A 57,671-nucleotide genomic window follows, 5' to 3' on the forward strand; every position below is an offset into this window, starting at 1 on the left:
TATCGAATTGACTATGAAGTCACTCAGTTACATTTGAGACTCTAAATTTGTTTGCATCCCTACCGAAGTAGTTCTGCTGTTAGAACTCAACCTGTACGAGTGCCCACACAGATGATTGCTTTATATTGTTAAAGAACGTTTATGAGACTTTCTCGTCTCAAGGGCTGTGCATTCTACGCAAACCGTTATTTTTGTCAACACTTAATTTTGAGAAAAGTTACTTTTTTAAGAAACGTTTCAAAACTCAGCTTTACTTGACACACTGATTTGCTCTTGCCTCGCTAAGCGTTGCTGTCTGCCGTCTCAGTGGGGTCGCATTATAGGGATGCAGCGAATTAACGCAAGCACTTTTTCAAGAAAACTTAAAAAAAACTGCCTTTTGAGCCCTTTTTAATCTAAACACCACAAAAGCGAAACTTTATTAACGCCTCAGTAACTTTTCAGCCGTATTTAAGGCCATAAAAGTACAATGCTCTAAAATCAAAAAAGCCCTGCAATACTGCTGGGCTTTTAAAAAGTTCGCGTTTTTAGCTGTTAAGCAATGCCGTATTGATCACGGTATGCTTTTACTGCGGCTAAATGCTCATCCATTGTGCCTTTGGCTTCTAGGTAACTAATTAAGTCAGCTAATTTTACAATAGAGATAACTTTAGTACCAAAGTCGCGCTCGACTTCTTGAATAGCAGATAACTCAGCTTTACCTTTCTCTTGGCGGTCAAGTGCAATTAAAACACCACTTAAATCTGCACCGTTATCAGCAATTATTTCCATTGACTCACGAATAGCTGTACCCGCAGTGATCACGTCATCAACTAACATGATCTTACCTTTAAGTTCAGAACCTACTAATGTACCGCCTTCACCGTGTGCTTTTTTCTCTTTACGGTTAAAACAGTAAGGTACATCTTTGTCATGATGATCAGCTAACGCAACTGCTGTCGTCGTTGCAATCGGGATACCTTTATAAGCAGGGCCAAATAATACATCGTAATCAATACCTGCATCTTCAAGTGCTGCCGCATAAAAGCGACCTAAACGTGCTAGGTCACGACCTGTATTAAATAAACCAGCGTTAAAGAAGTAAGGGCTAGTGCGGCCAGACTTTAAAGTAAACTCACCAAACTTAAGCACCTGCTTTTCGAGTGCAAATTCAATAAACTCTTTTTGATAATCTTTCATAACGAATCAACCTACTTCTTTATTATGCTAATGCTTGCTTTTGAACGTCGATAATCTCACGGATTGAGTGCTTAGCTAATGTAAGTAACTCATCTAGTTCATCGAATGAGAAAGGTTCGCCTTCAGCTGTACCTTGAATTTCGATGATTTTGCCTGTTTCAGTCAAGATCACGTTCATGTCTGTTTCTGCTTCAGAGTCTTCTAGGTACTCAAGGTCACTAATTGGTTGACCTTTATATACACCTACTGAGATTGCCGCAATCATATGCTTAAGCGGGTTTGAATTGATCATACCTTTACTACGCATATAAGTAAGCGCATCAACTAAAGCAACACATGCACCACTGATTGATGCTGTACGCGTACCGCCATCAGCTTGAATAACATCACAATCGATAGTAATGGTGTTTTCGCCTAACGCTTTTAAGTCAACCGCGGCACGAAGTGCACGTGCGATTAAGCGTTGAATTTCCATAGTACGACCGCCCTGCTTACCGCGCGATGCTTCACGACCATTACGAGTATGTGTTGAACGAGGTAACATACCGTACTCAGCCGTAACCCAACCTTTACCTTGGCCTTTCATAAAGCGCGGTACACCAGCTTCAACAGTCGCTGTACACAAAACTTTAGTATTTCCAAACTCTACTAACACTGAGCCTTCAGCATGCATAGTGTAATTGCGTGTAAATGTAACTGGTCTAATTTGGTTAGGTGTTCTTTCGCTTGGACGCATTAACGATCCCCTTAATTCAGAATTTGCCACATTATAAGTATATATACGAACAGATGCCATGTTGATTTACACGATTAACTGCAACAGAAAAGAACATTTCAGAAAATTTACGCTAGAGGTTAAAAACTGATGCGGTATAATCAGTCAACTTTGTAAACAAATAACACTAGGAAATCATCCATGATCCACAGCATGACAGCTTATGCGCGCCGCGAAATTAAAGGCGAATGGGGCACTGGCACTTGGGAAATTCGTTCAGTAAACCAACGTTACCTTGAAACTTTTATCCGCGCACCTGAGCAATTCCGTGGCATGGAGCCTGTTATTCGTGAGCGTTTACGCAAAAACTTACAACGCGGTAAAGTTGAAGTTTTCTTAAAATTTGCAGCAAACCCTGCCCATGTTGGTGAGCTTAGTATTAATGAATCACTCGCTGAGCAGCTAATAAAAAGCGCACAATGGGTGCAGCAACAAAGCAATGGTGACATCAACCCTGTTGATATTTTACGTTGGCCAGGAGTTATGGAAGCTGAAGAGCTCGACATGGATAGCGTAAATAAAGATTTAATTGCGGGGTTCGATGATGTAATTGAAGATTTCAAACAAGCTCGCGGCGATGAAGGCACAAACTTGCAAGAAATGATAGCTACTCGCCTTGATGCAATTTTAGAACAAGTAGCCATTGTGGAAAGCCACTTACCAGAAATCGCTAAATGGCAGCGCGAAAAATTAAACCAAAAGCTAGAAGAACTAAAAACCGACATTGACGAATCTCGCCTTGAACAAGAGCTAATTTACCTAGCACAAAAACAAGATGTAGCCGAAGAACTCGACCGCTTAAAGTCGCATGTTAAAGAAACCAAAAAAATCCTAACTAAAGGCGGCGCATGTGGTCGACGCCTAGATTTCATGATGCAAGAGTTTAACCGTGAAGCAAACACGTTAGCATCAAAGTCTATCAACAGTGACATCACTAACGCTGCGGTAGAGCTAAAAGTGTTAATCGAGCAAATGCGTGAGCAAATTCAGAATATTGAATAGTTCATCATAAGTCGTCATTTCACCCCATATGCCTTATGTACTGTGGGGTGAGTGTGATTTCATATTGGGTCATATCCCGTCAAATACCCCCACCTTTATCACAGTAAATGGTACTGTCTCTGGTACTGAGAAGGTACTGTAATCAACCGTTCTCCATTCGCTTCAACATCAGGAGAATAAAGGATGTTAAGCGAAACCAAAATAAAAAAGTTGCTCCGAGAAGGTACTGTTACAAGTGGTATTAGTGACAAAAGTGGACTTTATCTGCTCATTACCAAATCTGGATATGCCAGTTTTCATTTCCGGTATAACTTCAACGGAGTGCAAAATAAATTTTCATTAGGGCAATATCCAGAAGAATGACTTGAATACGCGGGAGAATGACTAAACTAAAATAGAAAGGAGTTTTACGAAACTCAACGACTGCATATTTGTTGCCTTTAGTGCTGCACAAACTTTAACGATAGACAGTTGCTACCGGAGTTTTTAAATACACTGTAAGTTCAACTCTTACGACCTCAGTGAACAGTTCTCTGTTAACGAATAATTGTTAAATATTTTACAGGTAGTTGAAGGATAAGAGTTTTGATAGCCAAGTCATTTAATATGATTTTTAAAATATGCGCCGAGTCCAATCGGCGGTAATCATTCGTCCATGAATTTTAGATTTGAGTAAATTGAAACGTTAGTGTGCGAGTCGTTCCAACGACTCGGGATAGTTTAGTTTTGCTGTATTTTGTTTGGCAAGGACAGGGTCATTAGTGACTTTTGATCGCTGAGTGTGGCCGCATCCATGCGACCAGATAGGTTACATTAAATGATTTTTTAGTATCTGTTCTTTTTGCTGATCAATCGTATCTAAATCGCTTTCTATTTTTGCTATTGCTTTCTCTAAGCTTTCAGCTTTTTCAATGATGGATTTTTGAATATCAATAGGTGGTAAAGGTACATTAATATCGGACAGCATCGTCTGATTAACACTCTTAATGTTTGCTCCTTTAGGGTCTTTTGTTAGTTTTTCTCTGATTGATTCGGTTCTCAAACAATAGCATAAATATTTCGAGTTAATTCTTTTCGAGTTGGAGCGAATTCTAATTGTAAAGCCTGAATATGAGGTTACCTCTTTAATGTTATCAATGAAAACAAAACGTCCAACAAGATTAGCTGAACCATTTGACCTTACAACTAAAATATCATTTGGCTGAAGTTTATAACTATCTTGAAGGGTCCCATCAATTCTTACTTTCACTAGCTTATTCAGGTCAGGCGAAAAGTCTTCAAGAAAATCTTTTACGCCAACAATTGTGACTAAATCTCCTGTACTTTTTTCACTATAATTTAGTCCATTCTTAAAATCAGCAATTTTGCTTAATTTCACAGAACTATAGTCTATAGCAGAAAATAACTCATTAAGGTTATCATTCAGAACTTGTAACTTCTCTCTATTCTTTTTCTCATCAGCTTCTACAGCCTCAATAGAATTTACTATCTTTTCTAGCTTATCTCGCGGTGGTAAAGGAAACTTATGTTCTCTTACAGCAGTCAAGTTAATTGATGGATAATCAGACTTCTCTGAAAAGTTTGATGTTTTATAGAGTTTTAAGTAATTAAAAAGGTATTTTTGCTTAATTACATCAGGCTGATATATACAGGCCAAATGATTAACAACGTAACATTCAGACGGTAGCAAAGCTATATTATTTGTGTTGACAGATTGACCACTTTTAGGAAAAACAATAGAGTTTTTTGGAAATTTTTTAAGTTTTAACGAATCTATTGCTTTTTTAGATAATTGGTCAACGTGAGAAAGTTCAATGTATCCTTCAGAATCTGTATAATTTACGTGACTTGCTCTAATAAAATAATCACTTGAAGAGTCAACAAAATAACTCTTATCCTGAGGCGCATTAGTTCCAGAATCAACATTAAACTCTGTCTCTATTCTTTTAAAGTCCCACTTACTTTGAATCTTAACTGACTTTTTTACACCGAGAGAAACTCCTTTATTAAAATCAACTTTCTTGAAGTCCATTAGATCAATTAAGTCTATATTTTGGACGTTATTTTCCAAGCTTTTATCAATATTAAGATTTTCACCCAAAAATGCCTTATAAATATAACTATTAGCTTTTTGTTGATTAAAGTGTTTTTCGTCATCAAATAATTTGGTTGTTAATTTCCCGCTTTCGTCACGATACATTTTTAAGCCTTCGTGACCTCTCCTGTTACTGAACTCGTATCCAATAAAGTCCTTTTCTGCTTGCTTGTCACCAACTTTTATCACCACAACCTTCTGTAGTTGAGTTAGAAGAAAGTAGAGCATCTTGTCTTGCTCTCTGCAGAATACACTCTCGTAAAAAAGTTTATCCAATTCGGCGTTTTGTTCTGCTTTTGTTTTGTCTGTAAAAGACTTCTTTTTCTTTAGATTCTTAATCTCAGTTAAACCATTGAACCAAGCATTGTAATCGCTGAACAGCTCTGTCTTACAAATAGCTTCATTAGGCTCTTTGTTTATAAAAGTGATGTAATCTTGTAAGGAAATGTCTTCAAAAACTTCACCCACATATTTGCTGAAGGCTTTTTCGATACCTATCACAGTAGCTTCTTTGGGATTGCTAAAAAATTGATTAATAGCAGCTTCAATTTTTTTCCAATCGTTATTAGCTCTGCGCTCCAAAAAGAGTGTTACTGTATTCGTGCCTGTGGCCATAAAAGTATTAGAACCAAACTCGGCAATAGCCTTGATATTAAAGTATTTAAGAATAATTTCTCTAGCATCCACATAAATACCAGAGTTGCTTAAAATAGAGCTTGGCAAAATGACGCCTGCCCAGCCGCCTGGCCTCAAAAGCTGTTTAGTTCTCTCAATAAATAAACACTCAATTTCTGAGCTGTCATCTGTAATGCGGTTGAAAAGCTCAAATGACTCTTCACCATTTTTTAGTGTGTTTTTGAAAGCTGAAACTGAATAGGGAGGGTTAGCTATCAATACATCAAACATACCGTTGTCTTTGTTATTGTCTCTGCAAACCTTTTTTAATTTGCCTTTATAGTCGGTACTTTTCTGAAAGTGGTCTAAACCATCAGCGTGAATCACATTCGCTAAACCATCACCATTAAGGAAGCAACTTACCTTTGCTGTTTTAACCAAACGATAGTCTGCCTCAATGCCGTATACATAATCGTAAGCCCAATCAAAGGGGTTGATCTTCCAACTGCTCAAATTTCGACTTACAGAAGGTCGCTGCTTACTTTCATCAATCTCATTGATAATATTTTGTACTTCGTCCATTGATTCTGTAAGGAAGTGCCCGCTTCCAGCAGCATAATCAATTATATATGGTAAAAATTGGGTTTCGTCACTTTCAATCTTCTGTTTGATAAGTTCACGGAGAGGTAAAGATGATATAATGAATTTAGCAATTGGAACTGGCGTAAAAAACTGTCCAGCCTCCTGTTTAATGCCTGTACTTAAAAGCAATTCAAAGAAGTCCCCCAAAAATTGCTGCTTATGACCGTACCTCAACTGATAAGGCTGTAATAGCTCGACAACTTCTCTGACAACAACCGCATTTTCTTCAAAAGACTTTTCATCGAAAACTTCTTTGAATGCAAATTCATTATTTTTATGCAGCCTAACACGAGTGAACATTTCTCTAATTTGGTCACGAACATCAGCATCTAGAGCATAAAGCTTTTCTTCAACTTGCTCATCATTGTAATCTGTTACTTCTTTTGTCAGATACTCTTTCATCCCTTGTTTGTAGAGATCTGATAAACGCTTCTGCAACTCTTCATTACTATCACTTTCCAGCCATTGAAATTTTAGTTCTTCGTCATCAGTACGGTTTTCATCCACTATTTTACAGAGAAAAAGATTAAAGATTTTATTGAAAGCATTGGGCTTATCGGAAACTACGTTGTGTCTAAGAATCTCAGCAAATTGATTATAAATTCTACCGCTATCTTCCTCTGTTAGCTCTTTTAGCCTTCCTCTAGTTAGAGCTTTAATTTCAATGTCGTAGGCATGCGCCCAATCTTCAAAAATTCCGTTGTCTTTAAAGTTTTTATTCCAATGATCAAAAACTTCTTTTTGGTTATCCAACTCTTTCCAAGCAGCATCTACATCGACAATTTCATTAACATATTTAATGACTTCGCCATCTAATTGTGAAGCATATAAGCATAAGTACTGGGCAGCTTTGTCTTGTTGAAAATACGAAAATAGCTGGCCACCATCTTTTTGCATTTTTCGCTTTTCTTTCTCAAACTCTTCGCCCCAAGTTTTACATTCGATCATAAGATAAGCTTTATCGTCTTTATCCAAAACGAGGATATCCAGCTTGCCTTTTTCTTTACGCCCCATTGGCCATTTGTGCTCTAAAGATAACTTATCAGGGGCGTACCCTTTTTCAATAATCCTATTGATCGCTTCTAAAACAACGAAGTTTTCACTACTTTCAAAGTTACTAGTAGTCTGATCACCAACTTTTATTTTTGTGCCGTAATCAATTTTTTCTTTTTTAAAATCAACCTTAATTACGTAGTTGTCATGTTCAAGATAATTTTTGAAATGAATATCGTCGGAGCCTTCTTGTGGCTTAAACCCCAAAAGAGATACTAGTTTTTGAATGTCTTTTTTTGTTATTTTCATATTCTTACTGCTTACGACATCTGGTAGTTATGTCAATCGTTCCATCGTTAAATTTATGCAGTAAGTTTATCAATCCTCATTAGTAATGTCTGTATACCTTGGTCACTTTAGTACGGTACAAGTGAAGAAAAGCAGCCAACTTGGCTGCTTTAGCTATGAAATACTATAAGAATGTGTGGCAGATAATTTTCAGCAGCACCTGCCAGACTACCCCACCCGATATTAGTGAGTTATCAACAGTTGTCGAACATCAGCAAGGCTTAGGGACAACAAACTGTATGGGTTTATCATGCTCAATTTTTTTAACGCTAACGCTTAAAACACAGTGTTTGATAGTACACTTTCAAGTAAAGAGAAGATTGACAGAAATAACCGCTTCTTTTATCGTGAACATTGAATACTAACTTGCGAATGGAGTCGGCACGGTAAGCCGATTTGGTACTGAGCGTGGTACTGGGGTTGAGTTGGTGAAATCATTATGTAACTGACTTATATAGAAAAGTAAGTCCCTATTCCTGTCTGAATTGCAGAATATAGAATAGAAGATCATTAATCTTTACACAGTGTTATAAACCTTCATTTACCGTCATGTAACTATCAAATAGGGTCATGACGGTAACTCCAAACCTTCTAGAACCTTTGTAAACTTTCAGTTTCCTTCAATTTTAAAAATCGAAATACAAGTCATTTGGCGAGTCAGCCATTTTCCACTTTGCTAACCCATGTTCTAGTCGCTTAATTCGAAAAGTTTAGAATTGATTTTCTAATACTCGAAAAGTCGATATTAGTCTACGAGCTTTTAAAAACATGACTGAAACTTTCTTGTCAGGCCTTAGCCTTTAACCTTTAAATTGAGCGATACTAAACAAATGGGTCTAATAAGTCTTCGTCAAACACTAAACCTTTGAGGTTGTTACTTTGGATAATATTTTTAAACTCATCAGTACAATAAACTTTTTGAGCGCCTTCCAGCTTAGACTTAAATAATAACTTATTTTGTATATTATCTTGCTCAAAGGTAAGTAACTCTAAACCGTCTTCAAAGCCATCTTCGTATTTGGTTAAACACATGTCTTTTTGCTCTTGTCCGAAGGTAAGCAAATTGAATAACACCATACTATCGCCTTCTGCTTTAACAGGCAGAAACTCTCCAAAATTTGCTAAGCGCTCTTTTAATAACTCATATACTGGCATCTTCATTATTAAAAAATGACCTAAGCGCGATATGTCATAGTCTTGCTTTTTAGCTTTACCAAAATACTCAAAGTTTAACCCCTCGGGCCATAGGTGACTAAATTCGATATTATTTAGCGAGGATGACATAAACATTTTTAATACAGTATCTGTATCAAGGTCGTTATTTTTTGAAATTGTTTCTGAGAGCTCAACAATATCAAGGTCGATCACGTCGTATGTGTAAGCTTCGTTTTTAATTTGATATACAGTCACTATAAAGCCTTCCAGTTTTCATCTTTTGGTGCAAGTAAACCTGCAGGCACAGTACCTGTTTTTATTTAACTTTAACAGTTACCCATTTTTATCAATTCAAGTGGAGATCTGAGTGATCACTAAACTACCTTATTAAACTTTAAAATATGAGTATATGAACGTTAAGGAGAAGAAACGTGTTTGAAAACTTCGCTTTATACTAAGTAATCGTCGTCGATTCATCGCATTATCAGATGTACTGAAAGCTAAAGCCAGTAAAAACAAATTTAAAATGGCATTGTTTTATTCAACGAGAGCTAGAGATATTTGGGAAGCTATACATAAGATAACGTATATAAATAAATGGAATTACTATACATGTTATGTAGGTTATGTATAATTTTCTGAATAATTTATACATAACAACACTGGCATGTATAAAAAAGGATAAAAATTATCTATGTCTACTAATATTAAGCTTTTACCGCTTGTAAATATTGAGCAATGGGAAACCCGTGCTGTTTTAAAAAAAGCCGCCACCGCCCATCGACATCTAGCTGAATTGAAAGGCATCGCAGCTAGCATACCTAACGAAGCTATATTGATTAATACGCTCTCTTTACAAGAAGCAAAAGACAGTTCTGAAGTAGAAAACATCGTAACTACACACGATGAACTCTATAAAGCAAACCTTTTTGAAGAAGCGGTGACTAACCCCGCTACAAAAGAAGTACAAGATTATGCCGTCGCTTTAAAGCAAGGGTTCGAAACCGCGCGTAAAAGCAAACTTATTCGTCTTGATGATATACTCGCAATACAAAAAAACCTAGAACATAACAATGCGGGTCTACGAAAGCTACCTGGTACTGACCTAAAAAATGCACGTACTGGTGAAGTGGTTTACACCCCCCCACAACACGCCGATGAAATTACAAAGCTGATGGATAACCTTGTGCAGTTTATCAATAACGATGAACTATGCGATGCTGACCCATTGGTGAAAATGGCCATTATTCATCACCAGTTTGAGAGCATTCACCCGTTTTACGATGGCAACGGCCGTACGGGGCGTATTTTAAATATTTTATATTTAGTCACCAAAGATTTACTGAATTTACCCGTGCTTTACTTAAGCCGATTTGTAATTCAGAACAAGGCTGATTACTACGCTAACTTACAGGCCGTGCGCGACACTGGCAATTGGGAGCCTTGGTTAGAGTTTATGCTTGATGGTGTCATTGATACTGCACAAAACACTATTTCACTTATCACCGCCATGAAAACCCTTATGGCAGAAGTAAAACACGGTATTAGAGAGCAGCTTCCTAAAATTTACAGCCAAGATTTACTCAACAACCTATTTAACCACCCCTACACCAAAATAGACTTTATTGTTGAAGAACTCGGTGTAACTCGTATTACCGCCACCAAGTATTTAGAACAGTTGGTAGATCATGGCTTTTTGACCAAACAAAAAGTAGGCCGTGCTAATTACTACATTAACGAGCCCTTGTGCACCTTACTAATCGCACACGGTTAGGCCTCTATTACTAATTTTGAGAGCATCATGCCTAATAACAACATCGTACATTAGCAAAGTTCAATACTGAGCGAGAAATAAAAACAAAGAAAAAACACGAACTAAAAAAGTTAAATAGTAAAGTCGTAAAAGTAGGCACTTACTATGGTGATACTTAGTTTTTGTCTTAGACACAGAACTAAAAAACCAACTACCTTATATTTAGGGTGGCGGTAATAAAACAGGTAAATAACAATGGCAATCAGTGAATTTGAAATTAAACACATTGAGAAGGTAGTAGGCGAAGCACTCGAGAAACACCGCCCACCTGTGAATGTTCGTAATGAATTTGACATTGGTTTTCGCATCGAAAATCAGTCGGTGTATATCTATGAACGTCACCAAAACTGGCGTGATAAAACTCAATATATCGACACTGAGAATGCCAAGTTGACATGGGTGAAGACTCAAAAGCAGTGGAAAATTTTTTGGATGAAGCGCGACTTAAAATGGCACGGCTACGACCCTACCCCAGTAGCTAAAAATATAGAGTCAGCTATGCAGGTTGTAATGAGTGACCAATATGGCTGCTTCTGGGGTTAGCTCACCGGCAACTTTCTTTTAAATTTATAAAGCTTACAGTCGCGAGTATTTGATAGTCACCTCAAAAACGATTACCAAATACTCACTTTCTTATCTACTTCTATCCATTTAGGGTAATTTCATTTCAAAGTTTGCTTATTTAGATTAGAAGCACCCATTTTACGGTTCAAGGCTTTTAACTATGTCACTTTTAGACAAACCAATTGGTGAACTTGCAGCGACTATTCCTGGTGCCACGCGTTTATTTGATGAAAATAAGCTAGATTATTGCTTTAACGGGCAACAAACTCTAAGGCAGACTTTAAAGAGTATCAACTTTGACCATGACTCATTTTTATCACAGCTTGATGCATTAGATCTGCAAAAAGAGTTGGCTAATCATTTAATGTGGGGTGCTCAACCTACAGCTTCACTTATTACGCACATTATTGACAATTTTCACGAAAAACATAGGCAACAGTTTCCTGAATTAATTCAGCTCATAAAGAAGATTACGCTCAATCATTCTGATCACCCAGAACTTCCAAAAGAACTGGAATCACACCTTGTTTCGATGGAGTTTGAGCTTCAAGAACATATGATGAAAGAAGAAGAAATTCTATTCCCACTGCTTATGAACGGCTTTTATCCTGCGGGGCCTATTTCAGTTATGGAGGCTGAACATTTAGAGCATGCTAAAGCATTAGAGAAACTCGCTGATATTACACATCAGTTCACACCGCCTGATGGGGTATGTAGCTCGTGGCAAGCGTTGTATGTTGGTGTAGAGCAACTTTATTATGACTTAAAAGAGCATATACACTTAGAAAACAATATTTTATTTATCGAACAATAAAGCTCCTCAGCAATAAGCGCTTCAATTGAAGCGCTTTAATTTATGCCGACTTTCTGTTTGCGACGCTATTTTTAGTTCGATGATAATGCCTTAAAGTATGCTCCTTACGGCGTCCTTGGCTAAAGGCCGATACTCTTTTTAAATAACCAATCACTCGTGTCCCATAATCAATATCGATTGATCCACAATTTGAACAACGTTGATTCGAGCGCTTATCTATGTGTTCACAGTCATTACAAATTGTGATGCGTACGTTAATGCAGAAATAATTACACCCCGTTTTAGCGGCAATATTCAATAACTTTAAGTATTGATGCACATCTAAGTGCTCATCTAAGTTTAAATGCAGTGCTGAGCCACCGTCCAGATACTCCACCATTTCACTACCATGTAGAATAAACTTATCGAGATGATTAATCGTTTCATCTTCTACAATATAAAAATAGCTGTTATAACAATCACGTGGAACTTCATAACCCTCTTTTAAATCCCACTTCGCATTTTTAACACCTAAGTTCTCAGCAGGAACAAACTCTGTATTAAATAAGTATCCGGTTTCCTTTGTTGCAGCTCGATTAGCTTGATAAATAATTTTAAGTTGCTCCTTAACCCAGCTTTTATATGCATCGCCTGTATTTATTTGTAATCCTAAATATTGGGCTGCTTCAACTAAACCATTAATGCCCACTGTTAAAAACTGTTTTTTGAACGAGATAAATCCTGCATCATAAACTGGCAACATCCCTGCTTGAAAATACTCTTCCATTAAAGTTCTATAAGCTATTTGATACTTATGAATTTTCTCGACTTCTGCTTTTAAGTCACGATTATCCTGAACTAAACGATTCATATTTAAAGTGATGACATTGATTGAGCCTGTAGCAACCCCGCCCGCTCCAAGGCTATATGAAAAACTGTGATCATTAATTTCATTTCTGAGTCTGCAGCAAGATGCTAAAGAGTCAGGGTTTTCAGATTGATATATAAAGAATGACCCACCTTCACTCAGATTTTTTGCACACATTAACGCAAACTCTTTATCTTTAGGTGCTTCATTTTCTACAAGCATTGCAGCTGTAACAACGGGGAATGTTAAAATAGCTTTACTGCGCTCATCATTAAACCAGTCCAAGAAGAACTGTTGTAAGCCTTTTACGGTCGGCCAGTTAGCAGGCGTTGCATCTGGAAAGACAAAATGACCAAACATTGCATTAAAGTACTCAACATCGTACAAAGAGATGTTCCAAAATACACTTTGATAACCTCTTGCTGCAGCAGGTTGGTTTAGTGCATAAACCACATGTTGAAGATGATTTTTAATAGCGTGTGGGTGAGTCGTTAAGTAATTATCGCCATAATCCTTTCGGGCAAAATAATCGAAATACATTAAGAACTCGACCGTGGCAACTGCCCCTGCAAATTGTGCACTAATAGCAAAAACCAAATTAACAAAGCTACCGCAGAATGATTCTAAATGCTTAGGAGCTTTTGACTCTCCACCTAGTTTAGTTAAGCCATCCAGCAAAAAAGGATACATAGTAATTGATGTGCAATATGGCTTTAAGCTAGTTTCATCGTGAACATAGATTTCATGGTTTTCTATTTGCCTAATGTACTCTTGGCTCAACTGTTCGCCATAAAGCTCTTTTATTTTGCCAGCAACTTGTGAACGATTAACTTGAATAAAGTAGTCTTTCATAATTTCAGACTCCAGTGTTGCTACATTCTTTAATGTCACATTGGCGTTTGCATCCACTGTAGAGCCATCAGCAGCATTTGTTGCCTGCGTATAGTTTTGTATGAAATGCATTTTTTCTTTTAACTGTTCTAAGGTAAGTAAAGACATCTTGTTATCCTTTTAAAAATAATGAGTTAAGTAATCTTCCGCTAGCAACTTCAATATACTTTTGGTTAGTGGTACGACTTGCAAGCCCACCATACTCGGGAATATAAGGGCCTGTTTTTAAGTAAGTAAGCTCGGCTTTCAAGCTATGAGATACGTCGTCTAGCCCCGTATACAAGCAGGTTGCTAGCCCCTGTTGTTTAGCTATTTTTAAGTAACTAATTAAACAACGCTCTTGCCACTCACCACCGAAGAAAACAATGCATGTTATTAATTGTCTATAGCGTGCGATCCAAGCCTCAAAACGTGCCTTAGTTAAGTCTTCTCCTTGTTTTGGATCCCATGTATCAACACTGTGGCAACCACGGCATTTAAGAGGACAGCCCGTACAGATAAAACCAAGAGCCACCTCATTAGGCACTTCTTGAAAACAAATCTGTGGCTTTAGCACCTTAAACATAAAACACCATATATTGTGTTAAAAATAAAATCTTAATCAATATATAGTATTTGAGGTATTTAATGCCAATTCGTTTATTGATCTAAATCAATAAATCACACGGTCAATTTACACACAAAATAGGTAGTTATAATTTATTACTAAGCCTTGGTTTAACTCGAGCAAGAACTACCTACTAAGGAGGAGTTATCTTTAGCTATGGCTTTGTTAAAGTGCCCATAAATAAATGAACAGTGAGACAGGTATGACAACAAAAATTGGTATTTTAACCGTGAGTGATCGCGCTAGCCGCGGGCAATATGATGATTTATCAGGGCCAAGTATTGTTGAAGCATTAAATAGCTATCTAAGCTCGCCGTGGCAAGCTTGCTATCAACTTGTAGAAGATGAGCAACCTTTAATAGAAAATGCATTATGTAACCTTGCAGATAACGAAAAATGCGCTCTGATCATTACAACAGGTGGAACAGGTCCGGCAAAACGTGATGTGACCCCAGAAGCGACAGAAGCTGTATGTGACAAAATGATGCCAGGTTTTGGTGAGTTAATGCGCCTAGAAAGCTTAAAATACGTGCCAACGGCGATACTCTCTCGACAAACAGCGGGGATCAGAGACAGTTCGTTGATTATCAATTTACCGGGTAAGCCAAAAGCAATTCGTCAATGCCTTGATGCCGTTTTCCCAGCTATTCCCTATTGTATTGATTTACTTGAGGGGCCTTATTTGGAATGTGATGACTCTGTCATTCAGGTTTTTAGACCTAAGGGCTAAAACCACACTATATAAATGAGAAAAGCCAGCATAATGTTATGCTGGCTTTTAAATGGATTAATGTTTATTTATGTGAGACATCAATTAATTCAACGGTGCCATCTTCTCTTACTTCAGCTATTTGCCCTCTTGGTTCATCCATAAAGAACAAAGTGACAAAACCAATCATAGCTGTCCCTGCAATGACATAGAAAAAGGTTGCGTAATCGACTAATGATAAAACGGTTAAAAACGTTACGGCTCCTACATTACCATACGCTCCTGTCATACCTGCTATTTGTCCCGTTAAGCGACGTTTTATTAAGGGAACAACAGCAAAGACAGCTCCTTCACCCGACTGAACAAAGAACGAGCATGCCATAGCTGTAACAACGGCAAGCCATAACGGCCACTGTGCATTAACCATCCCCATTAGAAAATAACCAGCAGCAAGGCCCGCTGTTAAGATCAACAATGTTGTTCTTCGACCAAATTTATCAGAAATAAAACCACCCGCAGGGCGAGACATTAAGTTCATAAATGCGTAAGCACCAGCAACCATCCCTGCCATAACAGGATCCAGCGAAAAAGTATCAGCAAAGAAGAGTGGCAACATTGAAACAACCGCTAATTCTGAACCAAAATTAGTAAAGTAAAGAATATCTAACACGGCCACCTGCTTAAAACTATAACGATGTAGCTCTGGCACTTCTTGCTCGAATACGTTTTTATTCACTGCCCATACTTTTTTAACTTCAAATAAATAGAGTACAACCAATGCACCATAAATAAAGTTAACAATGTTTGCATCTAGCATACCGACACCGCTCGGTGAGAGCTTCCAAGTTAACAAAGCCAGCGCTGCATACATTGGAATTTTCATGATTAAAAGTAGAAAAAAATCACCTTTTGATGTGACTTCCATTGCCCCCAAGTTTTTTGGCCTAAAGTAGGTTGAGCCTTTAGGTGTATTAGTCACGTTAGCATAAAAAATAAATCCAAATATAAGGCTAAGAAGCCCCGTCACACCTATTGCATAACGCCAGCCATCATCACCACCAAAAATTAATGCAAGGGTAGGAAGTGAAAAAGCCGCAGCCGCTGACCCAAAATTCCCCCATCCCCCATAAATGCCTTCTGCGGTACCTAACTCATGATGTGGGAACCATTCAGATACCATACGAATGCCAATAACAAAACCAGCACCAATAAAACCAAGTAGAAAGCGTGCAATAGCAGCTTGTAAAAAGCTATCTGCAAAAGCAAACATAAAACAAGGTATCGAGCTGATAACCAACAAGCATGAATAAACTAATCGTGGACCATATTTATCTGTTAGCATGCCAATGATCACCCGAGCAGGGATCGTTAACGCCACATTCAAAATAAGTAAGGTTTTAACTTGTTCGGTTGTTAGACCTAATGTTGTTTTTACCGCTTGCAATAAGGGGGCAAAATTAAACCAAACAAAAAAGGTAATAAAAAATGCGAGCCAGCTTAGATGTAATACTTTCATTTTTCCGCGAAAAGAAAAAATATTAAATTTTTCACTTGCCATTGTCTTCTCCAAAGATAGGGTTACTGACATCATTTTCGGTTGGCAAGATTAAAAAGAATTGATGCAAATCAATGAATAACAGTTACTTTAAGGTGAACAAAAACAGACCTACTCCCTTATTTTTTCTGCCTTGAAGCGCGATCTCTTTACCCACCTATACTCACTACCCATTTAGGAGGAGCTTTATACCTACAGCGCAAAAAACTGAATAAAAGTAGATAGGTTTTATTAATCATCAAAAAAAGCCTCCGAAGAGGCTTTTGAATTGCAGGGTACAGTAGTCAGTTAAAAATAAAGGCTAGAACTTATGAGTTAACATAACCCATAACTTATCAGTATCTGTTGCAAACTCATCCGCATTGTAGTGCGCATACTTGAATAATAGATTGCAGTCCTTCGATACTGGGTACAGTGCTGTTACATCAAGCTCATCACCAAAGTCAGTATTTTGTTCGTCACTTTCAAAACGGTGATACGTCGCTGATAGTTTCACTTTGGCTAATTCACCATTAATCCCAAAATAAAGATCTGCAATACCTACATTAGGCGTATTCAGGAACTTATCTGCAAAACCCTGAAACTTATGCCCTGTTGCCAAAGGTGTGGTAAAACTGATGCCATTATCAGAGCCCAGCAATTCATAACCCAACTTCCAACCTACCTGATTAACCTTGCCTTTAAACTCAGCTAAAAAGTAGTCTGCATCAAATGACTGAGGGTTGTCAGCATAGTCTTGCTGCATGGCATAACTCAAAGTGTAAGAAAGTGACTCTGAAAACTGTCCCGTAGCGCGCAGGCCAATTGTTTGTGTTGAAATAGTGAGTGCATTATCAAAATCATAAAGATATGCAAAAACACTCATATTAAATTCTGGCCTGACTTGAAATAACGCATTACCAAAATGTAGCTTTCCATGTAAATCACTGCTTGAACTATCTTCACCAAAAATACGATTAACATTATATATATAGCTATAATCAAACTTTATTGAAGATGTCGGCTTATAAATGACTCGATACCCATCAAATGTTTGCTCGTTTTGACGCCAAGCAACTCCCCCTACAAATCGCTGGTCATCTAAGTTAATACGTTGTCTGCCAGCAGTAATTTGCCACTGTTCATTTTTAAATTGTAAGCTTGCTTGATTTACTTCGGTTCCTTTTGGATCAGCCACAACAGGGTGATCTAATTTTCCGTTCACAATGCTATTGTAGTTGTCGTTACCTAGCTGCGTGACATTATCAAACTCTAACAGAGCTGAAACCCCTTTTAAGGTGGCTGTTTTATAATTAAAGCGCGTTAATAATGTTGAAGCATGAGCTCGTTCAGCTAATCCATCTTGCTCAACATTTTCGTATCTATAACGCAACATCCCCTGCACTTGGCCATTCTTTAACATGCTCTGAATACCATCACTCTCAACGGCGTTTACGTGCGTACTTAAACCGACTGTTACTAACGATGCTAAAATTGATAATTGTGTTTTCATGTCATTACCTTGCTATGCATTTAAGTTGCGCTTAGCTTACATCTGCCCCTCTAGCAAATTTTGATTTAAATCAATAATTTCATAACCTTACCCACCATAACCATGACCACCCACAAAGAGGTATAACAGCTCCTCCTCTGTTTAATGTAGGCTTGTACTACCGTTGAGAAGAAGGATGAAAACATGCAACTTGATAGCTCGAATACGATGCGTTACTGCCGCCATATTTTACTGCCAGAAGTTCAGGAAGAAGGTCAGGAAACCTTAATGAATAGCCATGCCCTAATTGTTGGAGCGGGTGGTTTAGGATGTGCTGTTTTGCAGTATTTAGTCGCCGCAGGAATAGGTAAGATCACTATTTTTGATCATGATACCGTTGATATAACCAATCTTCAGAGACAAATACTCTACCCCGAATTAAGCGTGGGTCATTCAAAAGTAGAAACCGCAAAACAGCAATTAGCCAAATTAAATAGCCAAGTAGAGATCAATACCTTCAATAAGCAGTTTGATCACTCAGATGAGCCCACTTTAAATTCAGTTAATGTTGTCATTGATTGTAGCGATAACCTTCAAACCCGACTTTTACTAAACACATTATGCTGGTCAAAGAAAATACCGCTAATTTCAGGCTCAGCGATTAGAATGGAAGGACAGGTTATTCATTTTCCTATGCGCGACGATGACCCTTGCTATGCCTGTGTGGCGAGCTTCTTTAAAGAGCCTTCACTAAGCTGCATGGAAGCTGGCGTACTTTCACCCGTTGTCGGAACAATAGGTTCATTGCAGGCAACTGAAGCAATTAAAAGCTTACTAAATATAGAGCCCAGCTCGCTTTCACTGCTTCTTTATGATGCCCATCAACTCGCTTTTCAAACGTTTAAAATTAAGAAAAATCCGCAGTGCAACGTATGTGCAGACCGTTAAAGTAAACGAATTAACTTTAACGGTCTGCACATGGGAAAATAGCAATAATATCTTCAGATGCACCTTTGCCTTTACCTAATGAATATTGTTTAGGTAACACAGAGAAAAGCGTGTGGTTAATCATTTGTGTAACTTGTAAGGATTCAAGCAGTGATGGCTTTTCTCCAACACATGATACTTTTTGCAAGAGCTTTGAGATATCGAAATGATACACATCACTAATCGCTAACTTGTCTAAACTTAACTTCGCGCAATTAAGAGCGCAACCATCAAACACCACAATACTGGATGCTTCCTTTACTTTTTGCTGATGTATAAACGAGCCTGCAGTAATTGCTACAACGGACACTTTATCGACCTTTCCTTGCTGATATAAACTCTGTGCAATATCTTCTGCTAACTCAGCTTCGTGGCACATACCAGCACACGTTAATAAAACAGGTAATTGCTGCTTCATCGTTTTCCTTACTCAATTGAAACGGGAAAGAGCAGCTTAGTAATAACGTCACAAAGTAAACTTGATCCACATCAATGTGGGCAAAAAACACATCATCATAAAAGAGGTATAGAACGCTACCTATAAAGCGTTAAATCAACTGTGTAAAAGTCATTACTTACTCTGCTCATCAACTCTTGGTTGAGTTAAGACTGGAAAATAGACCAAACTAAATAGACCATAAGCAATACACCAAGTGATCACTGAAAGTGAAATGAAGTATAAAGTTAACTCAGCATCAATTAGCACTCCAAAAACACGTAGTAATGCAGCAACTAATACGGCGCCAAATGCAAAAATAATGGCATGTTTAACAATTAATTTTCTACCCGTATGACCTAAACTCACCCGCGACATCATACTTAAGATCATATTTCCCATAGCCCCAACTGTAAGAGCATGAAAAGCGGTTGAAATTGATAACAACTCAAATAAATAAGCAGCCCCCATTAACAGAATACCTAACGGGATAAACCAATACGCTAAATGCAAACTCCAAAGTAAAGGAATAGATAATGTTTTAAAGAAATGCCAACGTGCAGCTCGTAAACAATGCAATAGAGCACAAATAACAAACAGTACGCCTACGACTTCATCTGCAATGTAATAAATGAGTCCACAAAAATATAAAAAGAACATTCCCCATGTACTACCTAGCGCAGCAATTTCTAACCAAGCCTTTCCCACCACCTTTTTAGTCTGTGTTGCATTTGCAGTGAAAAACGGAATAACCCGTCCGCCGAGTACACTCATTAGTAATGTTATTAATAAAATTGCAGACATATAACCATGTTGATACAGTTCAAATACACCTAAAACGACACCTAAGTGCATCAACAAATTGGTTGCACTAAGCATTAAAAGAATAGGCACAAAAAAGAGGTTACGCATTTGTCCTTTGAGTATAATTGGTTGGGCTAACCAATAACCGGCCAAAGGTAAAAAAGACATATCGATCACAAATACACACCACTTCGGTACAAAAGGCAATACCATTGCAATTCGCGCCAAAAGCCAAAGACTTGTTAACAGTAATAACTTTTTTCCATGAATAGAACGAACTCCAGTCCAATTTTGCACGGCGGTTAATAAGAACCCCACAATAACAGCGCACACAAAACCAAATAACATTTCATGGCTATGCCAAAACAGTACGCCACCATAAGGAGAAAACAACAACTTCCCATGTAAAACAAGTCCCCATACAACTAATGCAACACAACTAAATAGGCCACCAGCGAAAAATAAAGGCCGAAATGCAAGCTGAAAAAATACGGACTCTGTTTTTACCTGCTCTTTATTAGCGTGATTCCTCATAAGCTTTCATCTTCCAGAAAATTATATTGGGCAGCTTCACTTAATCGGCGGCGAAATTTTTCAGCCTTAATAGCAAAATACATCAGCATCATACACACAGCTAATACCGCATAAAGCAACATAAACGTGGCACTGTAAAAACCAAAAACATCCACAACAGCACCAAATAATAAAGGTAACGTGAACCCACCTAAGGCACCGATTGCGGCAACGAAACCTCCAGCATGCCCCATCTCATTAGGATAATTTTCATGGAGCATTTTAAAAACGCTCGCCCGCCCAAACCCCTGCGCTAAACCAATCACAAACAAAAGAAATGTGAACACCCACACATTTATTGAAAAAGACACGTAAACATCTTGCTTAATACCGTGAATAGTCATTGTTGTAGGCGGATAACTTAGAAAAAATAAGCAAACCAAACACACCCAAAATACACTCCAATTCACACTTCGACCGCCATATTTGTCAGCAAACCATCCTCCTAACGCGCGAACAACAGATGAGGTTGCAACGAAAAACAAGGTAAAAGCCATCGCTTGTGTTATTGATAATTGATAAGCCTGAATATAATAGTATGGAAGCCATAAAAGCAGTGCTAAGAACGAACCAAAAACAAAATAATAATAAAGCCCCAAGCGCCAAATTTGTGAATCATGCAATAACTGATACCAAGTTCTTTGCTGTGTATCCAATTGCATGGCATGAACTGGCTGGGAAGGTGCAAAAAACCAAAATAAGAGAGCAACAAAAACGAGCCCAACCGCGTAAACAGGTCCCACCCAGTGCCAGCCAAAATTATCAATAATCCAAGGTGCAAATACTAAGGTTATGGCAGCTCCTGCATTGCCAACCCCAAATACTCCCATAGCCGTACCTTGTTGGCCACGTGGAAAGAAGTCACACACGTAGCGAATACCTATAGTAAAGGAAGCCCCACTTACACCAATCCACAAGCCCAAAAACAGTAATTGGTAATAATTTGTTGCGATATACAAGCAAAGTAATGCGGGCACACAGCTCAGCATTTGTATAACAAAAAGCTTTTTAGCTGCGTAGCGATCGACTAAAGAACCAAAGGGAATACGTGATAACGCCCCAGTTAACATTGGAGCTGCCAGTAAAGCACCAAGCTCCGTCACTGTTAACTGCCACAACGATGATAAGGGTAATACAATCACCGCATATAAAGTCCAAACTGAAAAATTAGCGGCAAAAGCAAAAGTGGCACATAATAACCCACGGTTAGCATCTGGCGTTGGCATGCGATTCCTCTATTTATGATTATTAATAGAAAATCATTTAGATTAGTATATGTTGCCATTCTACCTAAACAGAGCTGCAATTAAGCCAAACTACCTACAATGCCATAAATTTAATTAGCTTTTTATTATTTGCTCAAAATAACAAAAATATAATCCTAATTTTCAAAAGCTTATGTGAAAACTCAGCTACCTAAAAAGTGGTATTAATAAATCGAGCATTGCGAATATTGGCTCTATTCCTAGCATCTTAAATTGAAAACAGGTTGAACACTTCGCTATTTTTCTTGCACTATTTTGTTACTGTTCACAAATTTAAAACACACTATGTATAGCACGCATGTCGACGCAGGCTTTCAAAGCTTATCGGGTATTAAGGAAGTTAACGAAGATTACGCAGGCGTATTAATTCCCGATGACCAATACCTAAGGGATGTGAAAGGAAGTGCGTTTTGTGTAGCTGACGGTGTAAGTTCAGCCGAAGCAGGAAAAGAGGCAAGTGAAACAGCCATTACACGCTTTTTTAGCGAGTACTTTAAAACACCCGACACGTGGTCTGTTAGCCACAGTGGTAAACAAGTTCTCTCGGCCATTAATTTACGACTTTTTCGTAAAAGTCATGAATTTTCTCACGATAACAAAGGCTATTTAACAACACTAAGCAGTATGATTTTAAAAGGAAATCATGGACATATTTTCCATATTGGTGATAGTCGTATTTTCCGTTTAAGAAAAGCCTGTTTTGAGCAACTAACCGCTGATCACACGACCAATTTAGGACAAGGCAAGTCTTTCTTGTCCCGTGCGGTGGGCATGGATAATAATTTACACATAGATTATAGCTGTAGTGATTTGCAAGAGGACGATGTTTACTTACTCACAACTGATGGTGTGCATGACTTTCTACCTACACACTTTCTGATACAGGCTTTACATAGCAATCAATCAGCAGCATACATTGCCGAGCAGCTATGCAAAGAAGCCCTAAAGCAAGGCAGTGATGACAATATAAGTTGTGTTGTGGTTAAAATAAAAAGTTTAGCTCATCAAAATGAAGATGAGTTAAACGCTGAACTAACCAAGCTGCCTTTTCCGCCACCACTCAAAGCAGGTATGAAGTTAGATGGTTACTTAATTATTGAAGAGCTCTTTGCCTCTTCTCGAAGCCAACTCTATTTAGTGGAAGATGAATTAACTGCTCAGCGTTATGCCATGAAAACACCATCAGCAAACTTTGATGATGACACTCACTACATTGATCGTTTCATAAAAGAGCAATGGATAGGTAGTCGAATAGATTCACCCTATGTTGTTAAGGTTTATCAGCACTTACGCCCTCGCAGCGCACTTTATTACTTAATGGAGTGGCTTGATGGCATCAGCTTAGATGACTGGCTTAATCAACACTATCCATTGAAACCTAAGCACGCAATTGCCATTGTAAGGCAAATAGCTAAAGCATTAGAGGCATTTCACCAAAACGATGCTATTCATCAAGATTTAAAACCTGGTAATGTCATGGTCTTAAATGATGATACGATAAAACTCGTCGATTTTGGCTCTGTTTTTGTTGCAGGTGTCGCAGAGCTTTATCAGCCAATAGAACATCAAGGGGCATTGGGCACAGCAAGTTATTCAGATCCTAACTATTTGCGCGGGCATAATGCAGCCATACAAGGGGATGTATATAGCTTAGCAACTATTTGCTATGAACTATTTACTCAGCAACTTCCCTACACAGATAAAATTGAACAATGCACCACAATGGCCGACTACGATAAATTACGTTACCAAAGTGCGAGTAAATACAACCCTATTATTCCTGTTTGGTTTGATAAGGCACTTCAAAAAGGAGTCAGCTTTGACTTAACTGAGCGCTATCAAACCGTTGAGGCACTGCTACAAGATTTAACGACACCTAACCCTGCATTTTTAAAACCAACACCTGAACCAAAAGAAGCCAGTAGTCTATTATTTTGGAAGATGGTCAGTGGCTTTTGGTTTATTACCCTTGCACTTATTTTGTATTTATTTAGCCAACATTAAAGTTGGCATTGAATTCCTGCAATTTGATGCCAAAAACCATTTATATGTTCGCTTGGTCGCTGATAGACCTCATCAGATACAAAGTGTTCTATCCAACTGAGCTCATCCATATTATGAAAACTTAGCCTAGCAACATGTGCCACATCACTCAGTGAAGCTTTATCTTCACATAAATTATAAATTTGTCCTGACATGGTTTGAATACCATTTAAATTAAATAGAGCTTGTCCTTCTTGGCTTTGAGTTATTAACCCTGAAGGGTGTTTTTGGCAAATAAGTTCACACTGATCTTTTGCTAGGTTGTAATAACGAGCCGTAAAACAACGTGCACTATATGCCAATGGCAAATATCCATAGCTAAACACTTCATACTGCATGGGTAAATCACATAGCTGTGCATATTCTTGCTGAAGTGCTAATAGCCAATCTTTTGATAGCTCGACAGGCATTACCCAACGAACAGCCCCCATTTTTGCAAACTTAGCCAGTGTATAGCCATTATAAACATTGATAGCAGGGCCAATCACAAAAGGGAGCCCTAATTGATAAAGCAGCTGCACTGCAGACAAGTCATTCGCTTCAAATAAGTACTGCTTATGCTTGCTTAATCGTTTGAGATCTTGCAACTGTGCACTTGACTCCAGCAGGGTTAAACTTGAAAGCACGACTTCTTTTCCCGCTTTCGCTAATTCCTCTGCCCATACCAGATAATCATTTAAGCGAGCCAAGCGACGTTTTCCACACACCGTTTCACCCAAGTACACACATTCTGCTTCCGAGAGCATTACCTTATTATAAAACTGCTCTAGATACGTTTTTTGCCATAAAAATAATACAGGCCCAACGGCCACTTTTAATTTACTCATAGCGACCTCTACTTCCACTTACGGTGGTAAGCACCTAATGTTGTTTGTTGCCCCTCAGATAAATGACCTAATGTTGCCTGCCATTGCGGCTCAATAGAAAAAAGCTGACTGTCTTTTTTTGCTTGATCAATCGCCGCTCGCCATACTTGAGTAACTTGTTCTACATAGGCAGGGCTACGCTGTCTTCCTTCTATTTTTACTGACGCAATGTTCATCGCTAACAGCTCTGGTAATAACGACAACGTATTTAAACTAGTCGGCTCTTCCAACGCATGGTACATCTCGTTATTCACAACAAAGCGTCCTTTGCATAAAGTTGGATAGCCTGCTTGTTCGTGCTCAGAAAATTGATCGATTAGCACCCCATTTAAGCGAGACTGCATTCGCTCACCTTCTTGCTGCCAACGCACAAACTTAGCGGGTGAACAAGCCCCCGTCGTATTAGGTGACTCTCCTGTTAAATAAGATGATAAATAACAGCGCCCTTCAGCCATAATACATAAACTACCAAACGCAAATAACTCAAGCTCAATATCCGTGGTTGTCGCAAGCTGCCTTACTTGCTGAATACTCAATACTCGAGGTAAAACAACACGCTTAACACCAAACTGTTTATAAAAATCAATCGCTAGTGCATTTGTTACAGACGCTTGAACACTAACATGAACCTCTTGCTTAGGATGGTAATTCGCAATGAAATCAAGCGCAGCAATATCAGCAACGATTAAGGCATCAACGCCAACAGAAACAGCCTGCTCTATAGCATATTGCCAACGATTAAATTGATTTGGATGGGCAAAGGTATTAATTGCGACGTGTAATTTTTTGTGATGTTGATGACAATATTCAGCGGCAGTCCTGAGTTGCTGCTCATTAAAATTAAGGCCAGCAAAATGACGTGCATTTGTATCATCATTTAAGCCAATATAAACAGCATCAGCACCACTATTAATGGCTTTTTTTAATGAGTGTAAATTACCTGCGGGGCAAAGCAGCTCCATACCCACTCCTGATTATTTAAACTAGTGAATAAATTATCAATAATGGTAAGTGAACCAACCTTACAAGGTAATCTACTAATATGATTAGTCTACATGATATTTTGAAGCATAAAGCGCAGCTGTTTTTTACCCCCAAATGGCTAACACGTGTTACTCATATAGCACCAACTACAAGTATAAATTGGTTAGTAACTCAGCATTTAAATAAGGTGTTTGAAGCACACACTGCAGAAGGAGAATTGGACTTTTTAGCGGATAAACAGTTATGCATAGAGGTAAGTAACCTCCCATTAACCTTATTGATTTCTTTAGAGCCGACGAGCAAAAAATTGCAAGTGTACACGATAAAGCAGGATCAACTCCCAGTAAAAAGCATAAAGTACGATGGAAAACTAACTGGTAGTAGCGACACATTTTTATGCTTAATAAGTGGTAAGCATGATCCCGATACACTGTTCTTTTCTCGTAAGTTAACCATTCAAGGCGATACTGAATTGTGCCTTACCGTTAAAAACTGGCTAGATACTCAAGAGCCACATAATAGTTTACCAACTTGGCTTTTTAACGAACTAACACACTATATCGAAACGCTTCCATAAAAAAGGCAGCAAATTGCTGCCCCTACACATTGAAACCTTTTAACTGCCGACCATTTCAACTAGGTTATCTTCTCTATCTAGGACGATATACATTGCCGTGTTTTTGCCACTTTGAACATCATTTATCATTGACTTCATACTGCTTTCAATCACGCTTTTATCAACATCCGCACTGATACTTGTCACAAATAATAAATCCCATTGATGGTTAATACTATCGGCTTCTAGGCATAAGGTTGAATAGTCGTTTAATTCAGCGGGTAATTTATCGACACACATAACAGGCTCAATAATGCCCTTGTTAACTTCATTCTTCGAACTTTCAATATTCGCCTTGGTAAATAATAGTAATAGCTTAACGGGTTCCGCTTGGTAACGAGCCATAGACAATAATTCTTGAAACTTACTCATATCTGTTCTTTCCTGTAAAAATAAAAAAGAGCCAAAAACCGAAGTTAATGGCTCTAGACAAGTGGAGATCGTTACGGATTGTAAAACTCGCCGTCTTTTCTTAAATAAAACCACCAGTTAATGATCAAACATAGTGCATAAAAAACAGCAAAGCCGATAAGTGCCACTTCAGGTGTTGTAGCCTTAATTTGCTGACCAAAAACCATAGGAATATAAAATGCCCCATAAGCTGCTACAGCTGATGTCCAACCTAATACAGGCCCTGCTTGTTCCTTTGGAAAAACCATAGCAATGGTTCTAAAGGTTGAGCCATTACCAATACCGGTTGCTGCAAAAAGTAATAAAAACAGTACAAAGAACGGCATAAAGAACTCTTCAGGTGTCGCAGACTGATAAGCTGTTTTCATATAATATGCTGCCCCTAATGAAGAACCAACCATTACAACTGAGCATATTTGCGTTACAAGCGCTCCACCCCATTTATCTGCTATCCAACCACCTAAAGGACGGATTAAGGCGCCGATAAAGGGTGCCATCCATGCATACATAAGTGCGCTTGGGCCGTTTGGATTAAGCGTGTTATGCGTCATCACCCCATCAACCATAATATGTTGAAAACCAAATATAACCTTAATAGCCAAAGGAAATGCTGCAGCAAAACCAATGAATGACCCAAATGTCATAGTATAAATAGTACTCATCACCCAAGTGTGTTTATTATTGAAGATTTGATACTGCTTAGTCAGACTTTCACCAATTGCACCTGGCAACATTTTTAATAAAAAGACAGTGATGGCAACAACTAACACCAGCACGAGTTCTTTAGGCACACCAAACCCTGAGCCATTTGCTGACTCTGGCAACATTAACCACAACCCTGCAGCGGCAGTAGCAAGACCAATCATTAACATGATTGAAATCATCATAAATGCACTCAATGGGCTACCTACATTAGGTGAAACCTCTGGTGTGCGGATGTTATTCATACCAAACCAAGTTGCAAAAAATAATGGCACCAAGAGTAATAACCATAAAAAGCCACCATTTTGCGGCCATGTCTCAGAACCAGCTGGAATTTTACCAATCAAGCTACCCGATGTACTGACCAAGGTGACAGGATCGCCACCTAATGCGCCAAAGACCCCATATGTCATAAAAAGAGGAATTAAAATCTGCATGGTAGTTACACCAAAGTTCCCTAACCCTGCATTTAGACCTAATGCTAAGCCCTGTTGTTTTTTAGGAAAAAAGAAGCTGATATTCGACATGGAAGAAGCAAAGTTTCCTCCACCAAAACCTGAAAGAAGCGCCAGTAACTGATACTGCCAAAGCGGGGTCGTTGGGTCTTGTAAAGCAAGGCCTGTAAAAATCGCTGGGATAATCAGCAACGAAGTAGTGAAGAATATTGTATTTCGTCCACCACAAAATCGAATAAAGAAACTACTAGGGATACGTAAAGTAGCTCCCGACAAGCCCGCTATCGCTGTTAATGTGAATAGCTCTTCTGCGCTAAAGTTAAACCCCGCATTCATCATCTGCACGGTTAAAATTCCCCAGTAGAGCCAAACAGCGAAGCCACAAAGTAAACTTGGGATTGAAATCCATAAGTTCCGTTGTGCTATTTTTTTACCTTGGGAATTCCAGAAAGCTTCATTTTCCGGTTCCCATTTGTGTAGTTCAGCCATGTGCTGCTCCTCTCAATCGAATTACATTCACTATGCGCACATAAACTAAACTCAACAATTCACATTGATGGGTAAGCCAAAACTCGTTAAAAATAAAAAGTAACTACCCACTTATAGGTAGCTAGGTAAATAACATATTGTTTATACTAGACAAATCATCTTAACTTATAGGTTATTGGGAGTAACACACTGCCTTTTAGATGAATCAAAAATTGATCCACGCTAATATAAATTATCCCGTCAGCCGATAGGCTTCAGTAAAAGAGTCAGAGTATGAATGCATTAACCAACTCAATATTATTAGTGGATGATCATCCGTTATTACGCAAAGGCTTAAAGCAGCTAATTGATTTAGAAGATGAACTTAGCGTGATAGGTGAAGCCGCAAGTGGTAAAGAAGGACTTCGCTTAGCGATTGAACATGATCCCGATTTAATTATTCTCGATCTCAATATGCAAGGTATGGATGGTCTTGAAACCCTCAAAGCGATGAGAGCAAATGACATCACTTCTCGTATTATTATGCTAACAGTATCTGACAACGACGAAGACGTGCTCACCGCAATTAGCTATGGCGCTGATGGGTACCTGCTCAAGGATATGGATCCTGAAGATATTCTTGAAAAAATAAAACAAGCAGCCATAGGTAAAATGGTATTAAGCGAAAAGCTCACAGGTGTTTTAGCACAAGCTATTCGTAAACCTGATGTATCACAAAAAGCGAATATTCTAAACTCGTTAACCAGCCGTGAATTTGAAATTTTAAAGTTAATTGCCAAAGGGTTATCAAATAAACTGATCGCCCGTGAGTTAGATATCTCTGATGGTACTGTGAAAGTTCATGTTAAACATTTACTAAAAAAATTAAGCTTACGCTCTCGTGTTGAAGCCGCGGTTTGGATGATCAACCAACAAAAAGGATCGTAATGATGAATGCCGTCTTTTCTTTTCAGCAAGCAAGCGATGCACTCTTATCAGATAGTCCTTTATTGGTTGGAACTGAAACATTACCCCTATCTTCTGCGCACCGTCGCATTCTTGCCAAACCAATTATCGCCGGCGTTAACGTACCTAATGCAAATAACTCTGCTATGGATGGTTTTGCATTTCGTTTTAGTGATTTAAATGAACACACACATTTAACTATTATTGGCACTGCCTATGCTGGGCACCCATTCAACGGCGAATGGCACTCCGGTTGTTGCATACGCATAATGACCGGTGCGCACATTCCTGCAGGCTTTGATACGGTGATAATGCAAGAGCACGTCACGGTATCTTCTGATCAAACTATCACGTTAAATACAACGCCTATCTTTACACAAAATGTACGTAAACAAGGTGAAGATATCAGTATCGGCAGCCAACTATTTACGTCAGGACAACGTTTAACAGCCACCGATATCGGTATGCTTGCCTCGCTAGGCATTGCCTCTGTTAGCGTTTATAAACCGCTTAAAGTGGGGGTTATTTCTACGGGAGATGAACTTTTTGAGCCTGGCACACCACTTCCACAAGGGGGAATTTACGATACTAATCGTTACACGATTCAGGCTATTTTAAATAATTTAGGCTTTACGGTGCAGGATTTTGGCATTATTGCTGACGATCCTGACGCGCTAAAATCGGCTTTCGAGGAGGCACTTTCAAATACCGATGTCATTATTACCTCTGGGGGCGTTTCGGTCGGTGATGCTGATCACACAAAAACAGTACTCACAGAACTTGGCCAAATGCAGTTTTGGAAAGTCGCAATAAAGCCAGGTAAACCCTTCGCATATGGTCATTTTAAGTATTTAACACAAGACGGCCACAACAAGCGTTTTATGGGATTACCCGGCAACCCTGTTTCAAGTGTTGTGACATTGCACCAACTCGCTATTCCTGCACTTCGTAAAATGGCTGGTGAAACAGTATGTACACAACCCCCTATGCAATTGCCTTTAGCGTGTGGCATCAGTAAAAAACAAGGTCGCGATGAATTTATTCGAGCCACACTAATTGTCAATAACACAGGAACCTATGTTGAACCTTTAAAAGGACAAGGTTCTGGCATACTCAGTACTTTTGCAAAAAGCCAAGGTTACCTTTTGCTTGATGCTGAAAAAACGCAGTGGCAAAGGGGTGATTTAGTGCCTTTTATTCCGTTTGATTCTGTATTAAATTAGAAACAAAGCCTTACTATGCAAACACGTAAACCTGATCGCGTTAGTGCAATGCAGCAATTAATTGAACAGGTAAAAGTTGAGCTTCCCTTATACGAACCAGATACCTTTTTTTGTGGCACCGATAACTCGTGTATCGGCTGCCCTAAAAAACTAATGGAATTAGTTGATACCGAACTATGCTACTGGGAACATCAGCTGCAAATAGGCACAATTCCTAATTTTGACGATATTTCTCGATTCGCGAAGCTCTGCAAAAATGTAAAACGCGGTTTAGTACGAAATAACTTAGTTGATAATTAACTGTGTAATGCGTCTGCTTTACCAATTAAAAACCACGTTTCATTTGGCTTGGGCTGTAGTTGATTAAATGATAAGCGCGTGATCCACACATGCAATGATGCGAGTTTATACATACCTTCTTGTTCGCTATTCACGAGCCTTACTTTCACCAACATACCTTGCTCTTGCCCCATATTAACAGGGTTAAACGCAGTGATCTGCACTTTTAATTGGTTCACAAAACTACTCTCTGGTAGTGCTGTTTTTGATAAACCCAGGCGGTTCGCTTTCAGTATTAATGGCTGCACACGCCCTATTTGATGATCTGAATTATGCGCAGCAAAACAGCGCTGTCCGCCAACGTGATACTCTGTTAAGCCCAGTGCAGGAAAGTGAGCATGAACCTGTCCGTAAAACAGAGAAGTAAATTGACTCCCCTGAATGTTTTCACTCGATTGACCCTTTAGTAACTGCTGCTGATAGCGCTCAATACCTTCATCCACGGGGAGCATTTGCCAATGTGTACTATCGTTTCTCGTATGCTGCAATAAGCAACTATCAGCCAATGCTAATACATCATCAAGCTGGTGGCATGCTAACAAAGCAGCACCTTGTACTTTACAAAGGTAGTCTTTTATAACCCCTATACAAGCTTGCTTATTAAATTGATCCAGCCCTGTAAGCGCTTCATCTAATAATAATAAAGGCGCTCCTTTGATCATCGCGAGTAAAAGCGCTACTCGTTGTCGCTGCCCGCCACTTAATTGATGAGCTCGACACGATAGTTTGTCGGTCAGCCCTAAGGGGTCTATTGCCCAACTTATATCAAATGGCTGTGCTTGTTGCTTGGCAACCAACTTTAATAAAGCGGCAATGGTTAGGTGGTCAAATAACAAAGGAGACTGTGTTACGTAGGCGATTCGGCGCTTATGTGCTGGCATACCTAACTGCTGTTGCCCTGTTACTTTTAACCCGCCTGAAGCTGGAGCAACACCCGCAATTGCATTAAACAAACTGCTTTTGCCTGCGCCACTTGGGGCTAACAACACCGTTATTTGCAAGGTCTTAAGCTGACAATCAAGTTGCTGAGAAACAGGCTTCGTACAATTTAGTTCAATATGCGCAATCACAGACTTAGACACACTCTGTAGGTCTGAAATACCAATGCAGTCGCTATTTAATGCCATCACCTGTCTAACCTTGTTTAAAACAAGCGAGTTGGTGTACTTACACGCTGCGTTTGCCTTTGCCACCATTGACATGTAAACACAACGGCAAATGAGAATACCAACATCAGCCCTGCAAGCGTATTTGCAGCCTGAAGATTAAAACTCTCAACATGATCAAATAACGCCAGTGACACAACTTGAGTTTCTCCTGGAATATTGCCACCAATCATTAAAATAACACCAAACTCACCCACTGTATGGGCAAAACTTAGCGTTGCAGCAGTATAAATAGCAGGTTTAATCATAGGTAAAACGAGCCATAAAAACTGCCTCCAAGGCTTAAAACCTAGCAAAGCTGCACTGCTGTATAAGTCATCTGGCAGTTGCTCAAAGGCACTTTGTAGAGGTCGAAAAGTAAAGGGTAAACTATAGATCATCGACGCCACTAAAATTCCCGAAAAGCTAAAAACCAACTGCACCCCCAGTGTCTGTTGCAGCCATAAGCCAATACCTTGCTGCGGCGAAAATAGCACCAAAAAGTAATACCCAAGTACCGTAGGAGGCAAAACTAAAGGCAAGGTAATTAAGGTTTCGAGAAAAGGTTTTATGGCTCGTTTACTTCGCGCAAGCCAATATGCGCAGGGAATCGTTATAACTAACAACGCCAGCGTAGTTAGCACGGCGAGTTTTAACGTAATAAAGATGGCTTGCAGGTCCCCCTCGTTCATAGCATTACCTATAGCCCATTGATTTTATTAACTGTTGTGCCTTTTCAGTTTGAACAAAATGATAAAACTGACGCGCAAATACTGAGTCATTCACCAATAAAGCATGCTGCTCAATTGGCTGGTACCACTCACTGGGGATAGCGATGGCTGTGCCATTATGTGGCTGTTGCAGTAGACTTTTTGCAATTAAGCCCAACTGTGCATTTTTACTTTCAACATATTGAAAAGTATGCAAAATGGACCCTCCTGTGACTATTTTTTTCGGCTTGATTTTTAAATGAGCCAATACCTCAACCGCAGCCTGTCCATAAGGTGCATAACGAGGATTCGCAATAGCCAAAGTGATATGGGGCAAACGTGTCATAACGCCTTCCAAACTGTCATAGCCCTCGGACGAATAAAACACCAATTCGCCAAGCGCATACACCGTGTTTTCAATGCCAAAACCATCGGTTTTTAGTTGTGTAGGTAATCGTGCATCTGCTGAAAAGAATACGTCATAAGGCGCTCCATAACGAAGCTGTGTCGCGAGTGTACCTGACGAGCCTGTCACAACTTTAACCCGTAAATCAGTTTTAACCTGTGCTTTGAATACTGGCAGCAACTTATCCATAACAGCGACAAAGTTAGCCGAGCAAGCGATCGTTAGCGAAGAGGATGTGTCTTTATCATTGGCGCTTGCTGGCAATACACAACACAATAAAATCAGCACAGTCACTATCGTGTATATGATTAGTTTATTTGTTAGCCTCTGCATCGTTTCAACCCTATAGCCACTGGGCTGCGGCTATTTGATCTTTATGATTAGCACTCACCCAACGTGTCTGCTCTCCTGCAACGTGCTCTTTTTTCCAAAATGGCGCACGGGCTTTAAGTAAATCAATTAAATACTGTGCTGCTTCAAATGCTGCTTCGCGATGGACACTCGACACTGCCACCAACACAATTTGGTCTGTTAAGCTTAATTTGCCAACGCGGTGAATTAGGGTAACTTTTTCCAAGGGCCATAATGACAATGCTTGCTGCTCTAACTGGGTGAGGTATTTCTCTGTCATCGCTGGGTAATGCTCTAGATATAAACTATCAACTTGGTGGCCTTGATTAATGTCACGAACACGGCCCACAAACATGACTACCGCGCCCGATGCCGAGTCGTCAGCCAACATAGATTGATACTCTTCATTCATATCGAAATCATGCTCTTGTACACGGATCATCACTAACCTCCAGTAACGGGCGGAAACATAGCAACCTCATCACCAGTGCTGAGCGCTGCATTATCATCAACTAAGGTTTGATTTACCGCTACTAACACATCTTTATCGAGTAACCAGGTGCGCCAACGTTCATCTCGTTTAGCTAATACTTGACGTAACTCCCTAACCGACATACCTTGTGCATTAAGTTGTACCGTGTCACAACCTAAACGTTCACGTAACTGTGCAAAAAAAAGTACCTTATTCATATATGCTCCCCTCAATTAAGCGGTATAGGTGCCGCGTCTGCCACCACTTTTATAAGTGACACGCATGTCCTGCACTGTCATGCCTTGATCAACCGCTTTACACATATCAATTATCGTAAGTGCTGCAATTGATACTGCAGCCAACGCTTCCATTTCAACTCCTGTTTGCCCAACTAACTTACAATAACTTTGGATATCAACGGCACTGTCTTGGCTGTTAATAGAAAATTCGACCGCCACCTTACTTAATGCCAACGGATGACAAAGGGGGATCAAATCAGCTGTTTTTTTGGCAGCCTGAATACCTGCAATACGCGACACAGCCAATACATCCCCTTTGTTTAATTGATTTTGCTCAATAAGAGCCAACGTTTCTGGTTGCATTACAACGGTTGCGCAAGCACGCGCTTCTCGTACCGTTGCTGATTTATCTGCAACATCAACCATGCTTGCTTGGCCGCTTTTATCTATGTGCGTTAACTGCATTAATTCATCTCCCGAGAGTGACACTGTTCAACATGATGTAATTTAAGCTGGGCTACAAAATTGCACGGTCCACAGCGCGAATCGAGTTGCTGGCATAAAATCTCATCCCAAGCAGTCGCGCACGCATTTGGGCTGCCTGGCATAGCTACAACTAAGGTTCTATTGGCAAGTCCCGCTAAAGCTCTTGATTGCAGTGATGACGTGCCTATTTGTGAATATGACAAATGCCTGAACAGCTCACCAAAACCAGTCACGGGCACGTCAAATAACACACCAATTGCCGATGGCGTAATATCGTCAGGTGTAAGGCCTGTGCCCCCAGAAATCAGTACTACATCAATATTGTCACTGGCTATCCAAGCAGCGACTTCTGCGCGCACTTTATAAATATTGGCTTTATGCAATTGCCGATTAAGTACATGGTGACCACTGTCTATGACTTTTTGCTGCAACAAATCACCCGCAGTGTCTTGTTCAGGGCCTCGACTATTACTCACTGTTAAAATCGCTATGTTTAATGCTACAAAGCGGCTGCTTTTTACTCGCGCCATGCGTAATCCTTTTGATCAATCAAACAACAAGCATGCGCCCATTGTTGTGGTGTATTAACGTTATATAGTTCACGACTCTCGCCATTTGACTCAAACAATTCAATAACGGCCGCTCCAAGCTCTTCAAGTAACCCCCTGACAGAGCGCTGCCCATGCTCTAAACGTTGCTGGGCAATTAAACTCACGCGTTCAAGCCGATTGAGGTAACAAGGCAATACACTGTGTGCAAAGTAACAGGCACAATCTCGTCTGCGCCCTTGATTGATAAGGGCGCGTAAACTTGTTTCAGATAGCAGCGGCATATCGATAGGAATAACAAGCGCATCATCATAATCGGCATGATTCAAACAGGCATGAATACCGGCAACAGGTCCTTGCTGTATAAATTTATCAACGATAAAACCAGTGCTATTTCGACTTACAATGATCTCATCGCAGCCCGCGTCTTTAAGGCAATTAGTCGCACGTATTAATTGCGTTTGACCATTAATTTCAAGCAGCGCCTTATCTTGCCCCATGCGACTAGAAAGGCCCCCAGCCAGAACAATACCCACTAACATACTAACCCCCTAACATAGCCAGTTGTTTGGTCAGCCCTGTTCGTCCCATTTGTAATTGATGGCCTTGCCATTTATGTTGAACACTACTTAAAAGGTGAGTTGCTAAGCCTTGAACATCCTGATTATCTAACCAAGGCGTTAAATCATCATTTGCTTCACCAAATAAGCACAAATGCAATTTGCCTTCTGCAGAAACACGTAGGCGGTTGCAGCTTACACAAAACGCCTTGCTGTAAGGCATGATCAAGCCAATTTGACCCGCATAGTGAGGGTGAAAAAACTCTTCAGCTGGGCCCGCATCCACCGCTTTGGGGGCTGCTCGCCAACCCGACTGTAAAAGCTGCTGTTTAAGTTGCAGACCTTTTACGTGTTGGGCATTGAAATAAGCCTGATTATCACCGGTTTGCATCAGTTCAATGAAACGAAATGTGACAGGCTTATCTTTAATATAATCAAGAAATTGCTGTAATTGGTTGGCATTGTATTGCTTGAGTAAGACCGCGTTTAATTTAACTTTTTTAACACCCAGCTCTAAGGCTTTATCAACACAAGCTAGCACTTCATGTAATGAGTCACTGCCGGTGATTTGCGAAAATGTATAAGGATTCAAGCTATCGGCGCTCAGATTTAGGTTTGTTAAACCACTGGCCACTAAACGAGGGAGTTTTTCAAGTAAGCGATAGCCATTAGTGGTCATTGCAACGGTATCAATACCTTGAGTTTCACGGCATGCTGCTACGATATCAGCAAGATCTTTGCGCAAAGTAGGCTCACCGCCAGTTAGGCGTATTTTTTTAGTACCCGCCATCGCAAAGGCATTTACCAAGGTGCTAATTTTATCAACACCGAGGGATTTCGGACGAGCATCACACACGTAGCCATCCGGTAAGCAGTAATTACATTTAAAATTACAGACTTCCGTTACTGACAAGCGTAAGTAATTATATTTTCTATCAAAATTATCTTGCAACATCACAGCCTTTCCAAGTCGGGAGGCAAACAAATTTCTTTATTTACCCGGTGGTCACCCACGGTACATTAACCATGCTAAAAACTAGTTTAGGTCGATGTACTTCAGCATCTTGGATACAGCTTAGAGAGTTTGCATATGTATCACCATACAAAAGAGTAGGCAGGCAAGCTACCCACAAATAAGTAAATATCAACTGTAAAGAAGCGATTAATTAACCTTATTCTTGGGCCTTTCTAATTATTGATATGTGTCTTCGCCTCCTTCAGGGTGAAAAGTAAGTTTAACGTGTGTGCCACCTTTTTCTCTTGGTTGTACGGTTAACTCACCATTTAACTGCTTAGCACGCTCTTGCATAATTGCCATCCCATAGTGATTAAGCTTTTCAGAACTTTGGTTAATCCCTACTCCATCATCAGACACTGATAACTCAATTTGACCGTCGGTTAATTGCTGCAGACTAATCCACACGTTTTGCGCATGCGAATGATGAACGGTGTTTTGGCTTGCTTCACGTGTGATCTGTAATAGGTGAATCTCCTCCATGGGTGATAAAGGCACTTGTTTTACTGCAAACTCTAAATGAAACGAAATAGTACTCTGCTCTGCTAGCTGCTCCATGGTTTTTTTAAGAGACGCTTCTAGCCCATCTTCTACCATTTTTAAACGAAACGTGGTCAGTAGCTCTCGCAGTTGTCGATAGGCTGACTCTAACCCCATTTTAAGTTCGTCAATAATCGGCTGCTGTAGTTCATATTGCTGCTTCTCTTGAGCTTTAGATAATCTGGTAACTTGTATTTTTAAATAAGAAAGTGCTTGTGCTAATGAATCATGTAACTCTCTAGCAATCACAGTACGCTCATGCAATAACGTTATTCGGCGGTCTTTATTTTGCTGGTCATCTAAGTTAAGCGATAATGCCACCTGATCGGTTACGGATTGGACAAGCTGAAGCTGCCAAGACTGTTCATTAAAATCACTCCCGCCTCGAACGACAACAACACCATAATGCTCACTTCCATAAACTAATGGAAAGCGTGTAACCCTTGGTTCATCCACCGACACAAAAGCCGCACTACCTTCACACCTTTCACAATTTTTCGCAGCACATAAACCGACTTGATCTTGGCTGGGTTTTATTTGCATATAAGGTCTATCACCGCTTGCGGTCATCAAACAAAGTTCAATGTCTGGTACACCTATTAGCTGTGCAAGCTCATCAAAGGTTTGTTGTAAATCATGCTTTTTTTCTCTTGTCTCCAAAAGAACGCGTGCTGTCTTAAATAAAAAGGCGAGTGTTTGATTATTAAGTTCTAACTTTTCAGTTTGCTGCTTTACGCGTAATTCAAGTTGTCCATACATCGATGCTATTGCCTCACACGTATGGTTTAAGGTCGCTCCCATTAAGGCAAGTTCATCATCCCCTTGTAAGTCGACATGATGAGTGAAGTTACCTTTGCCGATAGCATAAGCTGCATGAGTCAGCTCAGCCAAGGGCTTTTCAACCCTCAAACTGATTAAATGCAACGTAAACATACCCACCAGTAACGTGATAAACAAGGCGCCGACTTGAATAGTACGCAGTAATCTAATTTTGCTTTCAGCATCTATTTGTACTGCATAGACAAAATCATCTGCGCTCTCAGCCAACGCTTTAACGTATAAATTAAACTGTGTTTTGTTTTCGATAGGTAAATTAACTAAGGCGGGTTTTAAAAATATTTGCCACTGTTCAATGGTTTGCAACCACAATTTATTTAACTGTTCATCATTTTGCAGCTTTTGAAAAATGGGATCTCTGAGTTTTTCTTCAAATATCGCAATACGTTTATCAACTTCCTGCTTATTCCCCTCAAGACCAAACATACCCAACTGATACGATTCCATTCGTAAAGAGCCACTTAAATTAATTGCTTTTGCATCTAAGTCGGCTAATTCTGTAATCCAATACGATGCAAATAAGGTCGTAATAGCAAGACTAATAATCCCAACCAATGACCCTTTGATGTACACCATCACAGAGCCATTAAAGCGATTTTTTAGTTCATTTAGCCGAATACCCACAATGATTACCTGCCTTTTATCAATTACAAAACCATAACGCTTGTATGTTATCAACACCAGTATTTTCACCTAAACAGACGTTAAATTACACTACCTAATTGTGGGTATTTCCTTCTTTTTCATTAACTTAAACACCATTGTGATATTGATCCTCATCAAGTTACTGTAGCGCTGAAACACTATATTTGATTTGCAATGTAGCTTTCTGCCGCTTCAAGGTGCCTAGTGATTGAGCGCTAAAGTTGAGCAGGATAGGAGAATAAGTAAATGAGCCATTTGTTGAATAAAATGCGCTTTTTCAAGACTAACAAGCAAAGCTTTGCGGGTGGTCACGGTGTAACAACTGATGAAAATCGCGATTGGGAAGACGGCTATCGTCGTCGCTGGCAGCATGACAAAATTGTACGCTCTACACATGGTGTAAACTGTACAGGTTCATGCAGTTGGAAAATTTATGTAAAAGACGGACTCGTTACCTGGGAAACTCAACAAACAGACTACCCTCGAACTCGTCCTGATTTACCAAATCATGAACCTCGTGGCTGTCCTCGCGGTGCCAGCTATTCATGGTATATATACAGTGCTAACCGATTAAAATACCCTAAGGTTCGTCAGGCGTTATTGAAACTATGGCGCGAAGCTAAGCAAGTCCATAGTGATCCTGTTAAAGCATGGGAATCAATCGTCACCGACCCTGCTAAAACAAAGAGCTATAAATCAAAACGCGGGTTAGGGGGCTTGATCCGCGCTAAATGGGATGAAGTAAACGAGATCATCGCAGCGTCTAATGTTTACACCGCAAAAACCTACGGTCCAGACCGTATCATGGGATTCTCACCTATTCCGGCAATGAGTATGGTTAGTTACGCGGCAGGTTCACGTTATTTATCATTGATTGGTGGTAACTGCTTAAGCTTCTATGACTGGTATTGTGATTTACCACCAGCATCGCCACAAATCTGGGGGGAACAAACAGACGTTCCAGAATCAGCTGATTGGTATAACTCAAATTATATTATTGCTTGGGGCTCCAATGTTCCACAAACACGTACTCCTGACGCTCACTTTTTCACAGAAGTACGCTACAAAGGCACCAAAACGGTTGTTATTACTTCTGACTACTCTGAGTGCTCTAAATTATCAGATATATGGTTGTCGCCAAAACAAGGGACCGATGCCGCTCTGGCAATGGCGTTTGGACATGTCATTCTAAAAGAATTCCATATTGATAAACCAAGTAGTTATTTTACCGACTACGTTCGCCGCTACACCGATATGCCTATGCTTGTCGTGTTGGATAAAACCGACAAAGGCTACACACAAGGGGCATTCTTACGTGCTGCTGACTTGGCTGATAACTTAGGCCAAGACAACAACCCGAAATGGAAAACCATTGGTCTTGATGAAACCAGCAATGAACTTGTTTCACCGACCGGTGCAATTGGTTATCGCTGGGGTGAAAAAGGCAAATGGAATATTGAACAGCGTGATGGTAAAAATGGCAGCGATATTAAGTTAGCGCTCAGCTTAAAAGATCACTCAGATAAAGTTGAATCAGTCTTATTCCCTTACTTCGGTAGCCAAGCCCATGAACTGGGATACTTCCAACATACTGAACATGACGATATTCAAGTTCGTAAAGTCCCTGTTAAAACAATTACCCTCAAAGATGGTAGCGAAGCACTGGTTGCCACCGTATTTGATTTAATGGTTGCGCATTACGGTGTAGATAATGGCTTGAACGACCCTGCAGTTGCAACATCGCTTTATGACAATGTGCCTTATACCCCAGCGTGGCAAGAACAAATCACAGGTGTAAAAGCTGATCATGTCATTCAAGTGGCTCGTGAGTTTGCTGATAACGCAGACAAAACCCGTGGCCGTAGTATGGTCATTGTCGGTGCAGGGCTTAACCACTGGTACAACATGGATATGAACTACCGTGGTTTAATCAACATGTTGATGATGTGTGGCTGTGTAGGTCAATCTGGTGGTGGCTGGGCTCACTATGTTGGACAAGAAAAGTTACGTCCACAATGTGGTTGGTTACCGCTTGCATTTGGTTTAGATTGGCAACGCCCACCGCGCCAAATGAACGGTACGTCTTTCTTTTATAACCATTCTGATCAATGGCGCTACGAAAAACTTGAAATGACCGAAGTACTGTCTCCTTTAGCAAATAAAGAGAATTGGACTGGCTCAATCATTGATTACAATACACGTGCAGAACGCATGGGCTGGTTACCTTCTGCCCCTCAACTTGGCATGAACCCACTGCAACTGTGTAAAGATGCAGAAAAAGCAGGATTGTCAGCGAAAGATTATGCGGTGCAGCAACTTAAATCTGGCGATTTAGACTTTGCCTGTGAAGACCCTGATAACCCTAAAAACTTCCCACGTAACATGTTTATTTGGCGCTCTAATTTACTGGGTTCATCAGGTAAAGGCCATGAATATATGCTACGCCATTTCCTTGGTACCAAACATGGCTTGCAAGGTAAAGATCTTGGCGAAAGCGGAGATAAAAAACCTGAAGACGTTGTCTGGCATGATGATGCACCAGAGGGCAAAGTTGATTTATGGGTCACCTTGGATTTTCGTATGTCAACGACCTGCTTGTATTCCGATATCGTGTTACCAACCGCAACTTGGTATGAAAAAGATGATATGAACACATCCGACATGCACCCATTCATTCATCCACTTTCAAAAGCGGTTGATCCAGTGTGGGAATCACGTTCGGATTGGGATATTTTTAAAGGTATTGCGAAAAAATTCTCAGCGTTATGCGAAGGTCACTTGGGTGTTGAAAAAGACTTAGTGACATTGCCACTCATGCACGACACGCCAAACGAATTAGCTCAACCCGATGGCATAAACATGTGGTGGAAGAATGAATGCGACCTGATCCCAGGTGTCACCGCTCCCAATATGATTGAAGTTGAGCGTGACTATCCAAATACCTACAACCGCTTTACCTCACTTGGACCATTGCTCGAAAAACTCGGTAATGGTGGTAAAGGCATTAATTGGAACACTGACCAAGAAGTAAAGTTTTTAGGTGAGTTGAATTACACACACACCGGCGAAGGCCCACACAAAGGTCGTCCAAAAATAGACACCGCAATTGATGCCGCTGAAGTCATTTTGAGCCTTGCCCCTGAAACCAATGGACATGTTGCTGTTAAAGCATGGCAAGCACTGGGAGAGTTCACGGGTCGCGATCACACGCATTTAGCAACCCCTAAAGAAGAGGAAAAAATTCGCTTTAGAGATATTCAAGCACAGCCACGTAAGATCATTAGTTCGCCAACATGGTCAGGTCTTGAAGATGAGCATGTGTCATATAACGCAGGCTATACCAATGTGCATGAACTGATCCCTTGGCGTACCGTTACCGGCCGTCAACAATTTTACCAAGATCACCAGTGGATGCGTGACTTCGGTGAAACTATGGTGTCGTACAAACCGCCTGTAAACTTAAAAACGACTCAACCATTATTGGATAAAAAACCGAATGGTAATAAAGAGTTAGTTTTAAACTGGATTACGCCACACCAAAAATGGGGCATTCATTCAACCTATTCAGACAACCTACTTATGCTGACATTAAGTCGTGGTGGTCCAATTGTTTGGATCAGTGAAACGGATGCAAAAGAGGCTGATATCAAAGATAACGATTGGATCGAAATCTTCAATGTTAATGGTGCCATTGCCGCACGTGCCGTCGTATCACAGCGTGTACCACAAGGTATGAGCATGATGTACCACGCACAGGAGCGCATTGTAAACACACCAGGCTCTGAGGTATCAGGAACCCGAGGCGGTATTCATAACTCAGTTACCCGCGCCATTATGAAACCAACCCATATGATTGGGGGTTATGCACAGCAGTCCTACGGCTTTAACTACTACGGTACTGTGGGCTGTAATCGTGATGAGTTTGTAATTGTCCGAAAAATGGACAAGGTTGATTGGCTAGATAATGAGTAACCGAGGATAAAATTATGAAAGTACGTGCACAAATTGGCATGGTCCTAAATTTAGATAAATGCATCGGTTGCCATACCTGTTCAATCACTTGTAAGAATGTATGGACTAGCCGAGAAGGAGTTGAATACGCTTGGTTTAACAACGTAGAGACTAAACCAGGTATTGGTTATCCAAAAGAGTGGGAAAATCAAAGCAAATGGAATGGTGGCTGGAAACGCAATAGCAAAGGCGTATTAGAGCCCAAACAGGGTAATAAGCGTCGTTTATTAGCCAATATTTTTGCTAATCCAGATTTGCCCGAAATTGATGATTACTACGAACCGTTTGATTTTGATTATCAACACCTGCATAACGCACCTGATAGCAAGCACCAACCGGTTGCTCGTCCTCGCTCGTTAATTACGGGTCAGCGTATGGAGAAAATCAATTGGGGACCTAACTGGGAAGAAATTCTCGGTACAGAGTTCTCAGAGCGTAAAAAAGATAAAAACTTTGATGACGTAGTACAAAAAGACATTTATGGGCAGTTTGAAAAAACCTTCATGATGTATTTGCCACGACTGTGTGAGCACTGCATCAATCCAGCCTGTGTTGCTAGCTGCCCTTCTGGTGCAATTTATAAACGCGAAGAAGATGGCATTGTGTTAATTGACCAAGACAAATGCCGTGGCTGGCGGATGTGTGTATCAGGTTGTCCGTATAAGAAAATTTACTACAACTGGAAATCGGGTAAATCAGAAAAATGTATTTTCTGTTTTCCTCGAATCGAAGCGGGTCAACCGACAGTGTGTGCTGAAACCTGTGTAGGTCGAATTCGTTACTTAGGCGTCCTACTCTACGATGCAGACCGCATAGAAGAAGTTGCCAGTGTAGCGAATGAGCAAGACCTATACCCTGCACAGCTCAGTATGTTCTTAGATCCGAACGATCCAGAGGTCATTGAAGCAGCACGCAAAGAAGGGATCCCTGAAAATTGGTTAGAGTCAGCACGTCAATCTCCTGTCTATAAAATGGCAATGGACTGGAAAGTAGCGCTGCCTCTGCACCCTGAATACAGAACCTTGCCAATGGTTTGGTATATCCCACCATTGTCACCGATTCAATCAGCAACAGAGGCCGGCCATGTTGGTATGAATGGCGTTATTCCTGACTTGAAATCATTACGTATCCCGATGCGCTACCTCGCCAACTTGCTAACTGCAGGTGATGAGAAACCGGTTGTTCGAGCACTTGAACGTATGATTGCAATGCGCGCTTTCAAACGCTCACAACAAGTCGATGGTGTTGAAGATCTCGACGTACTTCAGCAAGTTGGACTAAGCGCTGACCAAGTTGAGCAAATGTATCGTTATATGGCGATTGCCAATTACGAAGACCGCTTTGTGATACCAACCAGTCATAAGTCATATGCTGAGAATGCCTATGATATGAAAAATGGCTGTGGTTTTAGCTTTGGTAATGGCTGTAGCGATGGTAACAATGGGGTGAACTTATTTGGCGCGAAAAAAGCCACTGTGAAACAGATCATCCCTGTTGAGATCAAGGAGTAAGTTATGCAAGTTTTAAGTGTATTTTCTCATTTACTTGATTATCCAACTCCTGAGCTTATACAAGCGAAAGATGAGCTAATCAGTACCCTTAAACAAAGTTCACTAACAGAACAAAATCAACGTGCTGTCTGTGCTTTTATCACTTCACAATGTGAAAAAGACATACTCGACTGGCAAGCCGAGTATGACGGATTGTTTGAACGTGGACGCGCGCTTGGTCTGTGGCTTTTTGAACATGTTCACGGCGAAAGCCGTGACCGTGGTCAAGCCATGGTCGACTTAGTAGAGCAATACAAACAGGCTGGTTTAGAGTTAAGTCAAAATGAACTACCTGACTACATCCCCCTGTTTTTAGAGTTCTTAGCAACCCAAGGCGAAGCAAATGCTCAGTCTTGGCTGGTCGAAGTAGACCATATTTTTGGCCTGCTACTATGCCGTCTTGAAAAACGAGAAAGTGACTACTCATTACTCTTTTCAAGCCTGTTAGAGCTTGCCCAGAGTGATTTAGATCTCGATGCATTACGCAAGCAAATCAACGGTGAAAAACGCGACGATACGAAACAAGCCATTGATAAAGAGTGGGAAGAAGAAGCCATAACTTTTGGTGCACAAGATGCAACCAACTGCCCAAGCTCAGTCAATCGCCCTGACGAATCTCAGCGCAAAGATCAATATGTTCCAGTTAGCTGGACTGACTTTAATCAAGAAGCCAGTTAAGGAGTTCATCATGAGTTATTTAAACACCTTTTTCTTTGGGATTTATCCCTACATCGCCTTAGCCGTGTTTGTTATTGGCACGATAATTCGTTACGACCGAGAACAGTACACATGGAAAACAGGCTCAAGCCAACTACTTGAAAGTAAAAAGCTCAAACAAGGCAGCCGCGCATTCCATATTGGTATCATTATGGTATTGCTTGGTCACTTTGTTGGCTTACTCACACCAGCAGAAATCTGGCATGTGTTTGGTATTGAAGCAGGTCACAAGCAACTCATTGCCATGACACTCGGCGGTGTGTTTGGTTTGATTTGTTTTTACGGCCTAACCATTTTAATCAAACGCCGTCTATTTGAACCGCGTATTAGAGCCACAAGCAGCAATATGGATATTGCAATTTTACTGCTGTTATACGTGCAATTAATTTTAGGTTTATTATCAATTTTTGTCTCAGCAAACCATTTAGACGGTGCAGAAATGCTGCTACTAATGAGCTGGGCACAAAACATTGTGACCTTTGATTTAACCGAAGCAACCGAAGCAATTACACAAGTTCATTGGATTTATAAACTGCATGTTGCACTCGGCATGACATTATTTGTGGTATTCCCATTTAGTCGCTTAGTTCATATTGCCAGCGTACCAGTACAATACTTAAGCCGTAACTACCAAGTGGTTCGTAGCAAATCTTAACCAGATCATGCCCTGTTTCGACAGGGCATCCCCCGCGAGGTCGATATGATTAACGTTAATCAACATACTATTAGCGAAACACAAATTCTTAATGAAATGCAGTATCACCCAGCCGACGATCATCGCGCTGCAATGGTAGAAGCTGCACAGAGTTTGATCATTGGCGAATTGTTACAGCAACGCGCGCAATTGCTCAACATCAACCTAGAGACGCACAATTCAGAGAGTGACGAACAACGACAAAATAAATTGCTCGAAAAACTCATCGCAGCAGAAGTGCAATTACCCCGTGCCAGTGCGACTGAGTGCGAACATTATTATCAACAAAATAAAACAAAATTCACCACTCCCCCACTGATTGCAGCAAAACATATTTTACTTGCAGCACCAAGTAGTGATGAAAAGGCGCGCAGCAATGCGCTTAATCAAGCTGAAAGCCTACTAAGTGCACTCTCTGAAGGCGCTTCTTTTAGTGAGCTTGCACAGCAATATTCAAAATGTGATTCGGCTCAATTAGGTGGCCAACTTGGTCAAATAACAAAAGGACAAACCGTCAGTGAGTTTGAACGTCAAGTATTCAGTGCTGAGGTTGGCTTAATTGCTCACCCTATTGAAACCCGCTTTGGTTATCACCTTGTTTATGTTGATCATAAAGAACCTGGGCTACAGCTGCCTTTTGAAGCCGTGAAGTCACGTATTGAAGACTACCTGAATAAAAAAGTAGAGCGCAAAGCCATAGCGCAATATATCCAACTATTAATTGCTGACGCCGATATTGAAGGCTTCGACTTTAATGTCAGCAGCAGTCCGCTTGTACAATAAGATAAAGGAGAAACATATGAGTTGTTGCGGAGCCTGTGGTGGGCAAGACACGACTAAACCAACGGAACAAACCAACACCCCGAGTGAGCAAGCTACATCTGATACCACAAAGCACAAAGGTGAGGAGCAGGCAGTCCCTGAAAATGAAGACGAGTAATTCCTGAAACTTGAGCACTTTTAGCGAAATAAAGTACAATAGATAAATTAAAGGCTTGGATTAGCGATAGTCCGAGCCTATTTATTTTCAATAGAGACAGATCATGGCGCAAACTCGCGGAAATTTATTTATCTTATCGGCCCCTTCAGGTGCAGGTAAATCAAGCTTAATTGGTGCATTACTAAACAAACACAGCGATATGAAGGTATCGGTTTCACACACAACGCGTTCACCTCGCCCTGGCGAAGAAAACGGTGTGCATTATCATTTTGTGTCGGTTGAGGAATTTAAAGCACTGATTGACAAGAATGATTTCTTTGAATGGGCGCAAGTTTTCGATAATTATTACGGCACCTCTAAAAAAGCGATTGAAACTCAGCTCGACGCTGGCATAGATGTATTTTTAGATATTGATTGGCAAGGTGCTCAGCAAATCCGCAAATTAGTGGATGATGTTGAAACCATCTTCATTCTTCCGCCGTCTAAAGAAGAGCTTGAATCACGTTTAAATAACCGTGGTCAAGACTCTGCTGAGGTAATCGCTGGCAGAATGGCAAAGGCACAATCTGAAACATCCCACTATAATGAATATGATTATGTGGTTGTGAATGATGACTTTGATACTGCGCTTGCTGAAATCGAAACAATTGTAATGGCAAAACGTTTGTCACTCAAAAGCCAAACTATTCGCCATCAAAAATTATTGAACGCCTTACTTAAATAATACAATTTTAGGTAATAAAGATAAAAATTAACCACAAGCTATTGGCGAATGTAACTTGGTACAGTAAACTACGCCTTTGCTTAAAAATTTATTTGGAGTGCTAAGATGGCTCGCGTAACTGTTGAAGATGCAGTAGATGCAATTGGTAATCGTTTTGACTTAATTTTAGTTGCGGCTCGTCGTGCCCGCCAAATCGCAGTAGGTGGTAAAGATCCACTTGTTGATGCTGAAAATGACAAACCGACAGTCATTGCTTTACGTGAAATTGAAAAAGGGTTAGTTGACAGCTCTTCAATGGACTTAATTGACCGTGAAGAACAACAACACCAAGAAGCCGCTGAAATGGCTGCTGTTGCTGCTATCGTTGGTGGTAACCAATAATCAAGCTCCCCGCTTTGATTTCGCTATACGGCTAGTATTTCTGCACTAGCCGTTGGCAAGCCCTTCTTTTCATCGTATATTCTATTCATACCGTTACCGATTTACTTCATTAGCGCATTGGAGTGTGACTTTGTATCTTTTTGAAGGTCTAAAAAAGAAAATTTCCGAATATTTGTCGCCTGCTGATATAGAGCTGGTACAAAAAGCCTACGTGGTAGCTCGTGAAGCCCACGAAGGGCAAACTCGCTCAAGCGGCGAGCCCTACATTACCCACCCCGTCGAAGTGACACAAATTCTTGCTGGTATGCATTTAGATCACGAAACACTCATGGCAGCCCTGATGCATGATGTGATTGAAGATACCGATTTTAGTCAACAAGATTTAGCCGAAATATTTGGTGATACTGTCGCCGAACTAGTAGAAGGGGTAAGTAAGCTCGATAAGCTCAGCTTTAAAGATAAAAAAGAATTCCAAGCTGAAAATTATCGCAAAATGATTATGGCCATGACTCAAGATATTCGTGTTATCTTGATCAAGCTTGCTGACCGAACACATAATATGCGCACTTTAGGCGCACTTCGTCCCGACAAACGCCGTCGTATTGCCCGCGAAACACTCGAAATTTATGCGCCAATCGCTAACCGTTTAGGTATTCATGATATTAAAAATGAACTGGAAGATTTAGGCTTTCAGGCACTCTACCCAATGCGTCATCGTGCTTTAAAATCTGAAGTGGTAAAAGCTCGCGGTAATCGAAAAGAAGTCATCAGTAACATTAAAAGTGAAATAGAAGCACGCTTAGAAGAAGCAGGTATCGACGCCACTATTTCAGGTCGCGAAAAACACCTCTACAGCATTTACAAAAAAATGCTTAATAAAGAGCTGTCGTTTAATGAAGTGATGGATATTTATGCGTTTCGCATTAACGTAGACAGCATGGATACCTGTTATCGCGTGTTAGGTGTTGCTCATAACCTTTACAAGCCAATCGAAACCCGTTTCAAAGATTACATTGCGGTGCCAAAAACCAATGGTTATCAATCGCTTCATACTTCATTAGTTGGTCCACACGGTATTCCTGTTGAGATTCAAATTCGTACCCACGACATGGATCATATGGCCGACAAAGGGGTTGCCGCTCATTGGATGTATAAAAAAGCCGGTGATAGCGCAGGCCATACCGCACAGCAACGTGCACGCCAATGGATGCAAAGCTTACTGGAGCTTCAGCAAAGTGCAGGCTCGTCTTTTGAGTTTGTTGAAAACGTTAAAACAGAGCTATTCCCTGAAGAAATTTATGTATTTACCCCTGATGGCCGAATTGTAGAGCTGCCTATGGGCGCAACGGCTGTTGACTTTGCCTATGCGGTTCATACTGATGTTGGTAATACCTGTGTTGGAGCTCGCGTAAACCGTAAGCCTCACCCACTGAGCAAAGCGCTTGATACGGGTCAAACCGTGGAAGTGATAACCAGCTCAGGCGCACATCCTAATGCGACATGGCTAAACTTTGTCGTCACTGGAAAAGCGCGCCTTGGTATTCGTAATTACCTGAAGAGCCAACAACACGAAGAAGCAATGTTACTTGGCCGTCGATTACTGGATTCAGCCCTTGGCGAACATAAACTGGATGATATTCCAGACGAGAACATTCAACGCGTCCTAACAGAGCATGAGCTAAATACTGTTCTAGAGTTACTTGTTGAAATTGGTTCTGGCAATCTAATGAGTGTACTTATCGCAAAACGTCTAGTACAAGAAGAAACCGACGACTTAAACGATATCGCGAAAAAAGCCAAAGCAACCATCATTGGTACCGAAGGCATGTTAGTTAACTACTCTAAATGCTGTCGCCCTGTACCTGGAGATGCTATCACTGCGCATATCAGTCAAGGTAAGGGCCTTACCGTTCACCGCCAAGAATGTAAAAACATTCGTGGTTGGGAGAAAGAACGCTCTAAATACTTGGTTGTGAAATGGGATGACAACCCAGAAAAAGAATACATTGCAGCCCTTCGGATTGAGATAATTAACCATCAGGGTGCACTTGCTAAACTTACCAATGTTGTGGCTTCAACCCAAGCAAACATTGTCGAGATAGCAACCGACGAAAAAGAAAGTAATTTATACATGATAGACTTAGGCATTACAGTGAAAAATCGTATTCACGTTGCCAACATCATGCGTCGCATTCGTGTGATGCCTGATGTACAGCGAGTCTATCGTAAAAAGTAACAAGGATAATCATGAACAAATCTTTTATTTCTACTGATAATGCACCTGCTGCAATTGGCACTTACAGCCAAGCTGTTAAAGTAGGCACGGCCGTTTATTTATCAGGCCAAATTCCACTTGTACCAGAAACAATGGAAGTGATTTCAGAAGACTTTACTGAGCAAACTCATCAAGTATTTAAAAATTTAACGGCTGTATGTCAAGCTGCCGGCGGGCAAATTCAAGACATGGTTAAGGTTAATATCTTCTTAACTGACCTATCTAATTTCGCGATTGTTAACGACGTGATGAGCCAATACTTCAAACAACCTTACCCAGCACGTGCAGCAATTGGTGTTCGTGCATTACCAAAAGGTGTACAAGTCGAGATTGATGGCATTATGGAGCTACCTTCTACAAACTAATCGCCACTTTTGATCTGTCGTGCCAGCTATTTTTATAGCTGGCACTTTATTATAAAAATCCCCATATCTCTCAGCCGAAACTCTTGACTCAAAAGCAATTCTCTAGCAATCTGTGTTAATAATTCTAGTTTTAATTAGAAATATATACCTTTAGCTATCGTAGTATAAAAGGATCTCCACGTGTTTAAGCTGGCTCATAACGGAAACATCTTATTGGATGTTCATGAACACTCACCACCTAGTGCTGCCTTTATCATTGAGGCACTAGAGAAGTCATCTTTCTGTGAATGCAGAGTGGATCATGATGCCATCAACAACTTTTTCAAAACCGATATGAAAGAGCGTACGCTTGTTGTTGCCTCAAAGCATGATGCAAGCCTCGAAATAACACTCAGTGATGACAAAATGCTGGCTACAGGCGAGTTAACACTTGCCGAAGGTGGCACAATCATGAGCCTAGAAAACGCCAAAAAAGAGCTAATCAAAGCAGGTGTCGCACGTGGTTATAAACAAGCCTACTTAGAAAAGCTATTGCAACAACAACTTGAGCTTCCCGCGGGAGAAAAGGTAAAAGGTGTCGTAGCAAAAGGGCGTTTACCTGTTGATGGGCAGCCATCTAAGCTAGTACCACAAGTTGAAACATTAAAAGACCGATTGAAAAAGCCAACACTGCGCGAAGATGGCACCGTTGATATGCGCGACTTTGGTAAATTAGCCAGCGTTGAACCGGGTGTATTATTGGTAAAACAAATACCCGCTACCCCAGGTAAAGAGGGATTTACCGTCACTGGCGATGTGCTACCCGCAAAAGCAGGTGAAAGCAGCGCACTTGTTGCAGGCGAAGGCACAGAGATTTCAAAAAATAATCCGCTAGAATTAGTTTCAGCAATTTCAGGCGTGCCAGTGGATATTGCTAACGGCATGCGTGTCGATGATATTTTCACTATTGCTGACGTAAACGTTAAAAGTGGTCATGTTGATTTTGAAGGAAGTGTTATTGTCACTCACAATGTCGAACCTGGCATGCGTATAAATGCCAAAGGTGATATTACAGTGATGGGAACAGTTGAATCTGGTCATCTATCAGCTATTGGCGATATAACCATTAAGCAAGGTGTGATTGGTCATCAGCTCGATGATAAAACGCTATCATGTAATATTATTAGCCAAGGTGATATTCACCTATCACACGGCCAATATAGTTACTTAGAAGCCAATAATATTATTATAGAGCGCCAATCGAGCCACTGTATCATGAAAGCCAAAAAGCTGTTGCAAGTTGGCCAAGAAGATAACCCGCAAGGTAAGTTATTTGGCGGAGAAATCCTCGATGCGCAAATAATTCTTGCTGGTGAAATTGGCAACGAATCAGGGGCTAAAATGGTTGTAAACCTTGCCGCATCAGGCGCCGATGTGACAGCAGAAACCGACCAATGTTTAAAAGACCTCGCACAAACAGACTCTCAGCTTGATACATTGCAAGAAGCCATTGAAAAAGCAGATCAAGTCAAAGATGCTGAAAAGAAAAAGCTTTTACTCGCAAAAATAGGCGCGACACAAAACCATTATTGTCAACAAGCCGAACAATTAGAGAAAAAGCTATCAAGCTTAGAACACCATCTGCATGACTTACTCGAAGATGCCGAATTGGTCGTGAATAAAGCGCTTCACTCAGGAGTCGAAATTCATATTTTTGACAAAGTATTACGAACTAATCGCCAATACCCGCCTTGTAAAGTGAAGCTGGAAGAAAATAAAATCGAAGTTGAGTTCAAAACAAGTTAAAAAGAGGTTTAAAGCCTCTTTTTAACTTACAGCATTAATTTAAAGAATACCGTCAACCTGCTGCTTCAATTGCTCCGGCCATACACCCACTTGCACCTGACCAATATGCTGTTTTTGTAACAACAACATCACTAAACGTGATTGACCAATCCCACCACCAATTGTTTGTGGAAATTTTTTCGCTAACAATGCTTTGTGCCAATCAAACTCAAGGCGTGCTTGGTCACCTGTAATTGCCAACTGTGTGGCAAGTGCATCAGGGCTAACACGAATACCCATTGATGATATTTCGAATGCATCTTCAAGCACTGGATTCCAAACTAGAATGTCGCCATTTAAACCGGAAAATTTACTACAGGTTTTAGTAGACCAGTCGTCATAATCAGGGGCACGCACATCATGAATTTTCCCATCGGCAAGTGCGCCACCGATACCAATTAGAAATACTGCACCATATTCTTGAGCGACGGCCTTTTCACGCTGTTTTGCGGTGAAATCGGGATACATTTGTCGTAATTGTTCACTGTGCACAAAAGTAATTTGCTCTGGTAAGAACGGCGTTAAACCAAACTCACTGGCAACAAAGCGCTCTGTTGATTTTATTGCTTGATAAATTGATGTGACGGTTTCTTTGAGCTTATCTAAAGTGCGCTCAGTGCTCTCACAGATAACTTTCTCCCAATCCCACTGATCTACATACACTGAATGAATTGGGCTTAATGATTCTTCATCAGGACGAAGTGCTTTCATATGCGTATAAAGGCCTTCACCTACAGAGAAGTCATGATCTGCAAGTGTTTTTCTTTTCCACTTCGCAAGTGAGTGCACCACTTCAAATTGACTGCTAGGAATCGTTTTCACCGCTACCGACACAGCATTTTCAGTACCGCTTAAGTTATCTTGTATACCATCGCCGACTTTAGCCAAAATTGGCGCTTGTACTTCAACAAGCCCTAATTGTTGTTCAAGTTGGCTTGAAAAGAACTGTTTTACTTTGCTTATTTGCTGCTGTTGCTTTAGGTAGTGTGAACTCATAATAATTGGCCTCATTCCCAGTTATTGTTACTTGCTTAATAGAGAACTGAAATCTCTTCGTTAAAACAATCCTCAACTAAATAAAGGTTATTTTCAATAACCGTTAATAAAAAGAACTTAACATTGAAATTTTCATAAAAATAATGCTATAAATTTTATTGATTCAACAATTAACACTAAGAAATACGATGGAAAATTATCAAATCGACAATCTCGATAAAAACATCCTTAATGCCTTAATGGAAAATGCGCGCACAGCGTATGCAGAATTAGCTAAACGCTTTGCTGTAAGTGCTGGCACTATTCATGTCAGAGTCGAAAAGATGAAACAAGCTGGCATCATTACGGGCACTCAGGTAAGCATTAATGCAAAGCAACTCGGTTACGATGTATGCTGTTTTATAGGTATTAACTTGAATAATGCCCGCGATTACCCGCAAACTTTATTACATTTAAAAGAGTTAGAAGAAGTGGTTGAAGCCTACTACACCACAGGCAACTACAGTATATTTATCAAAGTGATGGCACGCTCTATTGATCATCTACAAGATGTGTTAATTAATAAGATTCAAGCAATCGAGGCTATTCAATCCACCGAGACACTGATCTCCTTACAAAATCCAATTAGTAGAGCGGTAGTGCCTTAGCACTATACTGCGTATAATCAGCACCAATTAGAATCTGCCAACGAGCACATAACTATGGATACAACTCGCTTTGAGCGTGTGAAGCGCGTGTTAGATCGCCGTCAAACAGACCTAACCGTTTGCTTAGAAGAAGTACACAAGCATCATAATTTGTCGGCCATTGCCCGCACAGCAGACGCCACTGGCTGTCATCACGTACATGCTGTGTGGCCTGATAATCAAAAGTGGCTCACCAATAATACCTCTGGTGGGAGTAAGAATTGGCTCGAAACTCACTTACACCGCAATATTGATGATGCTGTTGCTATGATGAGAGCCCACAACCCCGATGTGCAAATTTTGGCAACCAATTTAACTGATGATGCCGTTGATTTTCGTGAAATAGATTACACCAAACCAACCGCTGTGATTGTTGGGCAAGAACGTGATGGCATTTCACCTCGTGCGCTTGAACATGCAGATAAGAACATCATCATCCCTATGCAAGGTATGGTGCAATCGCTGAATGTTTCTGTCGCAGCGGCACTTATTTTGTTTGAAGCACAACGCCAACGCGAAGAAGCTGGCTTGTATAACCGTAATATGCTCGATGAAAAAGTGAAGCACCGTATTTTGTTTGAAGGTTGCCACCCCATTATTGCTGAGCAATGCCGCGAAAAAGCGCTTCCCTACCCTGCTCTTGATGAAAATGGCGAAATCGTTGCTGATGACATCTTTTGGCACACGTTAAAGCACACGCAAACGCTTGAAGCCACTGACGAGTGCAAGTAAACTGAAAAAAGTCTACTAATTAATAATTTGAGTCACCTTTGAGTCACCCTAGCTTAGCACACTATCCTATTACTGAATTAAAAGGCGTTGGCCCTAAAATGGCCGAGCGTCTTGCTAAGCTGGGAATAAACACAGTGCAAGATATGCTGTTTCATTTGCCTCATCGCTACGAAGACCGCACTCGTATACATGCCATATGTGACTTACAACCTCACAGCCATGTCAGCATTGAAGCCACTGTGGAAACAAGCCAAATCACATTTGGCAAGCGCCGTATGTTGGTATGCCAAGTGAATGATGGCACGGGTCGCTTAACGCTGCGTTTTTTTAACTTTAATGCGGCACAAAAAAATGCACTGAGTACAGGTAAAATCATACGCTGCTTTGGCGAAATACGCCGTGGGCGGGTTGGCTTTGAAATGACTCACCCTGAATATAGTTTGTCAGACACTCCGTCAGAGCAACCAACAAACACAACCCTGACACCGGTTTATCCTGTCACAGAAGGGCTGAAGCAGCTGTCTATTCGTGCTTTAAGTGATCAAGCGCTCAACTTACTTGCAAAATACCCTGTAGAAGAATTATTGCCAGAACAATTTCAACCAACTGGCATGCGTTTAAGTGATGCACTTTTAACTCTGCACCGCCCACAAAATGATGTTGATTTAACGGCACTGGAGCAAGGCTTTCACCCTGCACAGCAACGGCTTGTATTTGAAGAGTTACTGGCACAAAACATCAGCTTATTAAAACTTCGTCAAAAAGGTCAAAGTGTCAAAGCGGTCGCTTTAACACCGCATAATCAACTTGAACAACAGTTTTTAACACAACTCCCTTTTAGCCCAACTAATGCGCAGAGTCGGGTGGTTGCAGAAATCAAAGGAGACTTACAACATCCCTTCCCAATGATGAGGTTAGTGCAAGGAGATGTTGGTTCAGGTAAAACGTTAGTCGCAGCATTGAGCGCTTTAACAGCGATTAGTGAAGGTTACCAAGTGGCACTTATGGCACCTACCGAAATTTTGTCAGAACAACATGGCATCAATTTTAGCCAATGGTTTAAAGAACTCGGTATTGAAGTCGCATGGCTTGGAGGTAAAAGCAAAGGTAAAGAGCGCACTGTCACACTCGAAAAAATAGCCTCTGGCGAAGCACAAATGATTGTGGGTACGCATGCACTATTTCAAGATCAGGTTGAGTTTAATAACCTTGTTTTAATTATTATTGATGAGCAACACCGCTTTGGTGTGCATCAGCGCTTATCGCTGCGTGAAAAAGGGCGTTTTGGTGATTGCTACCCACATCAACTCGTTATGACCGCAACACCTATTCCCCGCACTTTAGCAATGACAGCGTATGCAGACTTAGAAACCTCCATCATAGACGAACTTCCCCCTGGCCGAACACCGATTACGACAGTCGCAATCCCCGATACTCGCCGTGATGAAATTATTCAACGGGTCAAAACAGCCTGCCAAGAGCAGGGCCGTCAAGTATATTGGGTTTGCACCTTAATCGATGAATCGGAAGTACTGCAATGCCAAGCAGCAGAAGACAGCGCCGAACAATTAAAAAATGTACTTCCTGAATTGCAGGTAGGCTTAGTACATGGCCGTATGAAAGCCGCTGAAAAACAAGCCATTATGAGCGAGTTTAAAGCGGGAAATATTCACGTATTAGTTGCAACGACAGTGATTGAAGTGGGGGTTGATGTGCCCAATGCGAGCCTGATTATAATTGAAAATCCAGAACGATTAGGGCTTGCTCAGTTACACCAATTACGTGGCCGTGTTGGACGTGGTGCAACAGCATCACACTGTGTATTACTTTATCATGCTCCGCTTTCTGCAACTGCTCAAAAACGTTTAGGAGTGCTGCGTGAAAGCAATGATGGCTTTGTTATCGCCGAAAGAGACCTCGAAATTCGCGGTCCAGGTGAAGTACTTGGCACAAAACAAACAGGCTTAGCTGATTTTAAAATCGCTGACTTGAGCCGTGATAAACAAACCTTAACACAAGTACGCCCAATCGCATTTAAAATGCTTGAGCAATTCCCCACACAAAGTGAAAAGCTTATTCAACGTTGGCTTGCTGGCAAGTCCGACTACGCCTTAGCGTAATACAGATAATACAAAAAAGCCCAGCAGATGCTGGGCTAACAAGTAAGGGAGTTATTCCTTTAGAGGATTAAAACTTGTACTCAATACCAACACCTAAGTAGTCTTGATCAACTTGGTTGTCAGTATCAAATGTTGAGTAGAAACCAAATACCTTAGTGTTTTTGCTTAGCTTGTGATCAACACCTGCTGAAATAGCTGTTTTCTTGTCGCCTTCATCAAAGTCAATTACTTGATATTGAACTTTAAATGTATTGCTATTCATTTGATAAGCCGCATTCACTAAATAGCCGTCAGCCTCTGCACTGCCATCTACTTTTTCTTGTGTTTGGTACATTGCGCCTAGTTTGAAGTCGCCAACTTTACCTTGCACTGTCGCACGAACAATATCGTAGCCTTTCACTTCACTGTCTGCTGCAACAGAAGCGTATATTTTGCTTTCTTTAAGTTTAGCGTCACCATACGTCAGTGCTACTGAGTATCCATCATCAG

Annotated in this window: 53 protein-coding genes and 1 riboswitch (1 of these 54 running past the window's edge); of the genes, 26 read left to right on the plus strand and 27 right to left on the minus strand. The window is 40.4% G+C overall.

Annotated elements, in window-relative coordinates; translation table 11 throughout:
• Positions 1-534: 534 nt before the first annotated feature.
• Both pyrE and rph read right to left on the minus strand, forming a co-directional pair.
• Positions 535-1,179 (minus strand): orotate phosphoribosyltransferase, encoded by a 645-nt coding sequence (pyrE, locus tag NYF15_RS17145; RefSeq protein WP_054554229.1) that lies wholly within the window; start codon positions 1,177-1,179, stop codon positions 535-537.
• 22 nt (positions 1,180-1,201) lie between these two features.
• Positions 1,202-1,915: a ribonuclease PH gene (gene rph / locus NYF15_RS17150; protein ID WP_054554228.1), complete on the minus strand. Its 714-nt coding sequence runs from the start codon at positions 1,913-1,915 to the stop codon at positions 1,202-1,204.
• 180 nt (positions 1,916-2,095) lie between these two features.
• On the opposite strand from rph, the gene NYF15_RS17155 reads away from it, so the two are divergent.
• Positions 2,096-2,956: a YicC/YloC family endoribonuclease gene (locus NYF15_RS17155; protein WP_341803837.1), complete on the plus strand. Its 861-nt coding sequence runs from the start codon at positions 2,096-2,098 to the stop codon at positions 2,954-2,956.
• Positions 2,957-3,139: 183 nt separating this feature from the next.
• Positions 3,140-3,319, plus strand: a complete 180-nt coding sequence (locus tag NYF15_RS17160) for an Arm DNA-binding domain-containing protein (protein WP_371354222.1) — start codon at positions 3,140-3,142, stop codon at positions 3,317-3,319.
• Positions 3,320-3,764: 445 nt separating this feature from the next.
• Here NYF15_RS17160 and NYF15_RS17165 read toward each other — a convergent pair whose 3' ends face one another.
• Together NYF15_RS17165 and NYF15_RS17170 are read right to left on the minus strand one after the other, a co-directional pair.
• Complete coding sequence (locus tag NYF15_RS17165) at positions 3,765-7,610, minus strand: N-6 DNA methylase (RefSeq protein ID WP_371354223.1); 3,846 nt, start codon at positions 7,608-7,610, stop codon at positions 3,765-3,767.
• 861 nt (positions 7,611-8,471) lie between these two features.
• The gene (locus tag NYF15_RS17170; protein WP_371354224.1) at positions 8,472-9,059 is read right to left on the minus strand and encodes a hypothetical protein; all 588 of its coding nucleotides are present in this window, start codon (positions 9,057-9,059) and stop codon (positions 8,472-8,474) included.
• Between the two features lie 439 nt (positions 9,060-9,498).
• Between NYF15_RS17170 and NYF15_RS17175 the strand changes: the two genes are divergently transcribed.
• From NYF15_RS17175 to NYF15_RS17185, 3 genes are all read left to right on the plus strand, one after another.
• Complete coding sequence (locus NYF15_RS17175) at positions 9,499-10,578, plus strand: Fic family protein (protein WP_237119689.1); 1,080 nt, start codon at positions 9,499-9,501, stop codon at positions 10,576-10,578.
• A gap of 234 nt (positions 10,579-10,812) precedes the next feature.
• A complete protein-coding gene (locus NYF15_RS17180; RefSeq protein ID WP_371354225.1) occupies positions 10,813-11,160 on the plus strand; it encodes a DUF3024 domain-containing protein in 348 nt (115 codons plus the stop codon).
• Positions 11,161-11,341: 181 nt separating this feature from the next.
• On the plus strand, positions 11,342-11,995 hold the full coding sequence (locus NYF15_RS17185) for a DUF542 domain-containing protein (RefSeq protein WP_341803835.1): 654 nt from the start codon (positions 11,342-11,344) through the stop codon (positions 11,993-11,995).
• A 40-nt stretch (positions 11,996-12,035) separates the two neighbouring features.
• Here NYF15_RS17185 and nrdD read toward each other — a convergent pair whose 3' ends face one another.
• Together nrdD and nrdG are read right to left on the minus strand one after the other, a co-directional pair.
• On the minus strand, positions 12,036-13,841 hold the full coding sequence (nrdD, locus tag NYF15_RS17190; RefSeq protein WP_371354226.1) for an anaerobic ribonucleoside-triphosphate reductase: 1,806 nt from the start codon (positions 13,839-13,841) through the stop codon (positions 12,036-12,038).
• Positions 13,842-13,845: 4 nt separating this feature from the next.
• The gene (gene nrdG / locus NYF15_RS17195; protein ID WP_237119693.1) at positions 13,846-14,298 is read right to left on the minus strand and encodes an anaerobic ribonucleoside-triphosphate reductase activating protein; all 453 of its coding nucleotides are present in this window, start codon (positions 14,296-14,298) and stop codon (positions 13,846-13,848) included.
• 244 nt (positions 14,299-14,542) lie between these two features.
• Between nrdG and mog the strand changes: the two genes are divergently transcribed.
• Complete coding sequence (gene mog, locus NYF15_RS17200; protein ID WP_062567444.1) at positions 14,543-15,070, plus strand: molybdopterin adenylyltransferase; 528 nt, start codon at positions 14,543-14,545, stop codon at positions 15,068-15,070.
• A gap of 64 nt (positions 15,071-15,134) precedes the next feature.
• Here mog and NYF15_RS17205 read toward each other — a convergent pair whose 3' ends face one another.
• Together NYF15_RS17205 and NYF15_RS17210 are read right to left on the minus strand one after the other, a co-directional pair.
• Entirely contained in the window at positions 15,135-16,607 is a 1,473-nt protein-coding gene (locus tag NYF15_RS17205) for a NarK family nitrate/nitrite MFS transporter (RefSeq protein ID WP_371354227.1), read from the minus strand.
• A gap of 298 nt (positions 16,608-16,905) precedes the next feature.
• The gene (locus NYF15_RS17210) at positions 16,906-18,096 is read right to left on the minus strand and encodes an alginate export family protein (protein ID WP_371354228.1); all 1,191 of its coding nucleotides are present in this window, start codon (positions 18,094-18,096) and stop codon (positions 16,906-16,908) included.
• A 183-nt stretch (positions 18,097-18,279) separates the two neighbouring features.
• On the opposite strand from NYF15_RS17210, the gene NYF15_RS17215 reads away from it, so the two are divergent.
• Positions 18,280-19,023 (plus strand): molybdopterin-synthase adenylyltransferase MoeB, encoded by a 744-nt coding sequence (locus NYF15_RS17215; protein WP_341803831.1) that lies wholly within the window; start codon positions 18,280-18,282, stop codon positions 19,021-19,023.
• Positions 19,024-19,039: 16 nt separating this feature from the next.
• On the opposite strand, the gene NYF15_RS17220 is transcribed toward NYF15_RS17215, so the two are convergent.
• The 3 genes from NYF15_RS17220 to NYF15_RS17230 all read right to left on the minus strand — a co-directional run bounded on the left by NYF15_RS17220 (position 19,040) and on the right by NYF15_RS17230 (position 22,101).
• A complete protein-coding gene (locus NYF15_RS17220) occupies positions 19,040-19,480 on the minus strand; it encodes a putative zinc-binding protein (protein WP_341803830.1) in 441 nt (146 codons plus the stop codon).
• Positions 19,481-19,633: 153 nt separating this feature from the next.
• Positions 19,634-20,836 (minus strand): NnrS family protein, encoded by a 1,203-nt coding sequence (locus NYF15_RS17225; RefSeq protein ID WP_371354229.1) that lies wholly within the window; start codon positions 20,834-20,836, stop codon positions 19,634-19,636.
• Entirely contained in the window at positions 20,833-22,101 is a 1,269-nt protein-coding gene (locus NYF15_RS17230) for a nitrate/nitrite transporter (RefSeq protein ID WP_237119700.1), read from the minus strand. Before NYF15_RS17230 ends, NYF15_RS17225 begins: the two co-directional genes overlap by 4 nt.
• Positions 22,102-22,425: 324 nt before the next feature.
• On the opposite strand from NYF15_RS17230, the gene NYF15_RS17235 reads away from it, so the two are divergent.
• Positions 22,426-24,144, plus strand: a complete 1,719-nt coding sequence (locus tag NYF15_RS17235; RefSeq protein ID WP_237119701.1) for a bifunctional protein-serine/threonine kinase/phosphatase — start codon at positions 22,426-22,428, stop codon at positions 24,142-24,144.
• Here the strand turns inward: NYF15_RS17235 and NYF15_RS17240 are convergent.
• Both NYF15_RS17240 and NYF15_RS17245 read right to left on the minus strand, forming a co-directional pair.
• A complete protein-coding gene (locus NYF15_RS17240; protein ID WP_237119702.1) occupies positions 24,141-25,010 on the minus strand; it encodes a U32 family peptidase in 870 nt (289 codons plus the stop codon). The genes NYF15_RS17235 and NYF15_RS17240 overlap by 4 nt on opposite strands.
• A gap of 8 nt (positions 25,011-25,018) precedes the next feature.
• Positions 25,019-26,011, minus strand: a complete 993-nt coding sequence (locus NYF15_RS17245; RefSeq protein ID WP_237119703.1) for a peptidase U32 family protein — start codon at positions 26,009-26,011, stop codon at positions 25,019-25,021.
• 80 nt (positions 26,012-26,091) lie between these two features.
• Between NYF15_RS17245 and NYF15_RS17250 the strand changes: the two genes are divergently transcribed.
• Positions 26,092-26,610: an SCP2 domain-containing protein gene (locus NYF15_RS17250; RefSeq protein WP_371354230.1), complete on the plus strand. Its 519-nt coding sequence runs from the start codon at positions 26,092-26,094 to the stop codon at positions 26,608-26,610.
• A gap of 39 nt (positions 26,611-26,649) precedes the next feature.
• Here the strand turns inward: NYF15_RS17250 and NYF15_RS17255 are convergent, their stop codons facing one another.
• Both NYF15_RS17255 and NYF15_RS17260 read right to left on the minus strand, forming a co-directional pair.
• Complete coding sequence (locus NYF15_RS17255; protein ID WP_062567411.1) at positions 26,650-27,021, minus strand: hypothetical protein; 372 nt, start codon at positions 27,019-27,021, stop codon at positions 26,650-26,652.
• 71 nt (positions 27,022-27,092) lie between these two features.
• Positions 27,093-28,706 (minus strand): antiporter, encoded by a 1,614-nt coding sequence (locus tag NYF15_RS17260; RefSeq protein ID WP_371354231.1) that lies wholly within the window; start codon positions 28,704-28,706, stop codon positions 27,093-27,095.
• A 273-nt stretch (positions 28,707-28,979) separates the two neighbouring features.
• Here NYF15_RS17260 and narL point away from each other — a divergent pair, with 273 nt between their 5' ends.
• The 3 genes from narL to NYF15_RS17275 are packed head-to-tail and all read left to right on the plus strand — an operon-like array spanning position 28,980 to position 31,174.
• Entirely contained in the window at positions 28,980-29,633 is a 654-nt protein-coding gene (gene narL, locus NYF15_RS17265) for a two-component system response regulator NarL (RefSeq protein ID WP_237119707.1), read from the plus strand.
• Positions 29,633-30,874: a gephyrin-like molybdotransferase Glp gene (glp, locus tag NYF15_RS17270; RefSeq protein WP_371354232.1), complete on the plus strand. Its 1,242-nt coding sequence runs from the start codon at positions 29,633-29,635 to the stop codon at positions 30,872-30,874. The genes narL and glp overlap by 1 nt, the downstream gene beginning before the upstream one ends.
• 15 nt (positions 30,875-30,889) lie before the next feature.
• Positions 30,890-31,174, plus strand: coding sequence for a hypothetical protein (locus NYF15_RS17275; RefSeq protein WP_371354233.1), 285 nt, complete (start codon positions 30,890-30,892; stop codon positions 31,172-31,174).
• Here the strand turns inward: NYF15_RS17275 and NYF15_RS17280 are convergent.
• The 10 genes from NYF15_RS17280 to NYF15_RS17325 all read right to left on the minus strand — a co-directional run bounded on the left by NYF15_RS17280 (position 31,171) and on the right by NYF15_RS17325 (position 39,203).
• Positions 31,171-32,340, minus strand: a complete 1,170-nt coding sequence (locus NYF15_RS17280) for an ATP-binding cassette domain-containing protein (RefSeq protein WP_371354391.1) — start codon at positions 32,338-32,340, stop codon at positions 31,171-31,173. The two genes, NYF15_RS17275 and NYF15_RS17280, sit on opposite strands and share 4 nt — an antisense overlap.
• Positions 32,341-32,357: 17 nt before the next feature.
• Entirely contained in the window at positions 32,358-33,050 is a 693-nt protein-coding gene (modB, locus tag NYF15_RS17285) for a molybdate ABC transporter permease subunit (RefSeq protein ID WP_371354234.1), read from the minus strand.
• Between the two features lie 4 nt (positions 33,051-33,054).
• Positions 33,055-33,807 carry a molybdate ABC transporter substrate-binding protein gene (gene modA, locus NYF15_RS17290; protein WP_371354235.1) on the minus strand — a complete coding sequence of 251 codons (753 nt, stop codon included), beginning with the start codon at positions 33,805-33,807 and terminating at the stop codon, positions 33,055-33,057.
• 10 nt (positions 33,808-33,817) lie between these two features.
• Complete coding sequence (locus tag NYF15_RS17295) at positions 33,818-34,267, minus strand: molybdenum cofactor biosynthesis protein MoaE (protein WP_237119713.1); 450 nt, start codon at positions 34,265-34,267, stop codon at positions 33,818-33,820.
• A 2-nt stretch (positions 34,268-34,269) separates the two neighbouring features.
• Positions 34,270-34,515 (minus strand): molybdopterin synthase sulfur carrier subunit, encoded by a 246-nt coding sequence (gene moaD, locus NYF15_RS17300; protein WP_237119714.1) that lies wholly within the window; start codon positions 34,513-34,515, stop codon positions 34,270-34,272.
• 15 nt (positions 34,516-34,530) lie between these two features.
• A complete protein-coding gene (gene moaC / locus NYF15_RS17305; RefSeq protein WP_371354236.1) occupies positions 34,531-35,001 on the minus strand; it encodes a cyclic pyranopterin monophosphate synthase MoaC in 471 nt (156 codons plus the stop codon).
• Positions 35,001-35,552: a molybdenum cofactor biosynthesis protein B gene (gene moaB / locus NYF15_RS17310; protein ID WP_371354237.1), complete on the minus strand. Its 552-nt coding sequence runs from the start codon at positions 35,550-35,552 to the stop codon at positions 35,001-35,003. Before moaB ends, moaC begins: the two co-directional genes overlap by 1 nt.
• Positions 35,540-36,112, minus strand: coding sequence for a molybdenum cofactor guanylyltransferase (locus tag NYF15_RS17315; protein WP_371354238.1), 573 nt, complete (start codon positions 36,110-36,112; stop codon positions 35,540-35,542). The genes moaB and NYF15_RS17315 overlap by 13 nt, the downstream gene beginning before the upstream one ends.
• Position 36,113: 1 nt before the next feature.
• Positions 36,114-37,085: a GTP 3',8-cyclase MoaA gene (gene moaA / locus NYF15_RS17320; RefSeq protein ID WP_371354239.1), complete on the minus strand. Its 972-nt coding sequence runs from the start codon at positions 37,083-37,085 to the stop codon at positions 36,114-36,116.
• A riboswitch (molybdenum cofactor riboswitch) is annotated at positions 37,073-37,204 on the minus strand. It overlaps the preceding gene by 13 nt.
• 118 nt (positions 37,205-37,322) lie before the next feature.
• Entirely contained in the window at positions 37,323-39,203 is a 1,881-nt protein-coding gene (locus NYF15_RS17325; RefSeq protein ID WP_371354240.1) for an ATP-binding protein, read from the minus strand.
• A gap of 210 nt (positions 39,204-39,413) precedes the next feature.
• Between NYF15_RS17325 and NYF15_RS17330 the strand changes: the two genes are divergently transcribed.
• The 11 genes from NYF15_RS17330 to NYF15_RS17380 all read left to right on the plus strand — a co-directional run bounded on the left by NYF15_RS17330 (position 39,414) and on the right by NYF15_RS17380 (position 52,609).
• Positions 39,414-43,139: a nitrate reductase subunit alpha gene (locus tag NYF15_RS17330; protein WP_371354241.1), complete on the plus strand. Its 3,726-nt coding sequence runs from the start codon at positions 39,414-39,416 to the stop codon at positions 43,137-43,139.
• Positions 43,140-43,153: 14 nt separating this feature from the next.
• Positions 43,154-44,689 carry a nitrate reductase subunit beta gene (gene narH / locus NYF15_RS17335; RefSeq protein ID WP_371354242.1) on the plus strand — a complete coding sequence of 512 codons (1,536 nt, stop codon included), beginning with the start codon at positions 43,154-43,156 and terminating at the stop codon, positions 44,687-44,689.
• Between the two features lie 3 nt (positions 44,690-44,692).
• Positions 44,693-45,406, plus strand: a complete 714-nt coding sequence (narJ, locus tag NYF15_RS17340) for a nitrate reductase molybdenum cofactor assembly chaperone (protein ID WP_237119722.1) — start codon at positions 44,693-44,695, stop codon at positions 45,404-45,406.
• A 10-nt stretch (positions 45,407-45,416) separates the two neighbouring features.
• The gene (narI, locus tag NYF15_RS17345) at positions 45,417-46,100 is read left to right on the plus strand and encodes a respiratory nitrate reductase subunit gamma (RefSeq protein WP_371354243.1); all 684 of its coding nucleotides are present in this window, start codon (positions 45,417-45,419) and stop codon (positions 46,098-46,100) included.
• A gap of 45 nt (positions 46,101-46,145) precedes the next feature.
• Positions 46,146-46,922 carry a peptidylprolyl isomerase gene (locus NYF15_RS17350; protein ID WP_371354244.1) on the plus strand — a complete coding sequence of 259 codons (777 nt, stop codon included), beginning with the start codon at positions 46,146-46,148 and terminating at the stop codon, positions 46,920-46,922.
• Positions 46,923-46,938: 16 nt separating this feature from the next.
• Positions 46,939-47,079: a hypothetical protein gene (locus NYF15_RS17355; protein WP_237119725.1), complete on the plus strand. Its 141-nt coding sequence runs from the start codon at positions 46,939-46,941 to the stop codon at positions 47,077-47,079.
• 103 nt (positions 47,080-47,182) lie between these two features.
• Entirely contained in the window at positions 47,183-47,803 is a 621-nt protein-coding gene (gene gmk / locus NYF15_RS17360; RefSeq protein ID WP_371354245.1) for a guanylate kinase, read from the plus strand.
• A 105-nt stretch (positions 47,804-47,908) separates the two neighbouring features.
• Complete coding sequence (rpoZ, locus tag NYF15_RS17365) at positions 47,909-48,184, plus strand: DNA-directed RNA polymerase subunit omega (protein ID WP_054554225.1); 276 nt, start codon at positions 47,909-47,911, stop codon at positions 48,182-48,184.
• Between the two features lie 130 nt (positions 48,185-48,314).
• Entirely contained in the window at positions 48,315-50,420 is a 2,106-nt protein-coding gene (gene spoT / locus NYF15_RS17370) for a bifunctional GTP diphosphokinase/guanosine-3',5'-bis pyrophosphate 3'-pyrophosphohydrolase (RefSeq protein WP_371354246.1), read from the plus strand.
• A gap of 11 nt (positions 50,421-50,431) precedes the next feature.
• Complete coding sequence (locus tag NYF15_RS17375) at positions 50,432-50,824, plus strand: RidA family protein (protein WP_130151741.1); 393 nt, start codon at positions 50,432-50,434, stop codon at positions 50,822-50,824.
• 180 nt (positions 50,825-51,004) lie between these two features.
• Positions 51,005-52,609, plus strand: coding sequence for a FapA family protein (locus NYF15_RS17380; RefSeq protein ID WP_341803807.1), 1,605 nt, complete (start codon positions 51,005-51,007; stop codon positions 52,607-52,609).
• 39 nt (positions 52,610-52,648) lie between these two features.
• On the opposite strand, the gene asnA is transcribed toward NYF15_RS17380, so the two are convergent.
• Entirely contained in the window at positions 52,649-53,644 is a 996-nt protein-coding gene (gene asnA, locus NYF15_RS17385; protein ID WP_371354247.1) for an aspartate--ammonia ligase, read from the minus strand.
• 188 nt (positions 53,645-53,832) lie between these two features.
• On the opposite strand from asnA, the gene asnC reads away from it, so the two are divergent.
• From asnC to recG, 3 genes are read left to right on the plus strand one after another with little or no spacing between them, the layout of a single operon-like run.
• The gene (gene asnC, locus NYF15_RS17390; RefSeq protein WP_062567385.1) at positions 53,833-54,291 is read left to right on the plus strand and encodes a transcriptional regulator AsnC; all 459 of its coding nucleotides are present in this window, start codon (positions 53,833-53,835) and stop codon (positions 54,289-54,291) included.
• 54 nt (positions 54,292-54,345) lie between these two features.
• The gene (gene trmH, locus NYF15_RS17395) at positions 54,346-55,062 is read left to right on the plus strand and encodes a tRNA (guanosine(18)-2'-O)-methyltransferase TrmH (RefSeq protein ID WP_237119726.1); all 717 of its coding nucleotides are present in this window, start codon (positions 54,346-54,348) and stop codon (positions 55,060-55,062) included.
• A 38-nt stretch (positions 55,063-55,100) separates the two neighbouring features.
• A complete protein-coding gene (recG, locus tag NYF15_RS17400; protein ID WP_371354248.1) occupies positions 55,101-57,182 on the plus strand; it encodes an ATP-dependent DNA helicase RecG in 2,082 nt (693 codons plus the stop codon).
• 67 nt (positions 57,183-57,249) lie between these two features.
• Here recG and NYF15_RS17405 read toward each other — a convergent pair whose 3' ends face one another.
• Positions 57,250-57,671: the 3' portion of a porin gene (locus NYF15_RS17405; RefSeq protein WP_062567382.1), read on the minus strand. The gene runs 511 nt beyond the window's last position; only the last 422 of its 933 coding nucleotides appear in the window; the start codon falls outside the window, past its right edge — the gene reads right to left on this strand; its stop codon occupies positions 57,250-57,252.

Origin of the sequence: Pseudoalteromonas sp. 68 DY56-GL68 (assembly GCF_041414825.1) — a bacterium.
Lineage (GTDB): Bacteria > Pseudomonadota > Gammaproteobacteria > Enterobacterales > Alteromonadaceae > Pseudoalteromonas.

What these genes read in the sequence shown, in the direction of transcription:
- moaA (WP_371354239.1), bottom strand. Translation starts at nt 37,085, where the DNA reads ATGTTGCAAGATAATTTTGATAGAAAATATAATTACTTACGCTTGTCA.
- NYF15_RS17245 (WP_237119703.1), bottom strand. Translation starts at nt 26,011, where the DNA reads ATGGAGCTGCTTTGCCCCGCAGGTAATTTACACTCATTAAAAAAAGCC.
- nrdG (WP_237119693.1), bottom strand. Translation starts at nt 14,298, where the DNA reads ATGTTTAAGGTGCTAAAGCCACAGATTTGTTTTCAAGAAGTGCCTAAT.
- NYF15_RS17215 (WP_341803831.1), top strand. Translation starts at nt 18,280, where the DNA reads ATGCAACTTGATAGCTCGAATACGATGCGTTACTGCCGCCATATTTTA.
- pyrE (WP_054554229.1), bottom strand. Translation starts at nt 1,179, where the DNA reads ATGAAAGATTATCAAAAAGAGTTTATTGAATTTGCACTCGAAAAGCAG.
- NYF15_RS17260 (WP_371354231.1), bottom strand. Translation starts at nt 28,706, where the DNA reads ATGGCTGAACTACACAAATGGGAACCGGAAAATGAAGCTTTCTGGAAT.
- rph (WP_054554228.1), bottom strand. Translation starts at nt 1,915, where the DNA reads ATGCGTCCAAGCGAAAGAACACCTAACCAAATTAGACCAGTTACATTT.
- NYF15_RS17330 (WP_371354241.1), top strand. Translation starts at nt 39,414, where the DNA reads ATGAGCCATTTGTTGAATAAAATGCGCTTTTTCAAGACTAACAAGCAA.
- NYF15_RS17250 (WP_371354230.1), top strand. Translation starts at nt 26,092, where the DNA reads ATGATTAGTCTACATGATATTTTGAAGCATAAAGCGCAGCTGTTTTTT.
- moaB (WP_371354237.1), bottom strand. Translation starts at nt 35,552, where the DNA reads ATGGCGCGAGTAAAAAGCAGCCGCTTTGTAGCATTAAACATAGCGATT.
- NYF15_RS17280 (WP_371354391.1), bottom strand. Translation starts at nt 32,340, where the DNA reads ATGGCATTAAATAGCGACTGCATTGGTATTTCAGACCTACAGAGTGTG.
- NYF15_RS17205 (WP_371354227.1), bottom strand. Translation starts at nt 16,607, where the DNA reads ATGGCAAGTGAAAAATTTAATATTTTTTCTTTTCGCGGAAAAATGAAA.
- NYF15_RS17160 (WP_371354222.1), top strand. Translation starts at nt 3,140, where the DNA reads ATGTTAAGCGAAACCAAAATAAAAAAGTTGCTCCGAGAAGGTACTGTT.
- mog (WP_062567444.1), top strand. Translation starts at nt 14,543, where the DNA reads ATGACAACAAAAATTGGTATTTTAACCGTGAGTGATCGCGCTAGCCGC.
- nrdD (WP_371354226.1), bottom strand. Translation starts at nt 13,841, where the DNA reads ATGTCTTTACTTACCTTAGAACAGTTAAAAGAAAAAATGCATTTCATA.
- NYF15_RS17225 (WP_371354229.1), bottom strand. Translation starts at nt 20,836, where the DNA reads ATGAGGAATCACGCTAATAAAGAGCAGGTAAAAACAGAGTCCGTATTT.
- glp (WP_371354232.1), top strand. Translation starts at nt 29,633, where the DNA reads ATGATGAATGCCGTCTTTTCTTTTCAGCAAGCAAGCGATGCACTCTTA.
- NYF15_RS17240 (WP_237119702.1), bottom strand. Translation starts at nt 25,010, where the DNA reads ATGAGTAAATTAAAAGTGGCCGTTGGGCCTGTATTATTTTTATGGCAA.
- modA (WP_371354235.1), bottom strand. Translation starts at nt 33,807, where the DNA reads ATGCAGAGGCTAACAAATAAACTAATCATATACACGATAGTGACTGTG.
- NYF15_RS17295 (WP_237119713.1), bottom strand. Translation starts at nt 34,267, where the DNA reads ATGATCCGTGTACAAGAGCATGATTTCGATATGAATGAAGAGTATCAA.
- NYF15_RS17165 (WP_371354223.1), bottom strand. Translation starts at nt 7,610, where the DNA reads ATGAAAATAACAAAAAAAGACATTCAAAAACTAGTATCTCTTTTGGGG.
- asnA (WP_371354247.1), bottom strand. Translation starts at nt 53,644, where the DNA reads ATGAGTTCACACTACCTAAAGCAACAGCAGCAAATAAGCAAAGTAAAA.
- narL (WP_237119707.1), top strand. Translation starts at nt 28,980, where the DNA reads ATGAATGCATTAACCAACTCAATATTATTAGTGGATGATCATCCGTTA.
- narI (WP_371354243.1), top strand. Translation starts at nt 45,417, where the DNA reads ATGAGTTATTTAAACACCTTTTTCTTTGGGATTTATCCCTACATCGCC.
- narH (WP_371354242.1), top strand. Translation starts at nt 43,154, where the DNA reads ATGAAAGTACGTGCACAAATTGGCATGGTCCTAAATTTAGATAAATGC.
- narJ (WP_237119722.1), top strand. Translation starts at nt 44,693, where the DNA reads ATGCAAGTTTTAAGTGTATTTTCTCATTTACTTGATTATCCAACTCCT.
- NYF15_RS17155 (WP_341803837.1), top strand. Translation starts at nt 2,096, where the DNA reads ATGATCCACAGCATGACAGCTTATGCGCGCCGCGAAATTAAAGGCGAA.
- modB (WP_371354234.1), bottom strand. Translation starts at nt 33,050, where the DNA reads ATGAACGAGGGGGACCTGCAAGCCATCTTTATTACGTTAAAACTCGCC.
- NYF15_RS17220 (WP_341803830.1), bottom strand. Translation starts at nt 19,480, where the DNA reads ATGAAGCAGCAATTACCTGTTTTATTAACGTGTGCTGGTATGTGCCAC.
- moaD (WP_237119714.1), bottom strand. Translation starts at nt 34,515, where the DNA reads ATGAATAAGGTACTTTTTTTTGCACAGTTACGTGAACGTTTAGGTTGT.
- NYF15_RS17350 (WP_371354244.1), top strand. Translation starts at nt 46,146, where the DNA reads ATGATTAACGTTAATCAACATACTATTAGCGAAACACAAATTCTTAAT.
- trmH (WP_237119726.1), top strand. Translation starts at nt 54,346, where the DNA reads ATGGATACAACTCGCTTTGAGCGTGTGAAGCGCGTGTTAGATCGCCGT.
- NYF15_RS17175 (WP_237119689.1), top strand. Translation starts at nt 9,499, where the DNA reads ATGTCTACTAATATTAAGCTTTTACCGCTTGTAAATATTGAGCAATGG.
- NYF15_RS17355 (WP_237119725.1), top strand. Translation starts at nt 46,939, where the DNA reads ATGAGTTGTTGCGGAGCCTGTGGTGGGCAAGACACGACTAAACCAACG.
- NYF15_RS17230 (WP_237119700.1), bottom strand. Translation starts at nt 22,101, where the DNA reads ATGCCAACGCCAGATGCTAACCGTGGGTTATTATGTGCCACTTTTGCT.
- gmk (WP_371354245.1), top strand. Translation starts at nt 47,183, where the DNA reads ATGGCGCAAACTCGCGGAAATTTATTTATCTTATCGGCCCCTTCAGGT.
- NYF15_RS17185 (WP_341803835.1), top strand. Translation starts at nt 11,342, where the DNA reads ATGTCACTTTTAGACAAACCAATTGGTGAACTTGCAGCGACTATTCCT.
- NYF15_RS17210 (WP_371354228.1), bottom strand. Translation starts at nt 18,096, where the DNA reads ATGAAAACACAATTATCAATTTTAGCATCGTTAGTAACAGTCGGTTTA.
- NYF15_RS17275 (WP_371354233.1), top strand. Translation starts at nt 30,890, where the DNA reads ATGCAAACACGTAAACCTGATCGCGTTAGTGCAATGCAGCAATTAATT.
- asnC (WP_062567385.1), top strand. Translation starts at nt 53,833, where the DNA reads ATGGAAAATTATCAAATCGACAATCTCGATAAAAACATCCTTAATGCC.
- NYF15_RS17180 (WP_371354225.1), top strand. Translation starts at nt 10,813, where the DNA reads ATGGCAATCAGTGAATTTGAAATTAAACACATTGAGAAGGTAGTAGGC.
- NYF15_RS17235 (WP_237119701.1), top strand. Translation starts at nt 22,426, where the DNA reads ATGTATAGCACGCATGTCGACGCAGGCTTTCAAAGCTTATCGGGTATT.
- moaC (WP_371354236.1), bottom strand. Translation starts at nt 35,001, where the DNA reads ATGCAGTTAACGCACATAGATAAAAGCGGCCAAGCAAGCATGGTTGAT.
- NYF15_RS17315 (WP_371354238.1), bottom strand. Translation starts at nt 36,112, where the DNA reads ATGTTAGTGGGTATTGTTCTGGCTGGGGGCCTTTCTAGTCGCATGGGG.
- NYF15_RS17255 (WP_062567411.1), bottom strand. Translation starts at nt 27,021, where the DNA reads ATGAGTAAGTTTCAAGAATTATTGTCTATGGCTCGTTACCAAGCGGAA.
- NYF15_RS17375 (WP_130151741.1), top strand. Translation starts at nt 50,432, where the DNA reads ATGAACAAATCTTTTATTTCTACTGATAATGCACCTGCTGCAATTGGC.
- rpoZ (WP_054554225.1), top strand. Translation starts at nt 47,909, where the DNA reads ATGGCTCGCGTAACTGTTGAAGATGCAGTAGATGCAATTGGTAATCGT.